Annotated in this window: 50 protein-coding genes (1 of these 50 running past the window's edge); 27 read left to right on the forward strand and 23 right to left on the reverse strand. The window is 50.8% G+C overall.

Features of this window, described 5'->3' with window-relative positions; translation table 11 throughout:
• Nucleotides 1-89: 89 nt before the first annotated feature.
• Both ACN4EK_RS20975 and ACN4EK_RS20980 read right to left on the reverse strand, forming a co-directional pair.
• Nucleotides 90-920: an Npun_R2479 family HD domain-containing metalloprotein gene (locus tag ACN4EK_RS20975; protein ID WP_431660146.1), complete on the reverse strand. Its 831-nt coding sequence runs from the start codon at nucleotides 918-920 to the stop codon at nucleotides 90-92.
• A 103-nt stretch (nucleotides 921-1,023) separates the two neighbouring features.
• On the reverse strand, nucleotides 1,024-1,329 hold the full coding sequence (locus ACN4EK_RS20980) for a TIGR02450 family Trp-rich protein (protein ID WP_431660147.1): 306 nt from the start codon (nucleotides 1,327-1,329) through the stop codon (nucleotides 1,024-1,026).
• 100 nt (nucleotides 1,330-1,429) lie between these two features.
• On the opposite strand from ACN4EK_RS20980, the gene ACN4EK_RS20985 reads away from it, so the two are divergent.
• On the forward strand, nucleotides 1,430-2,221 hold the full coding sequence (locus ACN4EK_RS20985) for a pentapeptide repeat-containing protein (protein WP_431660148.1): 792 nt from the start codon (nucleotides 1,430-1,432) through the stop codon (nucleotides 2,219-2,221).
• A gap of 13 nt (nucleotides 2,222-2,234) precedes the next feature.
• Here ACN4EK_RS20985 and ACN4EK_RS20990 read toward each other — a convergent pair whose 3' ends face one another.
• Nucleotides 2,235-4,070 carry a polysaccharide deacetylase family protein gene (locus tag ACN4EK_RS20990; RefSeq protein WP_431660150.1) on the reverse strand — a complete coding sequence of 612 codons (1,836 nt, stop codon included), beginning with the start codon at nucleotides 4,068-4,070 and terminating at the stop codon, nucleotides 2,235-2,237.
• Between the two features lie 498 nt (nucleotides 4,071-4,568).
• Here ACN4EK_RS20990 and ACN4EK_RS20995 point away from each other — a divergent pair, with 498 nt between their 5' ends.
• The 8 genes from ACN4EK_RS20995 (at nucleotide 4,569) to msrA (ending at nucleotide 13,248) form a co-directional block, all read left to right on the forward strand.
• Nucleotides 4,569-6,188 carry an ammonium transporter gene (locus ACN4EK_RS20995; RefSeq protein ID WP_431660151.1) on the forward strand — a complete coding sequence of 540 codons (1,620 nt, stop codon included), beginning with the start codon at nucleotides 4,569-4,571 and terminating at the stop codon, nucleotides 6,186-6,188.
• A gap of 295 nt (nucleotides 6,189-6,483) precedes the next feature.
• Nucleotides 6,484-7,350, forward strand: coding sequence for an SGNH/GDSL hydrolase family protein (locus tag ACN4EK_RS21000; protein ID WP_431660152.1), 867 nt, complete (start codon nucleotides 6,484-6,486; stop codon nucleotides 7,348-7,350).
• 76 nt (nucleotides 7,351-7,426) lie between these two features.
• Complete coding sequence (locus ACN4EK_RS21005; RefSeq protein ID WP_431660153.1) at nucleotides 7,427-8,965, forward strand: SagB/ThcOx family dehydrogenase; 1,539 nt, start codon at nucleotides 7,427-7,429, stop codon at nucleotides 8,963-8,965.
• A 104-nt stretch (nucleotides 8,966-9,069) separates the two neighbouring features.
• Nucleotides 9,070-9,567 (forward strand): hypothetical protein, encoded by a 498-nt coding sequence (locus tag ACN4EK_RS21010; protein WP_431660155.1) that lies wholly within the window; start codon nucleotides 9,070-9,072, stop codon nucleotides 9,565-9,567.
• 97 nt (nucleotides 9,568-9,664) lie between these two features.
• On the forward strand, nucleotides 9,665-11,011 hold the full coding sequence (locus ACN4EK_RS21015) for a PRC-barrel domain-containing protein (RefSeq protein ID WP_431660156.1): 1,347 nt from the start codon (nucleotides 9,665-9,667) through the stop codon (nucleotides 11,009-11,011).
• Nucleotides 11,012-11,053: 42 nt separating this feature from the next.
• Complete coding sequence (locus ACN4EK_RS21020) at nucleotides 11,054-11,989, forward strand: alpha/beta fold hydrolase (RefSeq protein WP_431660157.1); 936 nt, start codon at nucleotides 11,054-11,056, stop codon at nucleotides 11,987-11,989.
• Nucleotides 11,986-12,510, forward strand: a complete 525-nt coding sequence (locus ACN4EK_RS21025; protein WP_431660158.1) for a pentapeptide repeat-containing protein — start codon at nucleotides 11,986-11,988, stop codon at nucleotides 12,508-12,510. Before ACN4EK_RS21020 ends, ACN4EK_RS21025 begins: the two co-directional genes overlap by 4 nt.
• 81 nt (nucleotides 12,511-12,591) lie before the next feature.
• Nucleotides 12,592-13,248: a peptide-methionine (S)-S-oxide reductase MsrA gene (gene msrA, locus ACN4EK_RS21030; protein WP_431660159.1), complete on the forward strand. Its 657-nt coding sequence runs from the start codon at nucleotides 12,592-12,594 to the stop codon at nucleotides 13,246-13,248.
• Between the two features lie 249 nt (nucleotides 13,249-13,497).
• On the opposite strand, the gene ACN4EK_RS21035 is transcribed toward msrA, so the two are convergent.
• A complete protein-coding gene (locus ACN4EK_RS21035; RefSeq protein ID WP_431660160.1) occupies nucleotides 13,498-15,222 on the reverse strand; it encodes an NAD-binding protein in 1,725 nt (574 codons plus the stop codon).
• A gap of 215 nt (nucleotides 15,223-15,437) precedes the next feature.
• On the opposite strand from ACN4EK_RS21035, the gene ACN4EK_RS21040 reads away from it, so the two are divergent.
• The 4 genes from ACN4EK_RS21040 to ACN4EK_RS21055 all read left to right on the forward strand — a co-directional run bounded on the left by ACN4EK_RS21040 (nucleotide 15,438) and on the right by ACN4EK_RS21055 (nucleotide 18,192).
• Nucleotides 15,438-15,860: a thiol-disulfide oxidoreductase DCC family protein gene (locus ACN4EK_RS21040; RefSeq protein ID WP_431660161.1), complete on the forward strand. Its 423-nt coding sequence runs from the start codon at nucleotides 15,438-15,440 to the stop codon at nucleotides 15,858-15,860.
• A 106-nt stretch (nucleotides 15,861-15,966) separates the two neighbouring features.
• Entirely contained in the window at nucleotides 15,967-16,155 is a 189-nt protein-coding gene (locus tag ACN4EK_RS21045; protein WP_431660162.1) for a hypothetical protein, read from the forward strand.
• A gap of 113 nt (nucleotides 16,156-16,268) precedes the next feature.
• A complete protein-coding gene (zds, locus tag ACN4EK_RS21050; protein ID WP_431660163.1) occupies nucleotides 16,269-17,738 on the forward strand; it encodes a 9,9'-di-cis-zeta-carotene desaturase in 1,470 nt (489 codons plus the stop codon).
• Between the two features lie 4 nt (nucleotides 17,739-17,742).
• Nucleotides 17,743-18,192: an SRPBCC family protein gene (locus tag ACN4EK_RS21055; protein ID WP_431660164.1), complete on the forward strand. Its 450-nt coding sequence runs from the start codon at nucleotides 17,743-17,745 to the stop codon at nucleotides 18,190-18,192.
• 100 nt (nucleotides 18,193-18,292) lie between these two features.
• On the opposite strand, the gene psbC is transcribed toward ACN4EK_RS21055, so the two are convergent.
• Both psbC and psbD read right to left on the reverse strand, forming a co-directional pair.
• Complete coding sequence (gene psbC, locus ACN4EK_RS21060) at nucleotides 18,293-19,675, reverse strand: photosystem II reaction center protein CP43 (RefSeq protein WP_431660165.1); 1,383 nt, start codon at nucleotides 19,673-19,675, stop codon at nucleotides 18,293-18,295.
• On the reverse strand, nucleotides 19,659-20,717 hold the full coding sequence (gene psbD / locus ACN4EK_RS21065) for a photosystem II D2 protein (photosystem q(a) protein) (RefSeq protein ID WP_431660166.1): 1,059 nt from the start codon (nucleotides 20,715-20,717) through the stop codon (nucleotides 19,659-19,661). Before psbD ends, psbC begins: the two co-directional genes overlap by 17 nt.
• Nucleotides 20,718-21,119: 402 nt before the next feature.
• On the opposite strand from psbD, the gene ACN4EK_RS21070 reads away from it, so the two are divergent.
• The 5 genes from ACN4EK_RS21070 to ACN4EK_RS21090 all read left to right on the forward strand — a co-directional run bounded on the left by ACN4EK_RS21070 (nucleotide 21,120) and on the right by ACN4EK_RS21090 (nucleotide 25,132).
• Nucleotides 21,120-21,686, forward strand: a complete 567-nt coding sequence (locus ACN4EK_RS21070) for a photosystem I assembly protein Ycf4 (protein WP_431660167.1) — start codon at nucleotides 21,120-21,122, stop codon at nucleotides 21,684-21,686.
• A gap of 6 nt (nucleotides 21,687-21,692) precedes the next feature.
• Nucleotides 21,693-22,451, forward strand: coding sequence for a peptidylprolyl isomerase (locus ACN4EK_RS21075; RefSeq protein ID WP_431660168.1), 759 nt, complete (start codon nucleotides 21,693-21,695; stop codon nucleotides 22,449-22,451).
• A 17-nt stretch (nucleotides 22,452-22,468) separates the two neighbouring features.
• A complete protein-coding gene (locus ACN4EK_RS21080) occupies nucleotides 22,469-23,602 on the forward strand; it encodes a beta-ketoacyl-ACP synthase (RefSeq protein WP_431660169.1) in 1,134 nt (377 codons plus the stop codon).
• A 67-nt stretch (nucleotides 23,603-23,669) separates the two neighbouring features.
• On the forward strand, nucleotides 23,670-24,785 hold the full coding sequence (locus ACN4EK_RS21085; RefSeq protein WP_431660170.1) for a glycosyltransferase: 1,116 nt from the start codon (nucleotides 23,670-23,672) through the stop codon (nucleotides 24,783-24,785).
• A 104-nt stretch (nucleotides 24,786-24,889) separates the two neighbouring features.
• Complete coding sequence (locus ACN4EK_RS21090; RefSeq protein WP_431660171.1) at nucleotides 24,890-25,132, forward strand: hypothetical protein; 243 nt, start codon at nucleotides 24,890-24,892, stop codon at nucleotides 25,130-25,132.
• A gap of 48 nt (nucleotides 25,133-25,180) precedes the next feature.
• Here ACN4EK_RS21090 and ACN4EK_RS21095 read toward each other — a convergent pair whose 3' ends face one another.
• Complete coding sequence (locus ACN4EK_RS21095) at nucleotides 25,181-25,753, reverse strand: ATP synthase subunit B family protein (protein WP_431660172.1); 573 nt, start codon at nucleotides 25,751-25,753, stop codon at nucleotides 25,181-25,183.
• Between the two features lie 14 nt (nucleotides 25,754-25,767).
• A complete protein-coding gene (coaD, locus tag ACN4EK_RS21100) occupies nucleotides 25,768-26,340 on the reverse strand; it encodes a pantetheine-phosphate adenylyltransferase (protein ID WP_431660173.1) in 573 nt (190 codons plus the stop codon).
• 163 nt (nucleotides 26,341-26,503) lie between these two features.
• On the opposite strand from coaD, the gene miaE reads away from it, so the two are divergent.
• Nucleotides 26,504-27,100: a tRNA-(ms[2]io[6]A)-hydroxylase gene (miaE, locus tag ACN4EK_RS21105; RefSeq protein WP_431660174.1), complete on the forward strand. Its 597-nt coding sequence runs from the start codon at nucleotides 26,504-26,506 to the stop codon at nucleotides 27,098-27,100.
• On the opposite strand, the gene cobS is transcribed toward miaE, so the two are convergent.
• Nucleotides 27,097-27,843, reverse strand: coding sequence for an adenosylcobinamide-GDP ribazoletransferase (gene cobS / locus ACN4EK_RS21110; protein WP_431660175.1), 747 nt, complete (start codon nucleotides 27,841-27,843; stop codon nucleotides 27,097-27,099). The two genes, miaE and cobS, sit on opposite strands and share 4 nt — an antisense overlap.
• Nucleotides 27,844-28,322: 479 nt before the next feature.
• Here cobS and ACN4EK_RS21115 point away from each other — a divergent pair, with 479 nt between their 5' ends.
• The 6 genes from ACN4EK_RS21115 (at nucleotide 28,323) to ACN4EK_RS21140 (ending at nucleotide 35,105) form a co-directional block, all read left to right on the forward strand.
• Nucleotides 28,323-28,781, forward strand: a complete 459-nt coding sequence (locus ACN4EK_RS21115) for a hypothetical protein (protein ID WP_431660176.1) — start codon at nucleotides 28,323-28,325, stop codon at nucleotides 28,779-28,781.
• A gap of 84 nt (nucleotides 28,782-28,865) precedes the next feature.
• A complete protein-coding gene (gene tgt / locus ACN4EK_RS21120; protein WP_431660177.1) occupies nucleotides 28,866-29,978 on the forward strand; it encodes a tRNA guanosine(34) transglycosylase Tgt in 1,113 nt (370 codons plus the stop codon).
• A gap of 190 nt (nucleotides 29,979-30,168) precedes the next feature.
• A complete protein-coding gene (gene tig, locus ACN4EK_RS21125) occupies nucleotides 30,169-31,824 on the forward strand; it encodes a trigger factor (protein WP_431660178.1) in 1,656 nt (551 codons plus the stop codon).
• 297 nt (nucleotides 31,825-32,121) lie between these two features.
• The gene (clpP, locus tag ACN4EK_RS21130) at nucleotides 32,122-32,736 is read left to right on the forward strand and encodes an ATP-dependent Clp endopeptidase proteolytic subunit ClpP (protein ID WP_431660198.1); all 615 of its coding nucleotides are present in this window, start codon (nucleotides 32,122-32,124) and stop codon (nucleotides 32,734-32,736) included.
• 9 nt (nucleotides 32,737-32,745) lie between these two features.
• Nucleotides 32,746-34,089 (forward strand): ATP-dependent protease ATP-binding subunit ClpX, encoded by a 1,344-nt coding sequence (gene clpX, locus ACN4EK_RS21135; protein ID WP_431660179.1) that lies wholly within the window; start codon nucleotides 32,746-32,748, stop codon nucleotides 34,087-34,089.
• 107 nt (nucleotides 34,090-34,196) lie between these two features.
• Nucleotides 34,197-35,105 (forward strand): alpha/beta fold hydrolase, encoded by a 909-nt coding sequence (locus tag ACN4EK_RS21140; protein ID WP_431660180.1) that lies wholly within the window; start codon nucleotides 34,197-34,199, stop codon nucleotides 35,103-35,105.
• 75 nt (nucleotides 35,106-35,180) lie between these two features.
• On the opposite strand, the gene pheA is transcribed toward ACN4EK_RS21140, so the two are convergent.
• Nucleotides 35,181-36,023 (reverse strand): prephenate dehydratase, encoded by an 843-nt coding sequence (gene pheA / locus ACN4EK_RS21145; RefSeq protein ID WP_431660181.1) that lies wholly within the window; start codon nucleotides 36,021-36,023, stop codon nucleotides 35,181-35,183.
• 338 nt (nucleotides 36,024-36,361) lie between these two features.
• On the opposite strand from pheA, the gene ACN4EK_RS21150 reads away from it, so the two are divergent.
• On the forward strand, nucleotides 36,362-36,949 hold the full coding sequence (locus tag ACN4EK_RS21150; RefSeq protein ID WP_431660182.1) for a DUF1997 domain-containing protein: 588 nt from the start codon (nucleotides 36,362-36,364) through the stop codon (nucleotides 36,947-36,949).
• Between the two features lie 41 nt (nucleotides 36,950-36,990).
• Here ACN4EK_RS21150 and ACN4EK_RS21155 read toward each other — a convergent pair whose 3' ends face one another.
• From ACN4EK_RS21155 to ACN4EK_RS21215, 13 genes are all read right to left on the reverse strand, one after another.
• Complete coding sequence (locus ACN4EK_RS21155; RefSeq protein WP_431660183.1) at nucleotides 36,991-37,677, reverse strand: ribonuclease HII; 687 nt, start codon at nucleotides 37,675-37,677, stop codon at nucleotides 36,991-36,993.
• Nucleotides 37,678-37,693: 16 nt separating this feature from the next.
• Nucleotides 37,694-39,922, reverse strand: a complete 2,229-nt coding sequence (rne, locus tag ACN4EK_RS21160; protein ID WP_431660184.1) for a ribonuclease E — start codon at nucleotides 39,920-39,922, stop codon at nucleotides 37,694-37,696.
• A 391-nt stretch (nucleotides 39,923-40,313) separates the two neighbouring features.
• Entirely contained in the window at nucleotides 40,314-43,028 is a 2,715-nt protein-coding gene (locus ACN4EK_RS21165) for a TIGR03960 family B12-binding radical SAM protein (protein ID WP_431660185.1), read from the reverse strand.
• 188 nt (nucleotides 43,029-43,216) lie between these two features.
• A complete protein-coding gene (locus ACN4EK_RS21170; RefSeq protein ID WP_431660186.1) occupies nucleotides 43,217-44,305 on the reverse strand; it encodes a glycosyltransferase family 4 protein in 1,089 nt (362 codons plus the stop codon).
• Nucleotides 44,306-44,884: 579 nt separating this feature from the next.
• Nucleotides 44,885-45,538, reverse strand: a complete 654-nt coding sequence (locus ACN4EK_RS21175) for an LON peptidase substrate-binding domain-containing protein (protein WP_431660187.1) — start codon at nucleotides 45,536-45,538, stop codon at nucleotides 44,885-44,887.
• 421 nt (nucleotides 45,539-45,959) lie between these two features.
• Nucleotides 45,960-46,277 carry a 30S ribosomal protein S10 gene (gene rpsJ / locus ACN4EK_RS21180; RefSeq protein WP_431660188.1) on the reverse strand — a complete coding sequence of 106 codons (318 nt, stop codon included), beginning with the start codon at nucleotides 46,275-46,277 and terminating at the stop codon, nucleotides 45,960-45,962.
• Nucleotides 46,278-46,448: 171 nt separating this feature from the next.
• Entirely contained in the window at nucleotides 46,449-47,678 is a 1,230-nt protein-coding gene (gene tuf, locus ACN4EK_RS21185) for an elongation factor Tu (RefSeq protein WP_431660189.1), read from the reverse strand.
• 23 nt (nucleotides 47,679-47,701) lie between these two features.
• On the reverse strand, nucleotides 47,702-49,825 hold the full coding sequence (gene fusA / locus ACN4EK_RS21190; RefSeq protein WP_431660190.1) for an elongation factor G: 2,124 nt from the start codon (nucleotides 49,823-49,825) through the stop codon (nucleotides 47,702-47,704).
• A gap of 234 nt (nucleotides 49,826-50,059) precedes the next feature.
• Nucleotides 50,060-50,530 (reverse strand): 30S ribosomal protein S7, encoded by a 471-nt coding sequence (gene rpsG / locus ACN4EK_RS21195; RefSeq protein ID WP_431660191.1) that lies wholly within the window; start codon nucleotides 50,528-50,530, stop codon nucleotides 50,060-50,062.
• Nucleotides 50,531-50,733: 203 nt separating this feature from the next.
• Complete coding sequence (gene rpsL / locus ACN4EK_RS21200) at nucleotides 50,734-51,114, reverse strand: 30S ribosomal protein S12 (protein WP_431660192.1); 381 nt, start codon at nucleotides 51,112-51,114, stop codon at nucleotides 50,734-50,736.
• A 304-nt stretch (nucleotides 51,115-51,418) separates the two neighbouring features.
• Complete coding sequence (locus ACN4EK_RS21205) at nucleotides 51,419-51,757, reverse strand: HesB/IscA family protein (RefSeq protein ID WP_431660193.1); 339 nt, start codon at nucleotides 51,755-51,757, stop codon at nucleotides 51,419-51,421.
• A 91-nt stretch (nucleotides 51,758-51,848) separates the two neighbouring features.
• Entirely contained in the window at nucleotides 51,849-52,265 is a 417-nt protein-coding gene (locus ACN4EK_RS21210) for a phosphomannose isomerase type II C-terminal cupin domain (RefSeq protein ID WP_431660194.1), read from the reverse strand.
• A gap of 365 nt (nucleotides 52,266-52,630) precedes the next feature.
• Nucleotides 52,631-54,535, reverse strand: coding sequence for a phosphodiester glycosidase family protein (locus ACN4EK_RS21215; protein ID WP_431660195.1), 1,905 nt, complete (start codon nucleotides 54,533-54,535; stop codon nucleotides 52,631-52,633).
• Between the two features lie 508 nt (nucleotides 54,536-55,043).
• Between ACN4EK_RS21215 and ACN4EK_RS21220 the strand changes: the two genes are divergently transcribed.
• On the forward strand, nucleotides 55,044-57,671 hold the 5' portion of the coding sequence (locus ACN4EK_RS21220) for a glutamate synthase-related protein (protein ID WP_431660196.1). It continues 2,040 nt past the right edge of the window; 2,628 of the gene's 4,668 nt are visible here — the first part of the coding sequence; it begins with the start codon at nucleotides 55,044-55,046; its stop codon lies beyond the right edge, outside the window.

Consider the following 57,671-nt stretch of genomic DNA (forward strand, 5'->3'; position numbering starts at 1 on the left):
AGATGTGTATAAGAGACAGATCTCCCCTATCTCCCCTATCTCCCCTATCTCCCCTATCTCCCCTATCTCCCTATCTCCCCTATCTCTCCCTACGCCCCCTCATGCTCCACCATAAACACATTGGCATACAGGCTAGCCGTAATCTGCTGTCCTTGCTGCGTCAGGGAAAGATACCCGAGAGCGGGTTTGATATAGGGATAAACACTTTTCCAATAAAATTGGGCATAGTTCCGGCGTAAGTCACCGGGAGTTTTATAGTTCAAAACCTTGTTAACTCCGGTTTCCTCAAATTCATAAAACAGAGCCGTAATTTTCTTCAGGTAACGGGGGTCGCTCAGTTGACCAATTAAGTCCGAGGCTCGCACTAAACCGGGATAGTTCACCGTATCCTGATGATCCTCAGCCGCCGGGATCGGAAACCGGGTCAATTCAATATTACGTTTAATAATTTCAGTATCCAAAAGTTTGTGACCCCCAAAGCGTTCTTCGATAAATAACTTGCCGCGATCGACGTGATAGGGCGTAAGGATAGCATCTGTACAACCAGAGGGTAGGGTAATCATGGCACCGTCAATTCCGGTGGCACAGAGATTGTCCCGATCCTGACGACAAACCCCGCGCACATAGCCAATATCATGACAGGCTAAGGAAATCATGAAATACAGCCAGTCCTCCGGGGAAACTCCCCCCTCCCGAATGTGTTTTCCCCGCAGCACCTCCTGTCCCACTAACGTCACCAGGATTGTGTGTTCAACATCGTGATAGAGGGCATCACTGTTGGCAATATTTTCTAACGCCATGCCACCCGCCCAGGCAATGATATCCGCGTAATCCGCTTTCAAATTGCCATAGGTGCGGCGATATCCTGCCCGTAATTGTTGGACAAAATCATCAATCAGGATTTCGGTAGCATTAAACATAGGCAGGCAATAATGAGAGCAACGGGCGATGATTCAACCAATGGCAATTCTTCACCTTCTACTATGCCGTGTCCCTTGCAAAGGTGGGGGTTGATTAGAGATTTTAGCGATCGAATCTGGACATTGCCGATCGCTGAGTTTCGGGCAGGGACAATTCATCCAGTTCCAGGGCAGGAGACTCCACTTCCTGAAGCGATCGCCATCCCGCCTGCCACAGGTGTTTGTCCTTCAAAAGTTTGGCATTGATCCAAAAGCGCACCGTCGGATCACAGGCGGCAACCAGTTCGGCAAACACCCACTGACCTTGATTTTTGCGATTCACCACTTGAAAATGCCGCCACCCATCAATTTTTTGGTGTGCCGTCCATTTAGAACTCAGCAGGTGAGGAAACTTTTGCTTACGTGGCATGAGGATTGAATCAAGATAAAGTTCTTGTGCTGCGATCGCCAACTTGGGGTTGAATAGTGTCACCCGATTGCACCCTGATTAAAGTGCCCAAATTACGCCTATGAACATTAATCCTTCAATAAATAACCAGTCAATTGCCGCCATTGGTACAGCCCTTGTCACCATTTTAAGTTTTAGTTCTGCGGCTCAGGCAGAAAATCTGGCGCACACCCAACAGCTTTTAGCCACACGGCAATGTCCCCAGTGTGACCTCAGCAACGCAGGTTTGGTGTTTGCTAATTTGAGTGGCGCTAACCTGAGCGGAGCCAATCTGATCGGAGCCAATTTGAGTCAAGCCAATCTCACTGGGGCAGATTTGCGGGGAGCCAACCTGACCGGCGCTGCCTTGTATGGTGCCAATCTCAGTGGAGCCAGACTGGATGGCGCTAATTTCAACTCTGCCGATCTCCGCACCGCCTATGTCGTTGGGGCAAACCTCCAGGATGCCGTCCTGACGAACACACTACTCCGACGGACGATCGGCTTACCTAGCACCTTAGTTAGTGCTGCCGACTTTTACCGGTGGGGATTGCAGGATACTGAACAGCGCAATTTTGGCGACGCGATCGAGAACTATAGTCAGGCTCTAATCCGCAAACCTGACTCCGCCTATGCCTATCTCGGTCGGGCAGTGGCCAGATATCAAAATAGTGATCAGGCTGGGGCGATCGGCGATTTTCAGCAAGCCAAGGATTTATTCAAACAGCAAGGGAACCTGGAGGCCGCTAAGGTTGCCGAGGAAGCCCACAAGCAACTGACCGACCCACCCCGCAAAAAACGGGGGATCGGGTTTGCTGAAGGCTTTTTATCTGTGGTAGGCGGACTGCTCCAGGTTGCTCTCAGCCTGTTGTAACGGCACGATCCTGCTAACGGGATGACACGATCGCACAGGTGGTACTGGGATCTGGAGCAGTAGGTACCAGGGCAACCACATGGGGAACAGGACGGGGTTCATACCCCACTAACGATTCCCCTTTATATGCCAGCGAGGTACTGGCACCGGAATCGAGCATCACCGCATCTCGGAAGCCTGCCTTAGCCAGCGCAATCCCTAAATTGACTGAGCCGATCGGTTCCACAGAAACTCCGATTTTTGGTTGTCCGGCTTGATTAATGCCCCAAAAAGCCCGGTGGCGTTCGGCATCAAAATCAAATAACTTCCCAAAACTACTGGCAGGCTGAGGTTGCCCCCCTTTGACTAACCAGGCAGCGGCTACAAAGGCATCGGTTACGTCGGGCATCTCTGCCTGAATTCCTTCTAACGTATTGTGCTGTAAGTTATTGAAGGGCACAAACCGCACTTCTTTCTGACTCAGCAACACTAAAGGACGGTTGTTAATCAGCGGAATTTCCCCTTTGCGACCGGGAATAAACTGTCCATGAGCCTGACTTAATACAGGCCCCAACATTTCATTCGAGTCGAGAAACTCCAGCGAGAAAAAGCCCCCATCGACCGCCGCGATCGCCCCTGTCTGCGATCGTGCCAGAATTTCGGGTACCTGATAGCGACTATCCGCATGAATCGTAATCGGCTTACCCCCGGCAATGAAAATGAAAGGCGTATCATCAATCACCGTTTCAGTGCGCCGAATCGGACTGCTAAAGTCAAATCCCATACTCCAGGATGGTTGTGGATCCCCTCCCCAGGCAATCTCTACCATTTCCGCCGTCCGCGACTGCCCAATCCGCCCGATCGCCAGCAAACTATCGGATTGTCCGGCTAGGCGTTCATCGGCATCATCCATCGTTAACGCCGAAAAATATCCTGCTTCCTGTACCGCCGTTAACACCCGTTCATCGTATTTGCCTTCGGGATAAGTAAAGTAATGAATCGGAGTCCCCAATTCCGTCTCTAGAATCCGCTTGGATTCCGTCACTTCGACACGGATTTCATCATCGGTCAAGTCTGGCATGACCCGGTGGCTGACACTATGGGACGCGATCGTCACTAACGGATCCTGCGCCATTTGCCGCAATTGCTCCCAGGTCAGGCTAGAGCGCCCCATTTGTTTCCCGACCTTAGCCGTGTAGATCGAAAAGACGGCGGGATAATTGTATTTCTTTAGTAGCGGATAAACATATTGATAATGTCCGGCATAACCATCATCAAACGTCAACAGAATCGGCTTTTCGGGTAGTGGTAAGCCAGTCTGCAAATGGCTGACCAATTGATCCATCGTAATCGGCGTTAGCCCCCGTTGCTGAATCAGTTGTAAGTGCTGTTCAAACTCGGCGGGAGTGACATCAAAAAACACCTGCTTTTCCGGCAGAATGTCGTGATACATCATCACTGGCACTTTGGCTAACCGAGCCTGGGCGTGAATCTTGGGAAAGGGTGCGGGAGTCAAATACGCGACCAGTTGCGGAGCTAGTTGCCCCACCAGTCGTCCCATGCCCATTTCTGGTTGCTCAACCAGACCCACTGTTTGGCTGACATCACTGACTAACTGGCTTAACCCTGCGGTTGGGGGCGAAGCCATCGGCAAACAGTCGGGATTGAGCGGTAGCGACGCTGGCGTACCCGTTGCCGGAGTCAGGGGATTGAAGTCCTGAGCCTGAGCCGATCGCGCGATCGTCCCACCTAAAACCACCGCTAGTCCCAATGCCATCGCGAGATGACCAGATAACCATTCCTTGGAATACCACAGCCGATGATTTGCGATCGAGCCAGAATGAAACCGCCGCTTACGTACCATGAGCATGACAACTCGCATCTGCCACAAAAATGTCCTAACTAGATCTACTCCAATCCCAGAGGTTTGTCAGGTTTTCTGCAATACTCACCAGTTCGTAACAAATTATCACAGAAAACTCAGTCCTCGTAACATAAATTTATTTCTTCCCAAAAGTCCTTATTAAACATCTAAGAAATTAGACGTAATATTTTTCACCTCTCTCACCGTCTTTTCACGGACAACCCCGCCCGAGCCCGAAAGTTTTTGTAATCACGGATACAGAATCTAACTCCTCAGAATTGCTGGAATCTGATATTGATTCTCCTGACAGCATTCCTATTTCAAGATTGCTACACAGTCGGTACTTGCCTGAGATTTTCGAGGCATCCAGCCCTTTCGGTGACAGACTCAACCCTTGAACAACGGAGGTTGACTTGGCGCTAGATTGCAGCTTAGGCTACCTGACTCGGTTTATGGAGTTTTTCAAGTAAATCGATACATTACATTCGCCGAGGAATGTCGAACATGATGTCGAACCCGATGCTTAAACAGCAGTCAAAACGAAAACGGCAGCCTTCATCCCTTGTCCTAGGCAGCAAATGGCTTACTCCTAGCTGGTATGCCAAAAAGCTCACCCCTAGCTGGCAAGCCAGTATTCCTTTAGCACTGCTGATTGTCGGTGTTTGGGGATATGCTGCCTCAGCTCAAGATGCACCAACACTAGAAAGTGTCGCCGCTACCACAGAAGGTCTGAAAGTTGGTTTAGACACCATGTGGGTCATGGTAGCCGGGATGCTGGTGTTCTTTATGAACGCTGGATTCGGCATGTTAGAAACTGGCTTCTGTCGGCAGAAGAATGCCGTCAACGTGCTTGCCAAAAACCTGATTGTCTTTGCGCTATCGACGATCGCGTTTTGGGTGATCGGTTTTGGATTAATGTTCAGTAGTAACGGTAGCGATACCCTACTAGATAATCTGATTGGTCTGGGGGGTGGCTTCTTCTTAACGGGTGCCGATAATAGCCCCGCCACTGGAGATGCCTACCAGGGAATCTTTGGTGCACTCAACTGGACAGGTGTGCCCCTAGCCGCCAAGTTCTTCTTCCAATTGGTGTTTGCCGGAACTGCTGCCACGATCGTGTCTGGAGCCGTGGCTGAACGGATTAAGTTCGTGGACTTTCTGATCTTTAGCTTGTTGTTAGTCGGGATTGCATACCCCATCACAGGTCACTGGATTTGGGGTGGCGGTTGGTTGGCTGACTTAGGCTTCTTTGACTTTGCCGGCTCTACCGTTGTTCACTCCGTGGGCGGTTGGGGTGCATTAACTGGTGCTATCTTCCTCGGTCCCCGTTTAGGTAAGTACAACTCCGATGGCAGCCCGAATGCTCTGCCTGGTCACAATATGAGTATTGCCACCCTGGGTTGCTTGATCCTGTGGTTAGGCTGGTTTGGCTTCAATCCTGGCTCCACGATGGGAATTGGTGATGGTTCGCTGATTGCCCATGTGGCACTGACTACTAACACTGCCGCCGCGTTTGGTGGTGTTGCCGCTACCATTACTGCCTGGTTAGCCCTGGGCAAACCGGATCTGTCAATGGTGATCAACGGCATTCTGGCAGGTTTAGTCGCGATTACGGCTCCTTGCGCCTTCGTCTCGATTCCAGCCTCGGCAGTGATTGGTGCGATCGGCGGTGTCCTCGTCGTCTATGCCGTTGCTTTCTTCGATCGGATGAAAATTGATGACCCCGTGGGGGCAATTTCTGTTCACTTAGTGAATGGGGCTTGGGGGACGTTAGCGCTAGGATTGTTTGCCGTGGGTCCCAGCACCGCACCAGGGGCTCTTTATGGTGAAGGTGGCGGTCCAAAAGCTGGATTGCTACTGAATGGCGGCTTCGACCAACTCTGGTATCAGATTGTTGGCATTGTGGCTGTAGGTGTAGCAACCGTTGTCGCAACAGCCGTCTTCTGGGTAATTCTGAAAGCCACCCTGGGGATCCGTGTCTCGGAAGAGGAAGAAATGATGGGTCTCGACATCGGCGAACATGGCATGGAAGCCTATGCCGGATTTGTCAAAGAAGCGAACAGCATCATGCACTCCTCCAGCATCTCTAGCAGTTCCTCTGGAGTCGGTAGCTCTCACTATTAAGCGATCGCTCAATCTAGCGATCGCTCAAGCCAGATCAACTCTCGGATATTTAGGTTCGATTGATTGATTACGTTCCACAACTTCAGGGTAGAGTCGCTCTCTGCTCTGAAGTTTTTGCTTTTTAGCTCTAGCGCCATTTAATCTGGAGGCGACCAACCATCAAGCATTCGTATTCAACCCTAAATGATTTTCTGCTGACCACTTAGAATACAGAACATACTGACTTTTCTTAAACAGCCGCTCAAAACTAAAAGCTGCTACTACAATCAGATTCAAGCTGCATTGCATTGAATGAGTGTTTAAGCGTTTCACGACCTTTTCCAGTTGGGCAATTCTCTCAGCCACCACAGGCGGCTTGTTGGCGCTTGCCGTTTTGCCACCCCAGCCGGAGCATAGCCTGACCGCGTCTTCTCAAGTCAATGCTTCTACCCCGGAACATAGCTTACCTCAAGCCTCCCCAACCCCGGGCGTTCGGCACCAGTTCACCTATCAACAATGGCTGGCGCAACTGCAACGGGAAGCCGGTCGCGCTGCCGAAAAGCCTCCTCAACGCCTAATCGTTTTAGCCGGAGATTCCCTCAGTTTATGGTTTCCCCACGATTTACTACCAACGGGAGTAAGTTGGTTAAACCAGGGGATTTCTGGCGAGACTTCGGCTGGCTTACTACAACGGCTGGAGCTATTTGACGACACTCACCCGGAAACAATTTTGGTCATGATTGGCATCAATGACATCATTCGGGGGGTTCGAGATGCCACATTGCTGGCAAATCAAGTAGAAATTATTCGACACTTGAAGCGATCGCATCCTCGCAGCCGCATTGTGGTTCAGTCCATCCTGCCCCACGGGGGTGACCAGATTCCCCAACGCTACACCAAATCGCTGCCCCCCTCCCCCACAAATTCGACTGCGTTCCCCGTCTGGGTCGATCGCCTGCCTCAAGTCCCTAATCGTCATATCCGCTGGTTAAATCGGGAATTAGCCGCGATCGCCAAAGAAGAACAGGTGGAATTTTTAGATTTACACTCATTCTTTACAGATATTCGGGGGGATTTACGGGATGATCTCAGTACCGATGGGCTGCATTTAAGTCAAAAGGGGTATAAAATTTGGCGATCGCAACTACAAAAATTTAGCCAGGATCGCCCTAAGTCACCCTAACCTATACCTGTCGCCGTAACACGTTCGCCCCAGAGAGTGTCAAGATTGAAGCGGAGCTAGTTAACTCTTACCGTTTATGCCGGAGCCTACTGCGTCGATCGCCCAGCACTACCATGAGCGGACTAAGTATGACCCTCGAACCATTAACACGAAAAGTAAACCATTGGACTGGGAACAGCAACCCACGCCATTTAAGGAATACAAAATTGGCACTGCCTTTGACCTGAAAGCCTATTTGCCTGACAGCCCAGATAGTCCACCGGGTGATGCGACGGAGGCATGGTGGCAGCGACTCTCCCGGCTATTCTTCTGTAGCTATGGGCTGACTGGGCTGATTCCCATGCTCGGAGAGCCACACTATTTACGAGCGGCTCCCTCAGCCGGTGGACTGTACCCTGCCGAACTGTATCTCGTGTCGCGGGGCACCCCCATGCTCCCGGCTGGGCTATATAACTACCAAGCTCGGAGTCATTCTCTGGTTCATTTTTGGGAGAGCGACATCTGGACAAAACTTCAGGTGGCGTGTTTCTGGCATCCAGTTCTGGAAAATACCCAGATGGCACTGGTGGTTACAAGTGTCTTTCAGCGATCGGCATGGCGGTATCAGGATCGAGCCTATCGCCGGATCTTTCTTGACTCCGGGCATCTCCTGGGCAATATTGAACTGGCGAGTGCCGTCAACGATTATCGACCACATTTGATCGGCAGCTTTATGGACGATGCGATCAATCAACTCCTGTATTTAGACACCGAGCAGGAGGGCGCGATCGCGGTGATTCCCCTCGCCGATCTCCTGGAAGTCAAACAAAATCTGCCCTTAGCCAAAACAATTTTTCCGGCTCCGACCCAGACTTCCTATCCCCATATTCCAGATGGGCAACTGCTGGACTATTTGCACACAGCTACCAAGTTAGCGATCGATCCCACGGCTAAAGTCAATTGGAAACTGGGCGCGATGGATGGTCAACGCACCGATAAATATAATTTTCCGTTTTGCTTGAAAGTTTCCACCGAAATGTCACCAATTCAGTGGGGCGATCGCCTGGAAGCCTTAGAAAACACCATTCTCAAACGCCGTTCTACCCGTGCCTATAGTGGCGCTGCCATTACCCTGGAGGAACTCAAAGCCCTCCTGGACTTTACTTACCAACCCGCTCACTACAGCGACCAGGGCTTAGATACATCCCCGGACTACTTTGACCTCAGTTTGGTAGAAACCTTTATTGCCGTTTCTTCCGTGACAGGGTTAGAGGAAGGCTGTTACTACTACGCCCCCAAGACCCAGGAATTACGGCAAATCCGGTTCAAGAGCTTTCGGAAAGAACTGCATTTTCTCTGTTTGGGACAAGAACTAGGACGGGATGCGGCGGCGGTTCTGTTTCACACGGCGGATCTGAAAGCCGCGATCGATCAATACGGCGATCGGGTTTATCGCTATCTCCATCTCGATGCTGGACATTTGGGACAACGCTTGAACCTTGCCGCCATTCGTTTGGGTTTAGGAGTGAGTGGAATTGGTGGCTTTTTTGATGATCAGGTCAACGAAGTGCTAGGCATTCCGGTCGATGAAGCGGTGTTATATATTACCACTCTGGGTCGCCCCCAATCGGAATAAGGGGATGAACCGGAGTGAACCTTTTATTGGCAGGCATAGTCTAAACCAACAACTAACCAATCCGTTAGTCAGTTCCATTAGACTATCTCGAACACATTTACTCTATGAACATCAAAGCTGCCCTTCTGCTACCTGCGGCGATCGCCCTGCTGGTGTCTGCTGTGCCAATGGCTCCAGTGATTGGACAATCACCTTCAACCCAGCAGCAACCTGGTGCTAGACCCAACAAACTCAACCTGAGCGATGCAGAAAAAGCCCAGATGCAGCAAGCCATGCAACGGATGCGCGATCGGGTGATGAATGAAGTATTGACCGATGCCCAAAGACAGCAGCTCCAAGCTGCCCAGCAAACTCAACCCGGACAACCTAACAATGGACGCAGTTGGAAGGGAATGCGCGGAGGCTACAAAGCTCTTAACCTGACAGATGCCCAAAAGCAACAGATTCAAGCGATTCGGAATCAAGAGTTCAGCCAACTGCCTGCCGAACTGCGCCAAAAATTAGAAACCAGTCGCGCTAATATGCAGCAACGCCGGGGACTAAGACAGCAGCGTCGCCAAAATCAACCCAATACCACCCAATCTCGCCAACCTAACTTGTAACTTCCTTATAGGGGCGATCGCGCTTCGCCCCTTACCCATCTTCCCCATCCTTGCCCTGAGATACACTGTAAGCATCAACACCAATGCTTATGGAGTTATGACGACGCAGCCCGAGGTTGTCCGGCATAGTGAACTACTAAACCAGTTAGTCCTCGATCGCAACACGATGGAAGAACTGGGACGCATTGAAGTGTTATGGATGTATCCCCAGGTACATCGGGTCTTGGGCTTTGTCTGCAAATCTGGCTTTTTAGGCAATCGCAAGACCGCTTTCAAGCTGTCACAGGTAGACACCTTAGGCAGCAACGGCATTCTAACCCACTCCCCACCAGAAGATACCGATGCCGAACGAGTGCGGCAGTTAGAATCCCTGATTGGTTGTGAAGTTTGGAGTCGGTCGGGCGATCGCGTTGGCAAAGTCATCGACTGTGTGTTTAATCTGCGGACAGGTCTGATCACGGATTACCTGATGGTGGCAGATCAGTGGGGGGGGCTCGTCGGCACCATTTATCGTTTATCACCGGAAAAGATTCTCAGTTTCGGACGTAGACGTGTATTAGTCGTCGAAACTACGATCCAATCCTTTGACACCTATCGCGAGGGCATTCCCGAAAAACTGCATAAAGTCAGCCATGAGTTGAAGGAAGACTATACGCAGGTAACTCAAGAGTTGCGATCGTTGACCCATAAAGCCCAAAGCTTCACCGAGCAAGCCAAAGGTCGGTTTCAAAGCCTCACGGCTCGGGCAAAGGAACGCGCCCAATCCCTGGCGGAACAAGCTAAGGAAACCGCTCATCTTTTTAATGAGCAACTCCGAGAAACTGGAGAAGGTTTGATTGAACAGGTGAAGGAGCGAACGCACGATTTGAGTGAGCAGGTCAAAGAAGGGACACAAACCCTTACCGTCCAGGCGCGGGAGGTAATTGACTCGGTTAGAGATGATCTGGATCTGGATGATGATCTGGATCTGGATGATGATCTGTTCGATGTCGAAGATGAACAGGACGCTGTGCCCGCTCCCCATCCCCAAACGACTGCTCCATCCCCACCACCACCCGCGATCGCAACCCCCTCCGCACCTCCTCCCACAGCCCCCCTCACCGATGACTACTGCATCAACGAGGATCTGGAACTGGTCAAATGTCCTCCGCCTGTGAAAACAGAGACTCCAGCCATGGAGCTTGATTGGGATGACGATGATCCCTGGATCGACGATGATCCGGTCACGCCACCTGACACTGAATCGACGATCGCCACTCCCTCCCTTCCCCATCCTGGCTCGGCAGATCCATCTCCGCCAGCCTCTGACTTCGATGACGATGATGACCTCTGGCTGTATGGTGACGATCCTGTAGTGACCGCTCCTTCGATGCCGACGATGCCTTCAGTCCCCCAGACGACCCCGGCTGAAACCGATGACGACGATGACGAACCCTGGATTTAAGAGATGGTAGATTAGTTACACCGTTCATTCAGTGTTGGTAGTGTGTCTGCCAGTCAGTTTTCTGTGTTAGAAACCAAATCCAGTCTAGACATTGGTGGCTCAGTCCAAGAATACCGTTGGGTCTGGAAAGGTAAATCGATCACCGTAACCTACGAAGTTCTCGGTGAAGGGCAACCTGTTTTGCTGCTACCCGCCTTGAGCAGCGTCTCCACCCGAGGCGAAATGCGCGGATTAGCTACTCGACTGGCGGAGCAATTTCAAGTTGTCGCCGTTGATTGGGTCGGCTTCGGACAATCCACTCGTGCCGCTTTTAAGTACCAACCTGCTATATATCATGCCTTCCTGCGAGATTTTGTCCGATCGGCGTTTAGTCGTCCCGTCGTGGCGATCGCGGCAGGACATGCTGCCGGTTATGTGATGGAACTTGCCCGTCAGCAACCCTCCCTGTGGGCTTACGTGATTCTGGTTGCCCCCACCTGGCGGGGACCGCTCCCAACCGCAATGGGAGAATACCGTAGCTTCTACAAGGTCTTAGGCAAACTTGTTAGACTACCGATTCTGGGACAATTTTTGTATTTCCTCAACACGCTGCCCCCCATTCTCCGGTTCATGTATCAACGGCATGTTTATGCCAATCCCCGCAATGTCACCGCGAACTTAATTTCCCAGAAATGGCGCACCACCCGGCAACGAGGCGCTAGATTTGCCGCCGCAGCCTTTGTTACTGGAGCACTCGATCCCGTCCATCGACGCATGGACTTTTTAAGTTACTTTCAACCCTTGCCGGTGCCTTCCCTTGTCGTAATTGGCGAACAAACTCCTGCCAAATCACGGGCAGAAATGGAAGTCTTAGTTCACTTCTCGGGAGTGCAGGTTTATCGGATGCCCGGTTCATTGGGCTTACACGAAGAATATGCGGATCTGTTGCTGGAAGGGATTCTACCGTTCTTGAACAAATATCTGTCCAACTCACTATGAAACCTGCCGCTGTCCTTGTTGCTGCCACGATCGCCCTCCTGCCCTTAACGACTGTCCTAGCCGCCAATCCCGATCAGGTCAAGCGGTTAATTAACAACCTTGAATGTCCCAAATGCGATCTTACGTCTGCTTCGCTGTACAGCTACAACCTGGAAGGCGCAATTCTGACAGAAGCGAATCTCACAGAGGCAGCACTACAAGGCTCTAATCTCGATCGGGCCAATTTAGCCAACAGTGTCTTACAGAAGGCAAACCTGGCATTAGTCAGCTTTCAGGGAGCAAACCTCCAAGCCGCTAACCTGAGTGGGGCGTATCTATATGGAGCAAATCTACAGGGGGCAGATTTAACCGGGGCAAACCTGGAAGGAGCCATACTGGAGGGGGCAAACCTGCGGCGAGCTAACTTAACTGGGGCTAATTTGACTAAAGCCAATTTGCTCAAAGCCAGAATGGCAGGCGCGATTTTGGAATCCGTTACCTTAACCGGAGCCAGAATGCCAGATGGTAATGTTTACAAATAACCGCCCTGCACTCAGCCTGCTCCAATCTCTACAATACGTGAAGTAGGTAGACAACTATTCAGCAATTCACGGTCAACACTCATGGTCTTATTTGGATTTGGCAAGAAGCTATCGCTACCGACCCCGGAAACCGCGTTACCTGGACGATCGGAGGCAATGTCCGTTACCGATCGCCACTTTGTGAATGGCAATCCTTTAAAGCCACCCTATCCGGCGGGTCTAGAAATGGCGATGTTTGGCTTAGGTTGCTTCTGGGGTGCCGAGCGGAAATTCTGGCAGCAGGCTGGTGTATTTACAACGGCTGTGGGCTATGCGGCGGGAGTAACTCCGAACCCCACCTACCAGGAAGTTTGTTCAGGCATGACGGGACATAATGAGGTCGTGCGGGTGGTATTCGATCCCAACGTCATCAGCTACGAACAACTGCTGAAAGTGTTCTGGGAAAGCCATGATCCCACTCAGGGCATGCGCCAGGGTAATGATGTGGGCACCCAATATCGATCGGGCATCTACGTCTACTCAGAGGCACAGCGCCAACAGGCAGAAGCCTCTCGGGATGCCTACCAACAAGCCCTCGGTCAATCGGGTTACGGCTCGATTACTACTGAGATTCTGGATGCACCGGAGTTTTACTACGCTGAAACCTATCATCAGCAATACCTCGCCAAGAATCCCAATGGCTACTGTGGTTTGGGGGGCACGAAGGTCTGCTACCCCGCTACCGCCACGGCTTCTTAGAAGCGTAGATTTTTTCAGCGGCAATTTTTGCCCTCACCCTAGCCCTCTCACTGAGGAAAGAGAATCTGCTTTTTGGCTCCCTTCTCCTGTGGGAGAAGGGTTGGGGATGAGGGCATAAGAAGCTGATACCTTTTTAGAGGTTATTTAATTCCCATTCTTTAAAGTAATTGGATCTAATCACCCATCATCAAGGGGTCGGTTTAGCCGATCGATTGAGCAGAACCACTAACCTGATCCCAAAACCTGCCCTTAGCCAAAATTATCAGTCACTAAACTTTGAGCCGATTTGGCATAACGAGCCGTGGCTATAGGTTGCCAGAGTTGTTCCAGTTCACTGGCGGGAATCGTCAGATACAACACATCTCCAGCACTCAAAGACACCTGCAATAAATCCCAGCCGTGGATCGTTTGACTCCGGGTTTCCAGATATAACGGCACAAAATCAGCCCCGATCGCCATCTCCTGTACCCGCTTGCCACAGAACGGATGGGAGGGCGTAATCAATGTAGCTAACGCGACCCAGAGGCTCCCGGCTGTCATACCATTGCCCAACACTCGCCCCCCTAAAGCAGCGGCGGCAAAGGCTGGAGACACCAATTCAGCCGGACTCAGTACCGCTTTAAAGTCAAATACCAGTTGTGCCATCCAGGCAAACTCCGGATCCTGGTAGCGCACAATCACAGGTAACTTGGGATTCAAACTTTTGGCATTCAGGGCAATTTCTAGATTAGCCGTATCATCGCTGGTGACCGCTAATAACCCCTGGGATTGTTCAAAATGAGCCGCTTTCAGAATCGCTGGTAAACTGGCATCTCCCTGAATCACAGGCACTTTGAGCGATCGCACCGTACTGAGGAAGCGACAATTCGGATCCTTCTCAATCACAACCACGTCATACCCGTAACTGGTTAAATGATTGACAATCTGAACACCCACCCCACCTAAACCACAAACCACGAAGTGATGTTGTTGTGGCACTCGAATCGCTTCCCAGAAGTGATCGAACCGGGTTCCTAAAATAAAGTCATTGAGCAGCGCATAGGACAAGCCAATAATGGCTGCCCCAACCAGCATGGTAAAGATGGTGAACAACTTTAAGCTGTCCGAGGTTTGACCCACATTAATCAAACTATCTCCCGCCCCAGTAATCATGCTGACTGAGAAATACAGGGCATCGATCGGAGAAGCCTTCAGAATCGAGGACACATAGACCAGGGTGGAAATCAAGATTACTAATAACACCAGCATGGTGCTACCAATCAGGGCTTGACTGTTTGCCTGGAGGTAGCGCAGTCCCATGCCTAATTTTGACAAGCGTTGACTCAACGATCGCTGATGGGCTTGGCGAACATTCGGCTTCGTGCCAATAATTAACCGATCGCCAACCTGCAAGACCTGATTACTTAAGACGGCTGACACCAGATTTACCTGCCCATTTGTAGGGAGGTAGTAGATCAACATGCGATCGCGGTCATCCCACAAATCACTCAGAGGTCGATGCAGCCAGGGATGATTGTCGTCAATACATTCTTCATGGATCGGCCAGGTTTGGTTGAATAGTCGCAACTGCCCGATCGCGGCATTCCCTAGGGCAGCAAAGGCAAAAATGGGTGCCGCTAATGCCGCCACACTCATGGTGATATGTTCGGGCAGCGTCCGATCCAGGCGATCGCCCAAGTTGGTATTAAACAAGCAATTGACAATCCGAATCCGGGGATTTAACACCCTTGCCTGCATTAATACCGCCAAATTCAACCCATCTTCGTTATCGGTCAGAATCAAGGTTTGGGCATCCCGAATTCCCGCCGCTAGTAATGTGGTTTCCGATCGCAAATCGCCCACAATGATATCTTCGATTTCGCCCGGAATGGCTTGAGCATGGATGCCAGTGACGATCGCGCCTTGCTGTTTCAGCAAACAAAAGATTTTGTAGCCTGTGCAGTTCAAGCCACAAACAATGATTCGGGGTTTCATGTCTGAAGACACGGGATAGAGGGGTTCGATCGGGGGTCAAATCCTCATTGTCGCTAAGAGCGATCGTTAGGACTGTAGCTGAAAGCACCAGTTTGCCGTTAATCCTCAATCCCTTCCGTGTAGAGAAACGGCTGGAGCATGATTACTCACAATGGAGGTAGCTAACCTTTAATAAGATCCATCACCATAAAGATCAGCAACATTATTTAGGCAAGATGTACTACGTAATTTACGACGGTAACTGTAATCTCTGTACCACCCTGGTACAAACGTTGGAACAATGGGATCAGGGGCAGCAATTTCAATACATTTCCATGCAAGATCCCGCTAAGTTAAGCCAACTCGGAGTTACTCCCCAGGATTGTGAACTGGGGATGATTTTGATTAATGCTGAAGCTCCTGAGCAACGCTGGCAAGGCAGTGATGCCGCTGAAGAAATTGGTCGTTTACTCCCGATCGGGAATCCCTTCGTCACCCTATACCGCACCTTACCGGGATTAAAGTGGATGGGCGATCGAGTGTATGAACAAATCCGCGACAATCGCTACACCCTATTCGGCAAACGTGACCACGCCTACCAACCCCGCTATCCCGCTTGTATCTCCGATGCCTGCCAAGCCATGTATAGCCAGCAGTAGCGCTAACATCAGGCTTAAGCTGTACTATTTCAGATCACTATGAGTATCGAGACAGTCGTGATCGCCAAGCTGAAAACACTCTCTCCTGAAAAACCAGTAAGTAGTTTTGGACTTTATTGATTATTTGCAAACTGCGGAATGGGAAGAGGTTTATCAAGGGCACTTTGAACAATTGCGTCAAGAAATTGAGATCGGAATAGAAGCCTCTGAACAGGGTGAGGTTGTTGATGCTACAACTGTTTTTACCCAGTTGCAAGAGAAGTTAAAGCAACGTCGTCTGCAAGCTAATCAATGAGCCAGATCTGTCAATTTACTGTTCCAGCGAGCCGAGATCTTGAATACATCATTCACAATACTGCCCATCTGTTCTTTTACAATACTTAAAGTCGTTGAAACGAGATGGGCAGAATGCGAGTTGCGATCGTTGGGGCAGGATTAGCCGGATTAGCGGCTGCCGTAGAGCTAGCGGATGCTGGACATGAGGTTGAGATTTATGAAGCGCGTCCGTTTGTCGGCGGCAAGGTCGGTAGTTGGGTCGATGAAGGCGGCAACCATATTGAAATGGGGTTGCACGTCTTCTTCAATAACTACTACAACCTGTTTGCCTTGATGACCAAAGTGGGCGCCTTCGAGCATTTATTGCCCAAGGAGCATGTTCATACCTTTGTCAATCGCGGCGGGCAGGTCGAAACGTTAGACTTCCGCTTTCTGGTCGGTGCCCCATTTCACGGACTGAAAGCCTTCTTCACCACTGGGCAGCTCACCGTTCAAGACAAGCTACAAAATGCGATCGCCCTGGGCACTAGCCCGATCGTCCCCGGTTTGGTGAACTTCGATGCTGCCATGAAATCGATTCGTGCCCTTGATGGCATCAGTTTCGCGGACTGGTTCCGGCAACATGGTGGCTCCCAAAATAGTCTCAAGCGGATGTGGGATCCGATCGCTCTCGCTCTCGGTTTTATTGATACCGAGAATATTTCGGCTCGCTGTATGCTGACCATCTTCCTGATGTTTGCCACCAAAACGGAAGCCTCCCGCTTAAATCTGTTGGCAGGCTCTCCCGCAGAATATCTGCATCAACCCATCCTCAACTACTTAGAAGCACGAGGCACGAAGATTCATACTCGTCGGCAAACTCGCCGGATTCTGTTTGAGGAACAGCAGGGACAGACTCAAGTTTCGGGTCTAGTCGTGGCAAATGGCGACACCGAAGAGACGATCGTTGCCGATGCCTATCTCGCAGCCTGTGATATTCCGGGAATTCAGCGGTTGTTACCTCAGGAATGGCGCAAATGGCAGGAATTTGACAATATTTACAAGCTAGAAGCCGTCCCCGTTGCCACTGTCCAACTGCGCTTCGACGGTTGGGTGACAGAACTGAACAATTCAACCGAACGGCAACAACTGGATCACGCGGCAGGGATTGATAACCTACTCTATAGTGCCGATGCCGATTTCTCCTGCTTTGCCGATTTAGCCCTCGCCAGCCCTAAAGATTATTACCGAGAAGGACAGGGTTCACTGTTACAGGTGGTACTGACTCCTGGCGATCCGTTTATCAAGATGAGCAATGAGGACATCGCCAAACATGCCTTAAAGCAGGTTCACGACCTCTTTCCCTCATCCCGGGAACTCAACATGACCTGGTATAACGTGGTCAAACTTGCTCAATCCTTATACCGCGAACTACCTGGGGCTGACCCCTACCGTCCCCGCCAAAAAACTCCAATTCAGAATTTCTTCCTGGCGGGCAGTTACACTCAACAGGACTACATCGATAGTATGGAAGGCGCGACCATCTCCGGGAAGCAAGCTGCCCAAGCTATCCTGGAACCAACGGGCTATAAAGTTCAAGGCACCGGATTGTTTAAGTATTAACCCTATGTCTAACTGGTTGGAACATACCGTTCAAATTGATGTTGCCGTTCCGATCGACCTGGTTTGGAACCTTTGGTCGGATCTGGAACAAATGCCCCGGTGGATGAAGTGGATTGAGTCAGTCAAGGTTCTAGAAAATGATCCAGATCTGTCTCGCTGGAAGCTAGCATCGAGCGGGTTAGAGTTTAGCTGGCTATCTCGAATCACGAAAATGGTGCCACAGCAAATCATCCAGTGGGAATCCGTCGATGGTCTACCAAACCGGGGAGCGATTCGCTTCTACGATCGCGGTACAGAAGGCAGCATTGTCAAAATGAGTATTGCCTATTCCGCTCCTGGGTTTCTATTCCAGTTAATGGATAATCTATTTCTAGGCCGAATTGTCGAATCAACGATTCAGGCGGATTTAGTCCGGTTTCGTGACTATGCCTTAAAAGCCCACGCGCAAGCCTAACGGGCGATCGACACCAGTCGGAGATCAGTTTATCAGTAATAAAAAAGGCTCCTGAATCAAACCAGGAGCCTTTTTTAGTTAAACCGGAGTTAACCAAACATTAGTCGAGGTTCGGCATCGACAACACTGGTTCGTCTTCGCGATCGATTCCCTTCTCGAAACCAGCCGCTGCTGCCCGAGCCCGACCCGCATGCCACAGGTGACCGACCAGGAAGAAGAACGCCAACACGAAGTGAGAGGTTGCCAACCAGGAGCGAGGCGACACAAAGTTAAAGGAGTTAATTTCTGTCGCCACACCACCCACAGAGTTCAGAGAACCCAGAGGAGCGTGAGTCATGTACTCAGCCGCCCGACGCGCTTGCCAGGGTTGAATGTCGTACTTGATCTTGTTCAGATCCAAACCATTCGGACCGCGCAGAGGCTCCAGCCAGGGAGCACGCACATCCCAGAAACGCATGGTTTCACCACCGAAGATGATTTCCCCAGACGGAGAGCGCATCAGGTATTTACCCAGACCCGTAGGACCTTGAGCCGAGCCGACGTTTGCCCCCAGGCGTTGGTCACGCACCAGGAAGGTCAAAGCTTGTGCCTGAGAAGCTTCTGGTCCGGTAGGCCCGTAGAACTCACTCGGGTAAACGGTGTTGTTGAACCAAACGAAACAAGCGGCAATGAAGCCCATCAGAGACAATGCGCCCAGGCTATAGGAGAGGTAAGCTTCACCCGACCAGATGGAAGCCCGACGGGACCAACCAAACGGCTTGGTCAGAATATGGAAAATTCCACCGAAGATGCAAATCAAGCCAATCCAGATATGACCGCCGACCACATCTTCCAGATTGTCTACACTGACAATCCAGCCATCGCCACCGAAGGGGGACTTCAGCAGATAACCAAAGATCACCGCCGGGTTTAGCGTGGGGTTAGTAATGACACGAACATCACCCCCACCGGGTGCCCAGGTATCGTACAAGCCACCAAAGGCCATCGCTTTAGCGACCAGCAAGAACGCACCTAAACCTAACAGAATCAGGTGATAACCAATGATATTGGTCATTTGGTTCTTGTCTTTCCAGTCATAGCCAAAGAAGCTGGAGTAATCTTCCAACACTTCTGGGCCACGCACTGCGTGATAAATTCCACCAATTCCGAGCACAGCGGAGGAAATCAGGTGCAATACTCCCACCACAAAGTAGGGGAAGGTATCCACAATTTCACCACCCGGGCCAACACCCCAGCCTTGAGCAGCGAGGTGAGGCAGGAGGATTAAACCTTGCTCGTACATGGGCTTTTCGGGAATAAAGTGCGCGACTTCAAACAAAGTCATCGCTCCCGCCCAAAACACGATTAGACCAGCGTGGGCAACGTGAGCGCCCAACAGCTTACCAGACACATTGATCAACCGGGCATTACCAGCCCACCAGGCAAATCCAGACGTTTCCTGGTCGCGTCCGCTAGCGACCATTGAATTAGAGAGCGTTACCACGGGGGAGAACCTCCTCAGGGAAGACAAAGTGTTCATGCGGCTGATCTTGAGGAGCCATCCAAGCCCGGATGCCCTCATTCAGCAGAATGTTCTTGGTGTAGAACGTTTCAAACTCAGGATCTTCAGCCGCTCGAATTTCCTGCGATACGAAATCATACGCCCGCAGGTTCAGCGCAATCCCGATAATGCCCACACTCGCCATCCATAGCCCCGTTACCGGCACAAACAGCATGAAGAAGTGCAGCCACCGCTTGTTCGAAAACGCAATCCCGAAGATCTGCGACCAGAACCGGTTCGCCGTCACCATCGAGTAGGTTTCTTCCGCCTGAGTTGGGCTGAAGGCTCGGAAGGTGTTGGCGGTATCGCCGTCTTCAAACAGGGTGTTCTCCACCGTCGCGCCGTGAATCGCACACAGCAGCGCACCCCCCAGGATGCCTGCTACGCCCATCATGTGGAACGGATTCAGCGTGAAGTTGTGGAACCCTTGCACAAACAGAATGAAGCGGAAGATCGCTGCCACTCCAAAGCTGGGGGCAAAGAACCAGCTCGACTGACCCAACGGGTACATCAGAAACACACTGACGAACACCGCGATCGGGCCGGTGAAAGCAATGGCGTTGTAAGGACGGATGCCGACCAGACGGGCGATCTCAATCTGACGCAGGCAGAAGCCAATCAGACCAAACGCGCCATGCAGGGCAACAAACGGCCACAACCCACCCAACTGACACCAGCGAGTGAAATCCCCTTGCGCTTCCGGACCCCACAAAAACAGCAGGGAATGTCCCAGACTGTCCGCCGGAGTAGAAACGGCAACGGTCAAAAAGTTACAGCCTTCCAAGTAGGAAGAGGCTAGGCCGTGAGTGTACCAGGAGGTAACAAAGGTGGTGCCGGTCAGCCAACCGCCGAGTGCCAGGAAAGCACAGGGGAACAAAAGCAGACCTGACCAGCCGATAAAGACGAAGCGATCGCGCTTAAGCCAGTCATCGAGAACGTCGAACCATCCTCGGGTCGGCTGTACGCGTCCGACTGCTATGGTCATGGATTCAAATCCTCTAGCGTTACTAAAATTGCAGGTTCTCTAGAGTGAACGAGTTTATATGTCTATACATCATAGGAGAAATCAGAATTTTTACAAACCGATACGTACCGTCTCAGACTATTCGATTTCTCCAAACCACACCTGATAATTTGAGACTTTTGTCAACACTATTCAACAAAGCGTTGCATATTTCGTCAACGTCTAAGTCGAGACTTGCAGGTGTGGGGTAGCGTTCTCTATCCGTTAAGATGTGAACTGACAGGATAAAGGATTGACGGTTGCCCCCAACGGGTCAATGATCCCACTGGCTCTGTCGGGGTGTGCTGTCATAGACTGACAGCGATGCGATCGTGCCATCATCCTGGTCTATAAAGACTTTACCCCTTAACTACTAGTGGCTCCATGACAGCACAGACAATGTCCCCAAAACAAGAAATTCTGCGCCAAGAGATCGTTGGCTCTCGTCGGTTTAGCAATTACTGGTGGGCAACGATCGTGTCTGCTGGAGCAACCGGCTTCTTTCTAGCGGCAGTTTCTAGTTACACCAAGATCAATTTGCTGCCCTTTTCCGATCCAACTTATCTCGTTTTCATCCCTCAAGGGATTGCGATGGGATTCTATGGTTCCTTAGGTCTGTTGTTCAGCCTATACCTTTGGTTAACGATTCTATGGGATATCGGCAGTGGCTATAACGAGTTCAACAAGACCACTGGGCAAATTACCATTTTTCGGTGGGGCTTCCCAGGGAAGAATCGCCGGATTGAAGTTAAGTGCAACACCGAAGATGTCCAGGCAGTTAAAGTGGACTTGCGCGAAGGATTGAACCCCAAGCGGGCATTGTACTTGCGCGTCAAAGGAATGCGCGACATTCCCCTCACCCGAGTTGGTCAGCCTCTCGCCCTATCAGAGTTAGAAAATCAGGGTGCGACGCTGGCTCGATTCCTGGGTGTCCCTTTAGAAGGACTGTAGAGAATCATGATGCAAAGTTTGTTTCAGCGCTGGTTAGCGATTGTTTTAGTTACCGTTGCTCTAGTTGGTAGTGGCTGTACCCCTCAAGACACAACCTCTTCATCGGCTAGTAATGCCAATCCGGTAGCACCACCCACCAATGTCAGTAATGACCAAATGGCAGAACTCCCTCAACTTCAGGGAAAAGCCACAGTTGAACTGATTGTAAAAGGCTCCCCGATCACGATCGAAGTAGACGGAGCAGATGCCCCCATTACCGCCGGAAACTTCATTGATTTAGTTCAACGGGGAGTCTACGAAGGACTGGTATTTCACCGAGTTGTGCGGGAACCCCAGCCGTTTGTCGTCCAGGGAGGCGATCCCCAAAGCAAGAACCCGAATTTTCCGCCCGAACAATTGGGCACAGGCAGTTTCATTGATCCCAACACGTCCCAACCCCGTTACATTCCGCTAGAAATTAAGCCACAAGCTGGAGAGCGTCCACTTTACGGCAAAACCTTTGAAATGGCAGGCACTACGGGTAGACCAAAACTGCGCCATACCCGAGGAGCCGTAGCAATGGCACGATCGGCGATTCCCGACTCGGCTTCTTCCCAGTTCTATATTGCTTTAGCCGATCTGAACTTCCTGGATGGTAACTATGCGGTCTTTGGTTATGTGACGCAGGGCATGGAAGTCGTGGATACCATTCAACAGGGCGATCGCATCGAGTCTGCCAAAGTGACCAAAGGGGCAGAGAATCTCAAACCGGGCAAAAAGGTATAGCGACAGCAAGAGTACGGATGGATGTGGTAGTGACCGGCATCGGTCTAGTTTCGGCTTTGGGCTCTTTAGAAACTACCTGGAAGCACCTATTAGCTGGGCATTCCGGGATTCAGCAACACCGACCCTTTGCCGAATTACCACCCCGTCCCTTAGCGTTAATTGACACTGAACCGGCTCGCTTAGAAACCTTAACCGCAGCGGTAGTACGAGCCGCCTTACAGGATGCCGGATTACAGCCACCCTTAACCGATTGCAGTGTGGTCATCGGCTCCAGTCGCGGCAATCAGGCACAGTGGGAACGCTGGGCAAAACAGGTGAAGCAGCGAGGTCACGGCTTCGGCAACTGGTTTGATACCTTACCCCATGCTGCCGCTACCGCTACCGCTCGATTTATCCAAACCCGCGCCACGGTATTATCCCCAATGGCCGCCTGTGCCACTGGACTCTGGTCGATCGCCCAGGCCTACGAACTGCTCCAACTGCGGCGCTGTCAGCGAGTCCTGGCTGGTGCTATTGAAGCCCCGATTACGCCGTTAACCATTACGGGGTTTGACAAAATGGGGGCATTAGCATCCACCGGAGCCTATCCCTTCGATCGCGAGCGCGAAGGATTAGTTTTAGGGGAAGGAGGAGCCGTGTTAGTGCTGGAAACGGCTGAATTAGCGCGACGACGCTCTGCCAAGGTCTACGGGCAGGTTTTAGGCTTCGGGCTGACAGCAGATGGTTATCATGTCAGCGCCCCTCATCCATATGGTGAAGCCGCGATCGCCGCCGTACAAAGTTGCCTGGAACGCAGTCGCTTAGTCCCCCAAGATATTGACTTCATTCATGCCCATGGGACGGCAACACAACTTAATGACCGTAACGAAGCCTATTTAATTGAACAATTATTTCCCCCCCACGTTCCTGTTAGTTCAACGAAAGGAGCTACTGGACACACGATCGGCGCATCCGGAGCCATGGGTGCCGCCTTTTGTCTGCTGACACTGACACAGCAAATTCTGCCGCCCTGTGTCGGTTTACAACACCCTGAGTTTGATTTGCATTTGGTCAGAACAGCTCAACTTGCTACCGTCCAGCACACCCTTTGCTTTAGTTTTGGTTTTGGCGGGCAAAATGCGGTTTTAGCCTTGGGAGCCGTTGACGCTTAACCCCAGCTACCGATACGGTAAACCCAAACCGTCCTAGCTCCGACTCATGCCTACAGGAGCCTTCAGTATGAAAGTTGCCCTTATCCATGATTATTTACGGGAATACGGGGATGCCGAACGCGTCTTACAAGGCTTGCATCACCTTTATCCCCAAGCTCCTGTTTACACAGCCTTTATCGATTACCAAGAGTTGGGTGAGCAGGTCGATCGCTTGAGCGGGTGGGACATTCGTCCAACGATCGCGCAACAGCTACCTGGCATGACTCAACACTTTCATGCCTATCGCCTCGGGCTACCGTATTTCTGGGAGTCGCTCAATTTATCGGAGTATGATTTGGTCATCTCCTGCTCTAGTAATTACCTGAGCCATGCGGTTCTGACGCATTCCCATACCTTACATCTGAGCTACTGTCTTACGCCCCCCCGCTACCTGTGGGAACCCATTCCCATTACCCCCTATCCCAACCATTGGTACACCCGTTGGCTGGATACTCGCTTGAGGCAGTACGACTTTTATGCCGCTCAACGCGTCGATCGGTTTATTACCAATTCAGAAATGGCTGCCCGTCGGATCCGCAAATTTTATCGGCGGCAGGTCGAAGTGATTGCCCCACCTGTCCCGATTCAAGGATATGGGGAAGCTGGAAATCAGTATTACCTCTACATCGGCGACCTCAGCACCAAACAACAGGTGGATCTCGCTGTGAGTGCCTGTAGTCGGCTTAATCGTCCGTTATGGGTGGTGGGCGCGGGTGCAGAAGCGGAACGCCTCCGGCAGATTGCCAGTCCCTGTGTGCGGTTCCTAGGCAAGGTTCCCTCCGCCCATCTCTCTGAGCTTTACGATGGCGCGATCGCGGTGATTCATCCATCAGCCTATGAAGATTTTGGCTACATCCCCATCGAAGCCATGGGACGTGGCATTCCCGTGATCGCTTCCGAACAGAGCGGGATGAAAGAAATTATTTTGAACTTTCGGACAGGGTTATTATTTCCTCAACCGACGGTTGAAAGTTTGTGTGCGGCGATCGAGCAGTTTGAGAAACTTCGCTTCTCGGCTCAGGCCTGTATTGAACGGGCGGAAGAATTTGCTGAATCTGTCTTTGCTGCCAAATTGGCATGGTTTATCGCCAAAGCGCTGGATGACCACCAGCATGGAACCCAAGCTGGAACTTCAGAGTCCTAGTTGGGAGCAGCAACATCTATCTTGGGAGAGATGTTCTGCTATTCTGGATCAAGTTTTTGGGCATCCTGAAACTGGCAAACCGATCTCCAAGGCTTTAAACAACCATGAACAAAGTCAGCAGTCGTTCCTTTTTCACCATGCTAGTCGTGTGTAGCGTCGCTGGAACTGTACTCGGTGGAGTCAGTAGTTGGGTAGATAGCGATCGTTGTCTGCAATCGCCCAATCCGACGACTCAATGTTTAACTCAAAATCCGATTTATCAGACTGTTCAGGGAGCCAGTGTGGGTATGGTAGCTGGTATCGGAGCGGCGGTTGCTGCCACATGGCAAGCCACTCGTAGAGGTTAGTTAACTCAGCCCCGATCGTTTGCCCGCCTGGAATGGGTCAAAAACTCCCTACTTCCGGGAGCGCAACATCGACGCATTACTAGAGCGAGCCATAGACTGTTCAGCCACCAATTGCTGACGACCATTGCGGATAACCCGGAGCATTTCAGCCAATTGCATCTCCATGTCATGCAGGACCCGTTCCGCATATTCATCGGCTCCTGCCTGAATATCCTCACATTCCGCCAATGCCATCTGATGCATCTCTTCTAGCTCTTGCTGAGCCTGCCGCCGCATGCGCTCAATTTCATTGATGGTTTGATCGCGCACTGCATCACATTCCTGCTGGATGCGCTGGCGAATTTGCTGCGCCTCCATTTCTGCCTGCCGCACAATCCCCGTTTCATTCAGAATTTGGGCAGCCCGTCGCTCTGCCGTGTCAATAATCTCTTGGGCATACTGCTCTGCTTGCAGAAAAATTTCTTCCTTATGCCGCAAAATATTTTCTGCTTCATGGAAGGCATCGGGTAAACTGAGCCGCACCAAATCGAGTTGCTCGATCAGTTGCTCTTCATCCACTAATGTGCGACGGCTCAAGGGAATCCGAGGACTTTCTAGAATGATTTCCTCTAAACGATCCAATTCCCGCTGAATATCTACGCTTCCTGCTCGTGCAGAGCCTCTGGCAGAGACTCCGTTTTGGGAAGCTCCAGCGTTGGAGTTGATTCCATGTTCGGGACCGATACCGGATGGGTCTTGGCGTAACATCTGTAGATATCTGGGGCGACAGGGCTTGGGACTAAATGATCAATAGAACCACCAAACTTAGCAATTTCTTTCACCAGACTACTGCTTAGGAAGCTGTACTCGTTAGAAGTTGCTAGAAAAACCGTTTCAACTCGATCGGAGAGGGTTTTGTTTGTGTGTGCCATCTGAAGTTCCATCTCAAAATCAGACAGCACTCGTAATCCCCGTAACAGCACCGTTGCCTGTCGCATTTCAGCATAGGTGACGGTCAATCCATCAAAACTATCCACTTCCAAATTGGCAAGATGGCGAGTGGAGCGGCGAATTTGCTCCATCCGTTCTGCCACCGTAAACAGTGGCGTTTTATTGGGATTACGCAGGACTGCCACAACAACCTGACCGAACATACGGCAACCCCGCTCGATCACATCTAAATGACCAAGCGTAATGGGGTCAAAGCTGCCAGGATAGATCGCAAGCACAGGCAGACACCAAAAACTATTATGAGGGGATTATAGAAGCAAATATCAGTTTGGAAACCCTTGAATCAGCAACGACGATCGAGGACGGGCAACGGGGGCAGTAGCTAAGAGATAATATTCTAACCTGGCAGACCCGGGTTAGTTCTTACCTGCGATCGCAATCATGGTTTCCGCCTCAACCCCAATTAAGTTTCTGCAACACCCCACCTCCCAGGCTTGGATCGACCAAGCGTTAGGAAATTTAGATATTATTTTGCTGGATCATTCCCATTGCGAGCGGAAGGCAGCCGGAGTAGCCCTCAATCTCATGTTTCGGTATCCATCCAGTACCAAGCTGGTACGCACCCTGACGACGATCGCCCAGGAAGAGTTGCAGCATTTTGAGCAAGTCAACCAAATTCTAGAGCAACGGCAAATTCCACTAGCCCCTCTATCGGCACCACCCTATGGTGCTGGATTAAAGGCACAAATGCGGGTGCAGGAACCCGATCGCATGTTAGATTCGTTGCTCGTCTCGGGCTTAATTGAAGCTCGCAGCCACGAACGTCTGGGACTTTTGGGTACTCATTGCCCGGATGCCAAATTGGCGAAGTTCTACCGCAGTTTAATGGCATCGGAAGCCCGCCACTATGGAGCCTATTGGGTACTCGCGACCACCTATTTCGATCGCGATGTCGTCCAAACACGGTTAGAGACGCTAGCGATCGCCGAAAGCGAACTTTTATCTACCCTCTACCCGGAACCCAGAATTCATAGCTAAATCAGCATGGTCAGCCCACATAGGCACAGAGCTTCTGTCCACTCAACCACGGCTCCATAGGTATCTCCGGTATGTCCACCGAACTGGCGGTGAAACCAGGCTCCAGTCAATAAAGCCACACTGCCACCCCATAGCGGCATTCCTAACGCCAAAGTCCAGTGATTTAGCTGGAGATACATCAGGAGTCCACTGAAACCAAGGAGGAGCAACGTACTGGGCAGAATCTCCCAATCCGATCGGATTGCCAGCTTATGAAACGCCCCCTTCCCCGTCGGTTTGAGGTAGGGGTAGCGCACGATCGCCACTAATTGTCCCCAGCGTCCCCATCCGGCTGCCGCACTTAAGGCAATCCAGCGATCGGACTCCAAACTGGCTAGAGCAGTCACTTTAAGTAACAGAATCATGACCGCCGCCATTACACCAAAGGCTCCAGTACGACTATCTGCCATCACGTCTAGCCGCCGTTGGGGATCAAGCACCGCTAATCCGTCCGCCGTATCGATCGCTCCATCCAGGTGCAAGCCTCCGGTTAACGCTAGCCACACTCCCACGATCACCACACTGCGAACTAGACCCGGCATGGTTAATTGTTGTAAGCCCAGATCTAATAAGCCTAATAAACCACCAATGAATAGACCGACCGCCGTTGCCCAGCGAGCAATTCCCTGAAAATTCAATGACCAATCATGGGGGATGGGCAGGCAAGTATAGAAGGCGATCGCGCCTAATATCGTCCTAACCACCCTGCATAGACCAAATTGTGAAGCCGGATTGTCTGTCATGAAACTTCATTTTTCCGTACTCTGGCGGAGGTAGCGATCTACATCTAGTAGCCAGAATGAATCTACCCCGGCATATTTGTGTGATCTTCCAGGGGATCACCCATCGATCCCAATTAGTCCAAAATTTCCCGATCGAACTGGAATAATTTGATCGACTGTCAGCCAGAGATCTTGGTATAGAATTGTCTCATGGGCTACTGACCTGTAGAGGCATCTTCTCAGTTCTGTGACTCCTCTAACCTTTATCGTCTGACGTATCAGGCATGATTGAAGATAAACCATTTACAGGAATCATTCTCTCTTCCAAAAGTTCCTGAGCAGCCCTCACTCTATATGCATTCTTAATCTATTCCCAAGTTCTCCGCCGAGTGTTACTGACATTCGTCAGCGATGCTTTTGCATTCAAATTCAGGCTCGTTTAGACCAGAGGCTTTCTCTCCATGAGTCATAATCAAACTCCCGGTAGCAAGCAATTGCCAGCACCTTGCATTGTCGATACTGGAACAATCGTGGACAAGCAAGATATGCAGCGGCTTCTCGCGGACTTAAACCGTGTTCGCTACATCCATACTCAGGATGGAGTGATGACGAGTCAGGGGGAAGGCTATGTTTTGGAAGTCTTCGCCGATCCGAAGCGATCGACCCTGGTAGCAAATCATACGTTGTACCTGAACGTTCAAAGTTTTGACTATCTTGAATTAGGTCAATCCGATACCCAGGAACCCTGGTTCGATTTGATTCAAGACGGTCGCCAGTTACGGCTCATCCCCCAATCTAATCCGCTCCAAGAACAACACAATCGCAGTTTAAACGTAGCGGCGTTAGAAGCGGTGGTGGCTGAAGTGCTTTCCGCCAGTTGGGATGTCCAAATTGACGACGAAGAACACTTTTCGTTTTAGAGATTGCTCCTCCTGGGTCAGCTAACCCACTGTCTGCCCAGAAATGCGACAATGGATTTTTTGTGGCAATTGTCGTAGCTAACATTGAGTACCAAATTTCGGTTTGAATGTCAAGCCCTTTGCTGTGATACAAACGCTAGGGCTGGAGTCTTTTTCACCCCCCACGGACAGGTCGAAACACCCCGGTTTATGCCCGTGGGGACGCTAGCCAATGTCAAAACCGTCACCCCAGGGCAACTCCAGGCAACCGGGGCGCAGATGGTGCTAGCCAACACTTACCATTTGCACTTGCAGCCCGGAGAAGACATTGTGGCTCAAGCCGGTGGGCTGCATCGATTTATGGCTTGGCAGCAACCCATTTTGACCGATTCCGGCGGCTTTCAGGTCTTTAGCCTGAGTGACCTGCGATCGATCTCCGATGAAGGTGTGACCTTCCGCTCACCCCGGGACGGTCAACTGATTCATCTGACCCCCGAAAAATCGATCGCGATCCAAAATGCCCTGGGTGCCGATGTGATCATGGCATTTGATGAATGTCCCCCCTATCCGGCGAGCCGCGAAGCCGTAATTGAAGCCACAGAGCGCACCTATCGCTGGCTGAAACGCTGTATTCAAGCCCATGAGCGATCGGATCAAGCCCTATTTGGCATCGTGCAAGGGGGGGTTTATCCCGATTTACGGCGCACTGCCGCCGAACAACTCGCCGATCTGAACTTGCCGGGATATGCGATCGGGGGAGTCAGCGTCGGCGAACCACCGGAACTAATTGAACAGATTGTTACAGCCACGGCTCCAGCCCTACCCCCGGAAAAACCGCGTTACCTAATGGGAGTCGGTACTCACCGGGAAATTGTGCAGGCGATCGCCGCCGGAGTCGATTTATTTGATTGTGTAATTCCCACCCGGCTCGCTCGACATGGCAACGCGATCGTTGGCGGAGAACGCTGGAATCTCAAAAATGCGCGGTTTCGTCAGGATTTTACGCCATTAGATGACAACTGTTCCTGTTATACCTGTCAAAACTTTACTCGCGCCTATATTAGCCATTTACTACGATCGCAGGAGCTATTAGCCTACACGCTACTCTCGATCCATAACATCACTGAGTTAGTCCAATTTACCCAACGAATTCGATCGGCGATCTTCCAGGGTCGCTTCAAAGCTGAATTTGGGCATTGGCTATCCGCCCCGTCCTGAGGCAAGCTACCCACTAATCTAAAGATTCCCCTAAAAGAACCATCCAAGCGGAATCATGATCAGTTACTATAGCTAATTGCGGTGATGCGGACGTGCCCAACCAATGGACATGTCCGCTTTGCCTCTAAAACTCTTTCTAGAGTAGGTTTTCCCTCCTCACTGCCCACGCAACTGGATCACGATAACACCGATGAAAGTTACCCAGGAAAAACTTCCCGCCAGCCAACTTGGCTTGGAAATCGAAATCACGCCCGAAATGTCCAAAAAAGCTTATGAGCAGGTGATCCAAAAGCTCACCCGTTCTGCCAATATTCCTGGGTTTCGCAAGGGCAAAGTACCCCGACAAGTGTTGATTCAGCGGTTTGGCTCCAACTATATCAAGGCCACTGTCGTCGAGGAGTTAATCGACAGCAGCCTGAAGGCAGCCATCCAACAGGAAAAAATTGATGCTCTGGGCAACTTCCAACTCCGTTCCACCTTTGAAGAGCTAGTCCAACAATTTGATCCAGGTCAGGCATTAACCTTTTCGGCATCCGTCGATGTGCCACCAGAAGTCACATTGAAGCAATATGCCAATCTGTCGGTACAAGCGGAAGAAGTGAAACCGGATCCAGAGCGTGTCGATAAATTGCTGGAACAGTATCGGGAACAAATGGCAACGTTGGTTCCAGTTGAAGGACGATCGGCGCAAATGCAAGATGTTGCCGTGATCGACTTTAAGGGCGCATTACCAGGAGAGGATCCGGATGCCGAACCTGAGGAGTTTCCCGGTGGGCAGGCTCAAGATTTCCAGGTGGAACTGGCAGAAAGTCGCTTTATTCCTGGCTTTGTGGAAGGGATTGTCGGCATGAATCCCGGTGATATCAAAGAACTTCAGTTGCAGTTCCCAGAAGAGTATCCGCAGGAAGATCTGGCTGGGAAAAACGTGATTTTCACAATTACGTTGAAAGAACTGAAGGAAAAAGAACTGCCAGAACTGGATGATGATTTTGCCCAGGATGCCAGCAAGGATGAGTACCAAACCCTAGCAGAGCTACGGGAAGCTCTAGAAACTCGCTTCAATAAAGAGGCTGAGGACAAAACTAAAGCCAACCAGGAGCAAGCCATCCTAAATGAACTGCTCAAGCATATTGAGGTGGAACTGCCAGAAACTCTGGTAGATCGCGAGTTAACCTATATCCTTAACCAGACGGCGATGCAATTGCAGAATCAGGGCATCGACATCAAGCAACTGTTCAACCAGAACACCATTCCCATGTTCAAAGAGAGATCGCGTCCCGATGCGATCGATCGGATTAAACGGACTCTAGCCCTGGGTGAAGTTGCCAAGCAGGAGTCAATCCAAGTGACCCCTGAAGAAGTTTCTGCCAAAATCACAGAGCTTTTAGAAGAGGTATCCGAACAAGAGCGGCGAAATCTGGATGAGGAGCGCCTACACACCGTGATTGAAGATGATCTCCTGCGGGAAAAGGTGGTCAACTGGTTAATTGAACATACCAATATTGAGCTGGTGCCGGAAGGGAGCCTAGCGCAGCCAACCGAAGAGGCTGAAGACCTTGAAGCGGCAGAGTTAGAAGAAGTTTCTGAGGCAGAATCGTCGATCGACACGGCAACAGAAACGACAATTACCGTTGAGGCGACTGAAGTAGTTGAGCCTGAAGCGGCAGAGGAAACTGGTACGGCTGAGTCTCCAACAACTAAATCTAAGTCCAAAGCGAAGAAGACCTCTGCCAGCCCTGAGCCTGCGGCTGAAGCCCCAGAATCCTCCGAGGCGACCGCCTCTGGAAAAGCCACGAAGTCTCGTAAAACTAGCAAAACAAAATCCTCATCGGCTTCAGACGAATAAGCCTTGGAGCCATTTCTGGCAAAGTCTCTGCTCAGTAGGCTTGCCAGAGCAGCGTCATCCAAGGCTAAAATGACGACACAGATTCCTGCTCAGCAGCCCCCAGACCAAGATGAGTTGAGGCATAATTTGGATAGAAGAGTACGATCGCCGCATATTCCCGGTATACCGCAACCACTCAGTACACCCGAACCACGGCGACATTCCATGACCGACTCCACTATGTTTTTATCCAGTTCATCTGACTATTCGATTCACAGCCAGAATTCCCTGGACATTGGTTCACCTAGCCCCGCTAGTATGATTCCAATGGTCGTGGAACAGGCAGGTCGAGGAGAGCGTGCCTTTGACATCTACTCACGGCTGCTGAGAGAGCGGATTGTGTTTCTAGGAACACCGATCGATGATGCCGTAGCTGATTCGATCGTGGCGCAGCTTTTATTCCTGGAAGCCGAAGATCCTGAAAAAGATATTCAGCTTTACATCAACTCTCCGGGTGGCTCTGTCACAGCCGGTATGGCAATTTATGACACGATGCAGCAAGTTCGCTGTGATATCGTTACAATTTGCTTTGGGTTGGCTGCCAGTATGGGGGCCTTCTTGCTGACCGCCGGAACTCATGGTAAACGGATGTCTTTGCCTAATTCTCGAATTATGATCCACCAACCTCTCGGAGGTGCCCAAGGGCAAGCCGTGGATATCGAGATTCAGGCTAAAGAAATTCTTTATCACAAGCGGACACTGAATGAGCTACTGTCTTATCATTCTGGGCAACCGTTTGAACGGATTGAGGCAGATACGGAACGTGATTTCTTCATGTCCGCTGTCGAAGCCAAGGACTATGGGTTGATTGATCAGGTCATTTCCAAACATAATCTTCCCAAGACGGGAGAAGCTGTTACAGCAATTAAGTAAGAGGCAGATATGTCTAAGTACGACTCCCACCTCAAATGTTCCTTCTGTGGCAAGTCTCAGGAGCAAGTTCGTAAGTTGATTGCTGGACCGGGAGTCTACATTTGTGACGAATGTGTTGACTTATGTAACGAGATTCTAGACGAGGAATTGTTTGATTCCAGTGCGACAGCTCCTCAGCCTGTGCCTCGGCGGGAGCAATCCTCGGAAAAACGCAAGTCACGATCGGCGAACATTTCTCTCAGTCAAATTCCCAAGCCCAGAGAAATCAAAAAATATCTGGATGAACATGTGATTGGGCAGGATGATGCCAAGAAAATCCTCTCTGTGGCGGTTTACAACCATTACAAGCGGTTGAGTTTTATCCAGGCAAAAGGCAGCGGTAAAGTCTCGCCAGATGATGTTGTTGAGCTTCAAAAGTCCAATATTTTACTGATTGGACCGACAGGTTGCGGTAAAACTCTACTGGCTCAAACCCTGGCAGAAATTCTGGATGTCCCATTTGCCGTTGCGGATGCCACTACCCTGACGGAAGCAGGCTACGTCGGCGAAGATGTGGAAAACATCTTGCTACGACTGCTCCAGGTCGCTGATCTGGATGTGGAAGAGGCTCAACGCGGCATCATCTACATTGACGAGATCGACAAGATTGCTCGCAAGAGTGAAAATCCATCGATTACCCGCGATGTTTCCGGTGAGGGCGTACAACAGGCCTTACTGAAAATGCTGGAAGGGACGATCGCCAATGTGCCACCTCAGGGCGGTCGGAAACATCCCTATCAAGACTGCATCCAGATCGACACCAGCAATATCTTGTTTATTTGTGGTGGGGCATTTGTCGGCTTAGACAAAGCGATCGAGCAACGGATTGGCAAAAAGTCGATCGGGTTTATTCAACCGGGAGATACCCAATCCAAGGAAAAACGCGCTGCCGATGTCCTGAAGCATCTGGAACCAGATGATCTGGTGAAGTTTGGCATGATTCCTGAATTCATTGGGCGGGTTCCCGTTATGGCAGTCGTCAACCCCTTGGATGAAGATGCCCTGACGGCAATCTTGACTGAACCGAAGAGTGCTCTGGTGAAGCAGTATCAAAAACTGCTGAAGATGGACAATGTGATTCTCGAGTTTCGTCACGATGCGGTACGGGCGATCGCCCAGGAAGCCTATCGCCGCAAGACAGGAGCGCGGGCACTCCGCAGTATTGTGGAAGAGCTAATGCTGGATGTGATGTACGAGTTGCCCTCCCGCAAGGATGTGACTCGCTGCACCATTACCCGCGAAATGGTTGAGAAGCGATCGACGGCTGAACTATTGATGCATCCATCCTCCATTCCTAAACCGGAATCGGCTTAATTCGCTGACCATCCATTTATTAACGAATTTGAACACTGTAGGGACGTGAGCGATCGCGTCTCTACAATGTTTTTGGGGTCTAAGCATTGGAATCAAGTGGGAGCATTATGGCGTGTATTCAGGTGCGTGGGTTCAACCATTATTACGAATGGATTACCGCAGATAAAACCTCAGAACCAACCGGTAAGCCAGTCATGGTCTTTCAGCATGGTTGGGGTGGTTCAGCCCGCTACTGGGAGAGTACGGCTCGGGCAATTGCCGATAGCTTTGACTGCTTACTCTATGACATGCGGGGCTTTGGGCGATCGCAACGATCCAATCCAGCAGCGACCCAATCTCCAGCCCTCGTTACCTCTGTCATGGCGGATCCCCTCAGTTACGAGTTAGATAGCTATGCCGAGGATCTGGCAGGATTATTGGATGCGTTAGGGATCCAACGGATTTATCTGAATGCCCATTCGATGGGAGCCTCCGTTGCCGTCTTTTTTCTCAATTTGTATCCCGAACGGGTAGAACGAGCTATCCTCACCTGCAACGGCATTTTTGTATACGACGAAAAAGCCTTTAATGCCTTCTATAAATTCGGCGGTTATGTCGTTAAGTTTCGTCCTCGATGGCTATATGGGTTGCCTTACATGGACAGACTGTTTATGAAGCGGTTTCTCCACCGTCCCTTATCTCGCGACATTAGCCGCGCCTTTCTGGATGACTTTTTGATGGCGGACTATGAATCAGCCTTAGGAACCATTTTTACCTCCGTCAGCAAAAAAGCAACAGAGATCATGCCGCAGGAATTTGCTCGCATTACTGTTCCTACCCTACTTGTCTCTGGCGATCGCGATATTATCATCCCGGCTGAAATGGGTCGGCAAGCGGCGGAGCTTAACGATCGTATTGAGTACGTCGTCATTCCCGACACGGCTCACTTCCCCATGTTGGAAGATGCCCCGACCTATCTCCAGCATATCCGCGAGTTTTTAGGCATTAGCCAAGCAACCGTTGCTAGCCATCTCTAATCGTCAACTCTCTTGTTAACCGGGCGACCTTTCACCAGTCAGCAGTTCTCAATCATAGGTCAATTGACTGGCTGGTCAGGAGGCCGGCAAGATGTTGTAGCTACCAAACACCTTGAGGGTTTCTGTGTAGTGCTGTTTGAGATCTTCCAGCGCCTCTTGAACCGCCGGACTATGGGCATCAGCCTCTAAATCGATGAAAAATAGATAATCTCCTAACGATCGCTTCGTTGGACGGGATTCAATCCGAGTCAGATTGATTGAACGATCGGCAAATACCTGTAAGGGTTTGACTAATGCTCCCGGTGTGTCATGCACACTAAAGGCTAAAGACGTATAAGCACCACCGGGTGATGGTTGTAGACTCAGCACCCAAAACCGAGTGCAATTATCTGGATGGTCATTGATTGGACTGGTTAAAACTGGCACGTTGTAAAGTTGAGCCGCCCGTTCCGAAGCTACTGCTGCCGCCGTCGGTTCCTGTGCCAACCGTTGTACGGCTTCCGCCGTTGAATTCACAGCAATCAGTTGCGCTCCTGGCAGGGACGTTTCTAGCCACACCTGACATTGTGCCAACGCTTGCGGGTGCGAATACACCGTTTGAATATCCGTTAATGATTCCGTATAAGCAATCAGGGCATGAAAAATGGGTAATACCAGTTGCCCCTGAATCTGCAACTGATCCAATTGCCACAGGGTATCCAGAGTCGTCGTCACACTCCCCTCGATCGAGTTCTCTACCGGAACCACTGCCACATCCACCTGTCCTTGAGCCACCACTTGCAGAGTGCGAGTAATACTGGGACAGGGACATAACACCGTATCCTGTCCAGAGGCTTGCTTTAACCAGTTGGCATACTGAACTGCCGCCGTTTCGGCATTAGTACCAGAGGGTCCTAAATGTGCGATCGATACAGTCATAATCTCCCCAATCTGCAAGTCACCCTACGATACGATTAAACCGTGTTCAGCCCTAGCACTTCTCAGATTGTTCACATCGTGTCATGATTCCCAAACCAGTTGCCTTCAGCAGCTCAGTCAATTGATCAACCGTTGGTCTTCGGCAATCGACTCCCCCGCAGGAATTGAACCCTGTCGAGCATCGACCTACCCAAGCATAAAATCCCGAAAAGTCGTAACCTTAGCGGTGTATAGTATTTTTACTTAAACACAATCCTCTTCATATTTGTAACAATTGTTTAAAGTTAGTCATAGTTGCTAATTGTCCGGTTGCCGTTTATTCCTACTTAGCTCCTCAGATGGATACTCGTTTTACTGCCTCTCAATCCGTTGAACTTCCGGTAGCTGAACAACCAATTCCAATTCAGCACTACCTTCGCCAACCGCATCGCTTGGTGAATGCCCTGGCGGCTTCTAGCCGGATTGAGCCATTAGGTGAAGAAGTGTTTCGCCTGAAAATGCGACCGCTATCTTTCATGATGGTCAGTCTTCAGCCGATCGTGGACTTACAAGTCTGGGCAGAACCCGACGGCACAGTCCACCTCCGTTCCGTCCGTTGTGAAATTCGCGGCATTGAATACATCAACCAACGATTTGCCTTGAATTTAGTCGGCAAATTGCAGCCACGGCAGTTAAAGCAAACCACTTATCTTGTTGGCAAAGCCGATCTGGAAGTTACGGTAGAAATGCCCCCTCCCCTGATGTTTACGCCCAAACCCATTCTAGAAACGACGGGGAATGGTCTACTAAAAAGCGTACTCCTGACGATTAAACAACGTTTGATGCACCAACTCTTAGTTGATTACCAGGAGTGGGCTGGTTCTCACCCAGCGACCGAATCACCGGTTCCAGTCCGTCGGTTATCGCCAAACAGTCCGATCGCCTGATCAACCTGACCCAGCACTTGACCAGATCCCTCTTTGATCCATCACACTAGCTTTGAGCCAACATTAAGCTCCTCAGCCGGATAGGAGGATAGGTCAGGCGATCGGCAAGGACTAAACGAGCGACGATGGTAGCAGGATGCCCCATATTGGCTCAGAGCCAGCCGATGCGACGGTGTGCCATACCCTTTATTTCGCCCTAAATCATATTGGGGATATTTCACTGCCAGTCGGGTAATCAAACTATCCCGCCAGACCTTAGCCAGAATACTGGCCGCCGCGATCGCTAAAGACCGTTGATCCCCTTTGACGATCGTCTGTTGGGGTATCTCTAGTCCAGGAATCCGTTGATTACCATCCACCAGACAGAGATCAGGCTGCACCTTCAGTCGCAAAATCGCGCGTTTCATTGCCAGCAACGACGCTTGCAGGATATTTAAGCGATCGATCTCCCGTACTGACGCATAGCCAATCCGGCAATCTAGCGCCAGTTGTGGAATCTGGATCGCGAGTTGAGTCCGTTGATCTGCCGAAAGTTGTTTACTATCAGTCACTCCAGCGACCAGTAAGGGCTGAACGGCAGCCTCCGGCAGAATCACGGCGGCAGCGACCACAGGGCCAAACAGAGCACCACGCCCAACCTCATCCACTCCAGCGATCGTCTGGTAGGACTCTTTCCATTCCGTCAATCCTGGAATAGCAAGCTGCTGGCTAGGGGTAGAGCGTGGCATCACGACCTCTCACGCATCAATCATGCGCCGTTGCCGACGATCGACGACGACGGCGGCGATTAACAGCATTGCTATCCGTTAGGTCTGGTTCACCGGTTGCCTCAGCCGCAGACTCATCAGCAGATGGCTCTGTATCATCAGCAGAACTGGAGGCAGCACTCGTCGGTAGAGGCGCACTCCCTCGCGGCGGCTCCTCGGGAGATCGAACAGACACGATCGCCGGTGGAGTTGAAGCCTGACCAGGCAGAACCACAGAAACGACTGCCGATTTCGGATTTTTCACTTCCTGGTTGGATAGCACTAGGGGCGAAACCCCCATCCAGGCAAACACTTCCTGCTCCTCTGGAGTCATTTCTACGGCTACCACCTCTGGAGGAGTTGCTGGCAGCTTATTGCCATCCCGCTTCGATCGTCCCCGTTTTTCTTCGATCGGAGGGAATGAACTCGGTTCTGAAACTCCAGAAGCACTTTCTTGCAGAGGCTCTACCTCTCGTCCAGGAGGGACAAACTCCTTACCTGCTGCAGGCGGAAGGGTTTTCCCAGAACGACCGCGACCCCGACCACCCCGAGTTGGTGGCTCCGATCGCCGACTCCGTACCACAGGTAGATCATCCGTAGCAAACTCATCACCATCAGGTTCAAGCTCTGGACTTGTTGCCAACTCCGGCGGCGGCAGTGGACTTCCTGATGCTCGACTATCATCCCAACTGCCCCGGCGTTGTTCCCGACCCGGCGGCAAATCTTCCCCAACCCGACGACGACGACGACGACGATTCGCTCCCATCTCTTGATAGCTCGGATGATGGGTTAGCTCCTGTAAATCCGGTGACTCTTCATCATAACTGCGGTCTTCCCACACTAAACCACCAGACACCGGAATATCGGGCAATCCAGGCTCACGGTTTTCTCGCCCCCGTCCGCGTCCTTCCGCATTGCGTTCTACCGGGCGATACTCTGGGAATGCTGGCAGTGCGGTGCGTTCAACTAGATCCCCAACACTTTCCTCCGGTTCACCCGGCAGATGCCCTAAATGCCCTAAACCACCACACTGCGGACAGGTTCGCCCAAACAACTCATAGATATTTTTGCCCTGCCGCTTGCGGGTTAGCTCTACCAACCCCAGTTCAGACAATTGGGCAATCTGAGGACGGGCTTTGTCAGCTCGCAGTGCTTTATTGAAATGCTCCAAAACTTGGAGTTTGTCTCGATGGGACTCCATATCAATAAAGTCCACAACAATCACCCCAGCGATGTTCCGGAGGCGTAATTGGCGGGCAATTTCCGTCGCCGCTTCACAATTCGTCCACAATACGGTTTCACGGGCGGTTGCCGATCGCGTAAACGAGCCTGAGTTAACATCAATCACCGTTAACGCTTCTGTGCGCTCGATAATAATGTAGCCACCAGAGGGCAAGTCTACTCGCGGCTTCAAAGCTTCACGAATTGCCGCATTAATTCGGAAATATTCCAGGATGGCAATCCGATCTCGGTGGTGATCAATAAACACCCCCTGCGGCATTCTGCCCCCACCCCAGTTCATTAACTGTTGCTTGACTCGTTTCAAGCCAGTATGGGAATCCACGACAATGCGGTTAACATCGGCACTGTAGACATCCCGCAACACGCGTTGAATAAAATCATCATCCCGATTCAACAGCGCTGGTGCCCGCGTTGATGTCGCCTCCTGGAGAATCGCTTCCCACTGCCGCTGAAGATTTTCCAGATCCTCAATAATCGCTTCCTCTGGCATCCCCTCGGCTTCGGTTCGCACGACCAGACCCATGCCTGCCGGTTTAATCAAAATTGCCAATGCCCGTAAGCGATTCCGCTCATTTTCATTCCGAATCCGGCGCGATAAATTCACCCCTTTGTTATAGGGCATCATCACCAAATAGCGACCCGGCAACGAGATATTTCCGGTCAGGCGTGGGCCTTTGTTGCCCGTCGGCTCCTTCATCACCTGCACCAACACTTTTTGTTGGGGCACCAGTAATTCTGTAATTGAACCCGCCGTGCGCCGCAGTCTTAACGGCCCTAAGTCACTCACATGAATAAACCCATTGCGTTCAGAATCCCCAATATTCACAAACGCGGCATCAATTCCAGGTAAAACATTTTCGACTACACCAAGATAAATATCGCTAACTTGATGGCTACCCGTTGCCACAATCAATTCTTGGATTTGTTCTTCGGAAAAAACGGCAGCGATGCGATGCTGCTCTGCGATAATAATTTGCTTTGGCATTCAGTTTCCTCAAGAATGAGCAATCACGAGGACTAAGGACATCTCTGGCTCCCCGCCTGTGCTTTGGTGGACATTATTACGTTCAGATAGAAGCCCTAGAACTACACATAAGACAGATTCGGACACTCCCGTCTTGAGGTGAGGGAGAGCCTAGCCGCCTCAAGGTAGTTGAGTGCGGTGATAGACGGTAAAACTAACTACAGTCAGTGCTTAAATTCAAGATGCCCATTCATCGGACACCAAGACTGGCGAATTAAAGAAAAAGCCTGAGGTAAGCTGTGTCTAAATACTAAACACTGAGCTATCCAGCGGTATCCCTGGGAGTCTCCAGTCCACAACAGCCTCTATTGAAAAGCATTATAACGTGCAGAGATTTCTCTGCCACTAAAATTCACGAATCCATCATGGATACAGGGAAAGCATCGGTCAAAATTAACCGTTGGCGATGAGTATTCAGGAGTTGTAAGGGTCGCTCAGAAACCTGTTCTAACATGTGTACTACCTGTTCAGGACGGAGTAACGTACCATCATTCCGGCAACTACCGATGTAACGAAATGTAACTTCAGGAGAGATTGATGCGAGTTGCAGGTCAAATAACCGATCGCGCAAATTAATCGACTGCACCTTGCCGGATTTGGTGGTATGTTCTATCCAAATTGCCTCGCTTGCCAATAGGGTATCTACCCAATGGTGCCAGTCCGAGTCAGTCGGTTCTGACATAGGTGCGGCTGGATCAGTTGCCTGATCATCCGTGGAAAAAACTAGACCGATCGTAATCACATATTCGGCTTGCGTCAGGGATTGGGTGGCGGCGGGAGCCTGGATATCCACCGCTTCCGCCTGATAGATCGGTAGGTTTGGCGGTAGTTGAGCCGCTAACCGCTCTCGAAACTCTGTAACTGCGATCGCCTCGGTCAGTTCAAAGTCAACAATCTCACCCGAACTGGTCACCCCTAACGGTAGGGCATTGGCTGGAATAATCCGTGGATTGGGATGGAAGCCGCCCGTAAACGCGATCGGTAGGGCAGCCCGCCGAACCGCGCGATCGAACAACCGCATCAGATCCAGATGGCTGACTAATGCCATGTCACCCTGTTTGCCCAGCCAGACTCGGATTCGTTGTACTCGTTGCTGGTTCGGTTGAAACTGTCCGGCAAAACTGGGAATGGGTTGGGGAGGAACAACAACGTTATGACCAAAATCTAACCCACACACGCCACAGTGAGAACAGCCATCAAACGAGCAATCCGGCACCGTTGCCGTCGCCAATGCCCGTTGTAAGTCATCCTGCAACCACTGTTTATCGATTCCTGTATCCAGATGATCCCAGGGTAGCGGTATCTCCAGACTAAGATAGGGGCGAGCAGCTTCTGAATCACTTGACTCTAGGCGATTGTCACCCACGTCCTGAGTGGCAAAGACATTCCATTCTCCCTGTTCCACCTGGCGATATTTCCAGGTCAAGTCAGCCTCCGCGATCGCCTGAGTCCAAGCAGAAAAAGCCCGATCCAGGCTTTCCATCCAGGAGTCCATCCCTGCCCCCAGTTCCCACGCCCGTCGGATCACCGGAGCTAAACGGCGATCGCCCCGTCCGACAAAATCTTCCATTGCCGAAATGCGCACATCGGTGAAGTTAACCTTTAAACCGCGAAGACGGCGAAACTCGGCTTTTAACAAGGCTTGTTTCCGTTCTAGCTCCGCCGTAGACACCGAATGCCACTGAAACGGAGTATGGGGTTTGGGCGTAAAGTTAGAAATGGTCAGATTAAAGGCAAGGGGCTTGCGACCTTTGATCCAGCATTCTCGCTGTAACCAGCGCACCGTTTCAGCAATGCCCAGCACATCCACATCCGTCTCTCCGGGCAAGCCAATCATGAAGTAGAGTTTGACCTTACTCCATCCCTGTTCATAGGCTGTTTTGACTCCCCGCAGCAGTTCCTCGTTGGTCAAGCCTTTGTTAATGATGTCGCGTAAGCGCTGTGTCCCAGCCTCCGGAGCAAAGGTAATCCCCGTAGGTCGGTTTCCACCCAGGATGTTAGCAATATTTTCATCAAAGCGATCGACCCGTTGGCTTGGTAAGGAAAGGGTAACGTTTTCATCCTTCAGCCGATTCTTAATCTCCATCCCAACGGCTGGTAGCGCTAGATAATCGGAACAACTGAGGGATAGCAGCGAAAACTCGTTATACCCAGTGGCTCGCATCCCTTCCGTGATCGCTTCAATCACCGCTTCAGGTTCCACATCCCGAGCGGGACGGGTCAGCATTCCCGGTTGGCAAAACCGACAACCCCGGGTACACCCCCGCCGAATTTCCACCGTCAGGCGATCGTGAATGGTTTCAATATAAGGGACAGGTCCGATCGAGTAGGCTGGCATGGGAGTAGCGACCCGCCGCAACACTCGCTCTGGTACCTCGGGATGATTGGGATGCACAGAACCATCCGGAGCCATGTCATAAAAGTGAGGCACATAAACTCCGGGTACCTGCGCCAAATCCAACAGCAGTTGCTCACGGGTCAACCCTGCTACCTTACCTTCTTCGACAATCAGCCCAATTTCCGGCAGTAATTCCTCGCCATCCCCGAGCGCAATAAAGTCAAAAAACTCAGCGTAAGGCTCCGGATTAGAAGTAGCGGTTTGTCCACCCGCAAAAATCAGGGGATAACTACCCTGAGCAACATCCCAGCGATTGGTCGCCAGCCGTTCTCGCCCAGTCAGCGGAATTTCCGCCAGCGCTAACATTTCCAGAATATTAGTTGCGCCTAATTCATAACTGAGGCTGAACCCCAAAATATCAAAGTCCGTTAGACCCCGACGGGATTCCACGGCAAATAGAGGGGTTTGGGTAGCCCGTAATTTTGCCGCCAAGTCAGGAGCCGGTAAATATGCCCGATCGCATAACTGTCGGGGTTGCACATTTAAAATGCTGTAGAGGATGAAGTGCCCTAAATTCGACGCTCCTACCTCATAAACCTCAGGATAGGTCAACGCCCAACGAACCGATGCCGACTCCCAGGGCTTATGCACCGCCCCCATTTCATTGCCCAAATAACGGGCGGGTCGAAGAATTTCTGGAGTTAATAATGTTTCAACGGCAACTGCCACAACAAATTCAGTCCTCTAGCTGCGATCGGCGGTTGCAGGGATTGCACCACTGACAGACCCCAGGCCCTTGCCACAGTGGATTTAACAGTCGATCAATCCCTGCTGGAGATACTGATACTCAAGTCTCCTTGCACTGCCCAGTATACCGAAAGTTCCTGAGAACCGCTTGCCCTGAAGTCATGGCAAAATTAGGTGGACACTTTCACCCGATCGACCGCATGATATAAAGCCGCTTCAAACTGTCTGGCCGCATCTTCCCATGTGTAGTTCATCACTTTGTGATAAGCCGTGTCAGACATCATTTTCCAGGTGGCATTAGAACAATGACAAATTTGGGCGATCGCCCGTGCCATATCTTCTGGATCGTCTGGTTTGACTAAAATCCCCGCCCCATCGCTGAGCATTTCCGGGGCAATCCCGATCGGGGTGCCAATCACTGGAGTACGACAAGCCATCGCTTCTAAGATGGGTAGACCTACAGCTTCATAGCGACTCGGAAATAACCAAGCATCACAGGATGAGTAGTACTCTCGCAGTTGATGTTGTTGAGGATGAGGATTGTATTGGACGTTCGTTAGAAAGGGTACATCTAAAGGATGACCAAATCCAAAGGCAACCAAGCGCAGGTCAGGTACTTGTTGAGCCGCCAACTCTAACGCTTTCAGTGCAATATCACAGCCTTTCCAGGTAGTCGTGTTGTACAACATACCAAACGTTGTCACCACTTGCTTATCACGCTCTGGGGCAAAGAACTGTTGAGTATCTACACTGGGAGGAACAACACAGACCTTGCGATCGCCAAACCGCAGCATCAGTAAATCGCGAATCCAATTCGCCACCGTAATCTTATGCAATGGCAGCCGATAGGTTGCTTCTACTGCCTCCTGAGATAAGTAATCAAATGTTTCATAATGTTGGATATAATAAACCTTGGCTCCCTTCGATGGAGCTAGCTTCGCGACCCAATTGGCGGTTTGCCACCAGGTTGCAATAACAATGTCAGCATCGGGCAGGTCATCCGTCGTCACAGGTCGGTGTTGCTCCAGGATGTGACAGGTCAGCCCTAACCGCTCAAAGTGATCCAGTTGCATCTGTGCTGGCACTAACGGCTCTCGTCTTAGGACAGATTTGATTCGTTCCTTGAGCGTTGGTTGAGGCGGAGGTACAGCAACTAAGCAAACATCATGACCAAGCTTTTGTAACAGACTGGCATAGATGGCAACGACACGCATTCCACCTGTCAAGTTTGGAACAGGATTCACAAACGTTATTTTCATAAATCTTATTACCTGAAATTGGTAGCGACCTACCGCATCTGGGAATTTCTACCGTGAGTCAAGGAACGTAAGAGACAACAACCTACGTGAAATTCCCTAAATTGCTAATACCAACCATAGCCTCAAATCGTTTTTATAGAGAAAAGCCGATTGAGAAAACCTAAAACTTTAAAAAATGCCTATATCACTAAAAAAATTTGATTAAGTTCGCCCCTGGAGTGATCCACTATACAGAATATATGCTTTAACTGCTCGCTAGTAGAATATAGTCTGGCATCTCATTCAATTAATTTCTCAGGAGATTATGGTGCGCTAGACAACGCAACACTATCAATCATCTAGCGAATAGCGACCCATGACATCCTCAAGCTGGGTTAACCGACTTATCAAACCTATTTCAACAGCCTCTATCTAATCAACTTCGTGGTTGTCCAATGAAATCAATCGGTCACTGCACACCAGCAAGTTGATTAGGGTGAGCTTTGCAAGTCTGCAACCTGTCCCAGCCCCGTCAACCTCTTTGTAACGGGCACCTTAGTCTCAATGCGACTCACGTTAACGATCGCAGCCAATATCCAGTTACATCGATGGATCGGTAAAAGTTTCCTTCAACACCGTCCGAGCCGCTAAATAGTTGCGGGTGGAAGTCAAAATTTCCGCTTCTCGCTCTAACCGGGCGGCGGTATTCTGCATTTCTAAGAGCGATTGCTTCTCATCTGCTACCCCATACAGGTTACTGGCAATCCAGTAGGACAGTTCCAGCGGCAGATCCGGCATTGTTTCTGGCAATTCAATATCTTGTTCCGTTAGTTTTGCCGATAACCGCACCACATCTTGGAGCAACTGCGCCACATTCCCCGCCAAAGGACGTAAATCTTGCTCACTCGGGTGATCTTCGATCCACTCAACTAAGCCAACCCGATAGGGCTTCTCTCGCACATATTCCAGAACTCGAAACCGCTGTTGCCCCAATGTTTGAATCTTCATGCGATCATCTGGCAACCGTTGAAATCGAACAATTTCAGCACAGCATCCTACAGCGGCTGGCTTACCTTGCACCTGATCCCACATGAGGACACCAAATCGTCGATCCGTTTCCAGGATCGTGTTCATCATAATCCGATAGCGAAATTCAAAAATATGCAGGGGCAGTGGTCGTCCTGGGAATAAAACCACTTCTGGCAGGGGAAATAACGGAAGTTCTCGGACTGCGATCGAGGAAGAGGATGCCATTCGTTAATTAGTAAAGACAGCCGTTCTTGTTCTACTCTAGCCCATCTCGCGTATGGATTAGCAGCGAAAAAGCACTTCTCAGAGCGATTCCCTCAGAAGTGCTAGTTATTTTGGGAGCAGATCGCGATGCCCACGGATCACCCAGCTGAACCAGGAAAGCCGGAGACAACCTTTCAGATCGCCCATACACGATAAGTCCATTGCAGATCAAATTCTAGAAACGGGTTTTAAAGCGATTTTTAGAAAACAAAATACCTGTAAGGGCAGGTTTAGCAGATCGCTTGCCGGATGCAGCAGCCTTTTCAACGAAACCTACCCCTACAACCGAGGTATCTTTTCTCCCAGAAATCGCCTAATTTGTCACCACTTAAATCCCGTCCTAGCACTAGAACTATGAGCAACCATTCGGTGCGTTAGCACACTAGAGTTTAACTTCAATATCAACACCTGCTGGCAAGTCCAGTTTCATCAATGCGTCAATTGTTTTAGACGAAGGTTGATAAATATCAATGATGCGATGATGCGTCCGAGTTTCAAAGTGTTCACGCGAATCTTTATCTACGTGAGGTGAACGCAAAACGCAATAGATCCGGCGCTTAGTCGGTAATGGAATTGGACCGATCGCGGTTGCATTTGTGCGATTCGCAGTATCAACAATTTTTTCGCAGGAAGCGTCTAACAACCGCCGATCAAATGCTTTCAGCCGAATCCGAATCTTCTGTTGTTGAATCGTTGCCATAAATACCACTCAAATTGTCAAGGTTCTGAACAAACAGACAAGCCATTAAAGTTAGCCAGATGGGCTACCGCAGAATATTTGGCTTGACCCTGAATTGAGCCAAGCCAAATATTCTTAAGCCCTACCGCTATTAACAAGCAAGATTGAGCCGCTAATAGACAGAAACGGGAACTACTTCAGGATCTTAGCAACGACACCGGCACCAACGGTACGACCACCTTCACGAATTGCAAAGCGCATTCCTTGCTCAATCGCGATCGGGTTGATCAGTTCCACAGTCATCTTAATCCGGTCACCGGGCATCACCATTTCGGCAGCAGAACCATCATCTGCCGTGAAGTCGCTGATGGTACCTGTCACATCGGTGGTACGCACATAGAATTGAGGCTTGTAGCCGGGGAAGAACGGAGTGTGGCGACCACCTTCCTCTTTCTTGAGAATGTACACCTCAGATTCAAACTTGGTATGAGGGGTAATGGAACCGGGCTTCGCCAATACCATGCCCCGCTCAATATCCGCCTTTTGAATCCCCCGCATCAGGATGCCAGCGTTATCACCCGCCATCCCTTCTTCCAAGCTCTTCTTGAACATCTCGATCCCGGTAACCACCGTTTCACGAGTCGGGCGAATGCCAACGATCTCAATCTTGTCGTTGAGCTTGACAGAACCCCGCTCAATCCGACCCGTTGCTACCGTTCCCCGACCCGTAATCGAGAACACGTCTTCAACTGCCATCAGGAACGGCTTGTCAACTTCCCGTTCAGGCGTGGGGATGTAAGCATCCACTTCATCCATGAGTTGGTAGATCGCATCAACCCACTCATTTTCGCCCCGCTTCAACTTGGGATTAGCCACCATAGCTTCCAGAGCTTGCAGAGCAGAACCAGCCACGATCGGGATATCATCGCCAGGGAACTCGTAGGAACTGAGAAGTTCACGCACTTCCAGTTCCACCAGTTCTAGCAGTTCGTCATCATCGACCATGTCTTTCTTGTTTAAGAAGACAACAAGCCTGGGTACACCAACCTGTCTAGCCAGCAGAATGTGTTCCCGCGTTTGAGGCATCGGACCATCGGCGGCCGACACCACCAGAATGGCACCGTCCATTTGAGCCGCACCCGTGATCATGTTCTTCACATAGTCAGCGTGTCCGGGGCAATCAACGTGAGCATAGTGACGCTCAGCCGTTTCATATTCTACGTGAGCCGTATTGATGGTGATACCACGAGCCTTTTCTTCCGGTGCAGCATCAATTTCATCATACTTTTTAGCCGCCGCCTGACCCAGGGCAGCCAGGGTCATGGTAATGGCAGCCGTGAGTGTCGTTTTACCATGGTCAACGTGACCGATGGTACCAATGTTGACGTGAGGTTTAGTCCGTTCAAACTTTGCACGTGCCATGAGTTATGCGTTCCTTTTCCTGATTATGCGTTCCCTTTACTTTTAGCGATGATTGCTTCGGCCTCGCTACGGGGCACCTCGTCGTAGTTGCTAAACTCCATCGAGAAGATTCCCCGACCCTGGGTCTTGGTTCGGATATCTGTAGCATATCCAAACATCTTTGCCAATGGAACCTTTGCAGTTACTTTGGCAATTCCACCCTCATTATCCTGTCCTTCAATTTGACCCCGACGAGAGTTCAGGTCACCAATGACGTTCCCAATGAAATCATCCGGAACTTCCACCTCAACTTTCATCATCGGCTCTAGCAAGACAGGAGATGCTTTCATCACAGCATTCTTAATCGCCATTGATCCAGCAATCTTGAATGCCATTTCTGAAGAGTCTACTTCGTGGTACGAGCCATCCACCAATGTGGCTTTGACATCAATCACTGGATAGCCAGCTAAAATGCCAGACTCACAGGCTTCTCTCATCCCTTGTTCAGCCGGAGAGATATATTCCTTAGGAACAGCACCACCAACAATTTTAGAGACAAACTCGAACCCACTACCAGGCTCACCGGGTTCTAGTTCAATCACCACGTGACCGTACTGCCCCTTACCACCACTCTGACGAACAAACTTACCTTCGGTACGAACTGGCTTACGCACGGTTTCCCGGTAAGCGACCTGAGGAGCACCGACATTCGCTTCAACTTTAAACTCCCGCAACATGCGATCGACCAGGATTTCCAGGTGAAGTTCACCCATCCCAGCAATCACCGTTTGGTTCGTCTCCGCATCGACACTGACTCGGAACGTTGGATCTTCCTCAGATAACGCTTGCAGTGCCTTGGAGAGTTTCTCCATATCCTGCTTCGTCTTCGGTTCCACGGCTACCGAGATCACAGGTTCTGGAATAAATAGCGATTCCAGAATCACCGGAGAGTCTTCAGCACAGAGGGTATCTCCTGTGAGGGTATTCGATAGACCTGGGATAGCACCCAAATCCCCTGCCCGCAACTCTTCGACATCAATCCGATCGTCTGCTTTCAACACAATTAACCGGGAAACCCGCTCTTTTTTGTTCTTAGTTGAATTCAGAACATAAGTGCCTTTCTTCAACACCCCGGAGTACACTCGCACGAAGGTGAGGCGACCCACAAACTTATCTGACATCACCTTAAATGCCAGAGCCGAGAGCGGGGCTTCATCATCGGCTTGGCGCTCGGTAGAGCTACCATCCGATAAAGTGCCTTGAATGGCTGGAACATCTAATGGAGAGGGTAGGTAATCAATCACCGCATCCAGCACCAACTGGACACCCTTGTTTTTGAAGGCAGAGCCACACAGCATCGGCACGATCGAGCCATCAATCGTCCCTTTACGCAGTGCTGCTTTAATTTCAGCCTCAGTCAGATCTTCGCCTTCCAGGTATTTCTCCATCAAGGCATCATCGGTTTCAGCTACGGATTCCACCAGCTTGAGGCGAAACTCTTCGGCTTGCTCCTGTACATCCTCAGGAATGTCTGCTTCCTGAATATCTGTACCGATATCATTCTTGTAGATGTAAGCCTTCATCCGAACGAGATCGACAATCCCACGCAGTTGATCTTCGCTACCAATCGGCAGTTGGATCGGCACAGCATTCGCCCGCAAGCGATCGCGGATTTGCCCATAGACCTTGTAGAAATTCGCCCCGGTTCGATCCATCTTATTGACAAAGACGATCCGAGGAACGCTATAGCGATCGGCTTGCCGCCATACCGTTTCAGACTGAGGTTGAACTCCACCCACCGAGCAAAAGACAGCAATTACGCCATCTAGCACTCGCATGGAGCGTTCTACCTCGATCGTGAAGTCTACGTGCCCTGGAGTATCAATGATATTAATCTTGTACTCCGGCTCTCCAGCTAGTGGCTTGGTTGGATTCGATGGATCCCGACGAGTCCATGAGGTACTAATCGCGGCAGCGGTAATGGTAATGCCTCGCTCCCGCTCCTGCTCCATCCAATCCGTAGTAGCAGTTCCCTCGTGGACTTCACCAATTTTGTGAACCACGCCAGAATAAAACAGAATCCGCTCTGTTGTTGTTGTTTTGCCAGCATCAATGTGAGCGGCAATCCCGATATTTCTAACTAATTCGAGCGGGACAGTACGTGGCACAACTACCTCCTTAGTCTCTGCCGCAATAGTTATTGCGTTACTGCTCTGTTAAGATTTTATACTTTTTTGATTGCCATAGAGGGACGAGCACTCACTCCCTAGCCATCCGCCAGCCAGACTGGCATTTCAAAACCCAGCACCCGTCTGAGTCAACAGCGCGGGACTATTAAACCAAAAAAATGTTCTGCTCAGAAATCGTCCTACAGACTGAATCTCTGCAAACTGACTACGAGCTTAGTAGCGATAGTGGGCAAACGCCTTGTTTGCTTCTGCCATCCGGTGGGTCTCTTCCCGCTTACGAATCGCACTTCCTGTCTCGTTCGCTGCATCCATCAGTTCGTTGGCTAACTTACCTGCCATCGTCCGACCTGCCCGCTGCCGCGAAAACTGAATCAGCCACCGTAGGGCTAAGGCAGTACCACGATCTGAACGCACTTCAACCGGAACTTGATAGGTAGCGCCCCCTACCCGACGTGCCTTCACCTCAACGAGCGGTGTTGCATTCTTCACAGCCCGTTCAAATACTTCGATCGGATCTGTGCCAGTCCGTTGCTTGATGGTTTCAAAGGCATCATAAATGATGCGATTCGCGAGTGATTTTTTACCACTCCGCATAATCCGCCGTACCATCATGCTGACAAGGCGAGAATTATAAACCGGATCAGGAGGAACAGGGCGCTTTTGGATAACAGTACGACGGGACATAGTCAGCCTTTTGGATGTTACAGAACAGGAAGATAGTGTTTAGAACAAATGACAACGAAAAACTTAACTAGAAACAAGCCTAGACAGCAGTGTGAGCCACGACAACACCCTGAAACTTGGCATTATGACAGATTTCAGAACTGGCGTGACTATAGAAGCGGCAGCCCAGAGTGAAAATGTACTAGCTTGATCCGTTAAACAGCTTAAGCTTTTGCTTTAGGACGCTTCGCTCCATACTTAGAGCGACCTTGCTTACGATCCTTCACGCCAGCCGTATCAAGAGTGCCTCGGATAATATGGTAGCGAACACCGGGCAGATCTTTCACACGTCCACCCCGAATCATCACAACAGAGTGTTCCTGCAAATTATGACCGATACCGGGAATGTAAGCCGTTACCTCAAAACCGGAGGTTAACCGAACCCGGGCAACCTTTCTTAAAGCAGAATTAGGCTTTTTGGGAGTTGTAGTGTAAACCCTTGTGCAAACACCACGACGCTGAGGGCAACTCTTTAAAGCGGGAGATTTGGTTTTCTTTAGAGTTTTTTGGCGTTCACTACGAATGAGTTGCTGGATAGTGGGCATGTTGGGGAGTGTGCGAGTAATTCCGACTAATTTTTCCAAATGCCAATTGTATCAACTCAGAAGCTGAAATGTCAATCAAGTGATTCAGTACTGTCACCACAACCGTCACAACGCAACAGCGGATAGCCTCCTTGGGAAGTGAATCTATCCGCTGCGCAGGGAATGGGAATTCAATCAGTTCGAGTTTTGGTAGGGACGGGTTTTGGCAGCTAATAGCTTTGGAGGAGAGGGATTGATTCGGCTAAACCGGCCCGTATAGATTGCCGATTGATTCAATTCACAACGTTAAGGTGACGACCAAACGTTAAACCGACGACTGACGGAGTGAGAAGGAATTGCCACAACCACAGGTTTGTCCGGCATTGGGATTGTGGAAGCGAAACCCTCCCCCCATCAAATCCTCTGAGTAATCAATTAGCAATCCGTCCAAATAGTTCAGGCTAGCATCATCGACCACGATTTGAATTCCACCACTCTCATACACCCGATCGTCAGTTCGGACTTGGTGATCTAACCCCATAGCATAGGAAAAGCCAGAACAACCACTAGACTGCACCCCTAAACGCAGGCACAACTGACTGTCGTGACGCTTGGACTTGAGGCGTTTTACTTCGTTGGCGGCTGCGGGACTAAGCTGAATCATGATCGAATCATTATTGAGTTATCACGCCAGTTCAATCCTACAACTGAGCGGACTCCTTACTGACGATCAAGATGCCATTTCGAGCGAGCAGTTAGGCATTAGTCCGGGCGTAATCATCTTGAAACCGGATGATATCGTCTTCCCCTAAATATTCACCGTTTTGCACTTCAATCAGCACTAAAGGAATCACACCAGGATTTTCCAGCCGATGGGGAGTGCATTGTGGCACATAAGTAGACTGATTACTGTTGAGAATATGCTCTCCTTCTCCACACAGCACTTTAGCGGTACCCGACACCACAATCCAGTGTTCGCTGCGGTGGTGATGCATTTGCAGGCTGAGCCGATGTCCGGGCTTGACTTCAATCCGCTTAATTTTATATCCCCGTCCTTCTTCGAGTACCGTGAACGATCCCCAGGGGCGTAATTCCGTTGCTGCCACACCTTTATGCGGGGAAGGTTGTAATGGAGAGCTAGAAACTGGCTGGATTTCCTGAGCTTGAACCACGATATTTTCTCCTGGATAAAAAACTGAGAAGGGATGGCAGATGCAACGGTTAAATCAGCAAGGGGCTATGGGAGCGATCGTCAGCAAGAGGGATCTCGACGCTAACCATAACAAATCTCGCTCAGCCGATGTCAGCATGAACGAACCAAGATTAACCGAATTCACATTGAATCTTCCTCTGTAATCTTGCGGCTTCACCAAACCTTTATTCCTCGATAAAGGATAGTCTCCACAGACCATCCAGGCTATTTCTATGGCAGCAACCCTCTGTAAACAACGATAAATGACCTGCCCCAAGCCTCTAGATGGAGTAGACAGTTTAGTAGCTGGTATCCACGATCGCTGGGATAATCTCCGTGATTTCACTAAGGTTGGATAAAAATACCAATACCGTTATGGACCCTGGCGGCTGTCCGAGCTGGACGATCGAGGATTTGCCCACCTAGATACAGCGTCGTCGAACTGCCACCATCGAGATTGACTGCATCGATCGCGCCTAACTGCTGCATCAGTTGAGCCATTTCCGTCAACGTGGCACCGGCTCCACCCAACCGATGATGCGCCGTTACAATCAGGAGATTGCCATTCGCCATTCGACCGATCGCACTCCGAACTGCTTTTTCGATCGTGAAGGCATTACTAAATTGCTCGGCTTGGGCATTCAAGACAACCTGGCGGTTTTGCAGTAACAGGGGACCCGCCGCCACGATATGAGGATAACGGGCAAAATCGGGTGGATTCGTGGTACTTTCCAGGGTCAATAGGCTACCTGGGATAAAAGCGCTCGCTGCACTCTGATTCGATCGCAGCACTAATAAGTAACCATCCGCCGGAACCGGAATTGGAGGACTGCCAGCTTTGGCGATCGTCTGCTGACCCACGACTCGGTTGCCCTGAACGGTGATCAGGATTTCATTGTCCGTCATGGGTAGGTACGTCGCCCCCCAGTCAGGGGTATAGCGGGCAATCCCCGCCTGCACATAACCACTGTTGAGATGGGTTAACGGCAAGCGTTGTCCTGTGGTGGTGATCACCGTCTCCTGTAAGGTCAGCCGATCGAACTTGGTTTCTCCGGCGGCGTTCCAGGCGATCGCGCCTCGGTTCAGAATTGGGCCTGAGAACCAGCGATCGTCCCGGCGCACGGCTCCCAGGGGGAGTTGATTATTGCGATTGAAAAAGCCTCCATTAATGGCGGCGGCTACCTGGTTCTGTCGGGCTGTTTGCAGCAGTGGAGCCGTTCCCGTCATCGTGGTTGGATTCGGTAGGATCGGACGCACACTTAATCCGGGCTGACGGGGATTCACTTCTAGCCACACCACGGGAAACCGATCGGCTCCTAAGGTGACCAGTTGCTGCCGCCACCGTAATCCGGGCGACCATAGGAGCGATCGTTCCACCAAAGCATCGGGACGAACATCAATAATGATGCGATTGGGAGCCGCTAGTGTCCAGACCCGGGGGCGTAATCCAGCAGGCACTCCTAAACGGATGCGAGTTTGATTCGTTGCCGATTCCAACTTCACGGACTGCACTAGATTTCCAGCACTCGCTCGAAATGCTTGCAAAACTGTGGGAGCAATTTGAGCGTCCACCGTCAGAATTACTTCTTGAGCTTGGGGATCCACCTGCCAGGGAGCCGCACGATCGAGATCCAAAACTAAGCGATCGCCCCAGGGTTGTTTGCCTTGACGCAATGCCAGAACTTTGGCGGCGGGACTGGTAATTTGCAAGGTGTTACCACTTACCTGCATTCGCCACCCCACTTGCTGCGCCAAATCCGTAATATCGAGGTAGCGAAACCCATTGGCAAATCGCGTTGGCAAGGTTTGTGAGTTGGTCGTTAGCGGCGAAAACCATTGCACCGGCTGTTTGGTGGCATCTTCGGTATTCAGCAGGTCGATGCCGATCGCTTGCATCAAGCCCATATCACTAATTCCCGTCCGCAGGGGGCTACCCGTCGTCGCCTGCCACTGCATCCAGTTGACGGGCAACGTCCGACCATTCAGCACGATCTGAGCCCCCTGGGGAGTGGCACGAGGCGATGGGAGAACTTGAGCCGTAACCGACGGTTGAGTTTGGGTGATCGTCACGTTGCTCAATCCCTGTTCTATGCCCGTGATCATAACCAGTGCCAGCAACAATACAGGGCTATATAGTTGCCAGGTTAGTAACTTTGGCGATCGCTTACCGACGATCGTCAGCCAAGCACCTATCCCTCCCATCGGCACCACCCCTCGTCTAAATTCTTTGACACAATAGAAGTAGCTCATTATGAACTGCATTTCCGCCTGGAAATCATGCTTGTTTGGTAGCATTCGGTTCTTACCCGGGTTGGATTGTAATCAAACCATCATGTTTGACTGGCTATCGCTAATTTCAGCCAGCCCTAAGAGGATGGTAGGTCAGTCATTTTCAAGATTTATCCCGTTGGGATCAGGGATTGTCAGAGTAGGACTTTTTTTATTAAGATTCATATCTCTACTGCTTTAGAACTCTTGGTTGTCGAGTCAGCCATTCCCAAAGTTTCGCTGGATTGACTGAAGTAACGTTCAATCAGCTAGCGCAGGTATCCATCACTTTTAGGGGTAGCTCGGCAAGAAATTGGGATTTACCAGTCTGGCAATAGCGCATAACCGGCTCCTGGTTTCCTTATGACACTGGTATCTCGTTGTCCTGAGGAGCGCATTGAATCACCTGTTTTAAACAGCAGAGGTAAGAGAGCCAGTCTTTAGACGCTTGTAGGCACTGTCTTCAGCAATCGATCACACCAGTCATCTCATGGGTAAAACAACAGTGAATCAGGACACACCGTTCAATTCAAGTTCAGATACAGGGTACGCGGGTCAACGATGGTTGGTCGAGGAACGAGATGCCTGTGGGGTCGGGTTTATTGCGGATTTACAGGGGCGGGCGACCCATGAGCTGATTGAAAAAGCACTACCAGCCTTGACTTGTATGGAGCATCGCGGGGGGTGTAGTGCTGACCAGGATTCTGGAGATGGGGCTGGTTTGATGACGGCAATTCCCTGGGAATTGTTCACACCCTGGTTCACGACTCAGGGGATCAGCGCTCCTGAAGTCGATCGCATTGGGGTTGGTATGGTGTTTCTGCCGCAAGAAGCTGAAGTGGCGGCGATCGCACGTCAGTTAGTCGAACGAATTGCCACCGAAGAGGGCATGACCGTTTTAGGCTGGCGGGTGGTGCCAGTGCATCCCGAAAAATTAGGGGTACAGGCGAAGGAAAATCAACCCCAGATTGAACAGGTATTCATTCAAGCTGCATCCTGGCAAGGGGAAGAGTTAGAACGCCACCTCTATTTAGTCCGGAAGCGGATCGAGCAAGCTGCCAGAACCCAGGCTCAGCAATCGAACTATCCAACGCTGGCAGATCTGTATTTCTGTTCCCTCTCCCATCGCACGATTATTTACAAAGGCATGGTGCGATCGGCGGTGCTGGGGGACTTTTATGCCGATCTGCATGATCCGGCTTACAAGAGTGTGTTTGCCGTTTACCACCGCCGCTTTAGTACCAACACCATGCCCAAGTGGCCGCTTGCCCAACCGATGCGGCTACTCGGTCACAATGGCGAGATTAATACCTTGCTGGGCAACATTAACTGGATGATGGCGCGGCAAGCCGATTTATCCCATCCCAATTGGGGCGATCGCTTAAAGGAGCTGAAGCCGATCGTCAATGCTGACAACAGTGACTCGGCGAACCTGGACAACGTTTTGGAACTCTTAGTCCATTCCGGTCGGACTCCCCACGAAGCCCTGATGATGCTAGTGCCAGAGGCATACCAGAACCAACCCGCTCTCAAGAATTATCCCGAGATCACCGATTTTTACGAGTACCACAGTGGCATTCAGGAAGCTTGGGATGGGCCCGCCCTGATCGTGTTTAGCGATGGCAATGTGGTGGGGGCAACCCTCGATCGCAATGGTCTGCGTCCGGCGCGGTTTAGTGTGACACGGGATGGCTATGTCATCGTTGGTTCAGAAACTGGGATCGTGGATGTTGCCGAAGCCGACATTATTGAGAAAGGGCGGTTAGGGCCCGGTCAAATGGTGCTGGTCAACCTCCAGACCCACGAAGTTTTAAAGAACTGGGAGATTAAACAACGAGTCGCCCAGGAAAAACCCTATGGGCAATGGGTGCAGGAAAATCGTGCCAGCTTAGAGCGGTTACCGTTTATCGCCCCTGAGAGTCCAATTTCTTCAGAAAACCTATTACGGTATCAAACCGCTTTTGGCTACACGGCGGAAGATGTGGAAATGATCATTCAGGAGATGGGGGCACAGGGCAAAGAGCCGACCTTCTGTATGGGCGATGATATCCCGTTAGCGATCCTTTCTACCAAGCCGCGTCTGCTCTATGACTACTTCAAGCAGCGGTTTGCCCAGGTGACGAACCCCGCGATCGATCCCCTGCGGGAGAAATTAGTGATGTCGCTGACGATGCAATTGGGCGATCGCGGCAACTTGCTAGAAGAGACGGCGGCGGGAGCGCATTTGCTGAAGCTAGATTCGCCTGTGTTAGGAGAAGCGGAACTTGCCTGGATGCGGCAATCGGAATTCGCTACAGCCACCCTTTCCACCTTATTTGAGATTACTCAGGGTCCCGATGGACTTAAACAGGCGGTCAACAACCTGTGTCAGCAGGCAGCCAGTGCAGTGCGAGCCGGACAGAAAATTCTGATTCTCAGCGATCGCATTGGACATGGGTCGCCACTGGATCTAAGTGCAGAGGTCAGTTATATTCCGCCTCTACTGGCGGTCGGAGCAGTTCACCATCACCTGATCCGCGAAGGCTTACGGATGAAAGCGTCTCTGGTGGTAGACACCGCCCAATGCTGGAGTACACATCATTTTGCCTGCCTGATTGGCTATGGTGCCAGTGCGGTTTGTCCTTACCTGGCATTAGAAACGGTGCGGCAATGGTGGTCGGATGCCAAAACTCAGAGCTTCATGGAGCGGGGCAAACTCAAGGCGATCACGTTGGAAACCGCTCAGGCTAACTTCCGCAAGGCAATCGAAGATGGGTTACTCAAAATCCTCTCGAAGATGGGGATCTCACTGCTGGCGAGCTATCATGGTGCCCAAATCTTTGAAGCGATCGGGATTGGTTCGGATCTGCTGCAACTGGGCTTTTTTGGTACAGCCTCTCGATTAGGTGGCTTAACGATCGCAGACTTAGCCCATGAGATCCTGTCGTTCCATAGCCGCGCTTTCCCCGAATTGACCTTGAAGAAGCTGGAGAACTACGGCTTTGTCAATTACCGTCCGGGTGGCGAGTACCACATGAATAGCCCAGAAATGGCGAAGTACCTGCATAAAGCGGTGGCAGACAAAAACCAGGATCACTACGCGCTATATCAGAAGTACCTGCACAATCGTCCTTTGACG

Origin of the sequence: Pantanalinema rosaneae CENA516 (assembly GCF_050753385.1) — a bacterium.
Lineage (GTDB): Bacteria > Cyanobacteriota > Cyanobacteriia > Leptolyngbyales > Leptolyngbyaceae > Pantanalinema > Pantanalinema rosaneae.

Bases quoted from the DNA above. Each gene is read 5' to 3' on its own strand.
- ACN4EK_RS21150 (WP_431660182.1), top strand. From the start codon at position 36,362: ATGGATACTCGTTTTACTGCCTCTCAATCCGTTGAACTTCCGGTAGCT.
- ACN4EK_RS21010 (WP_431660155.1), top strand. From the start codon at position 9,070: ATGAACATCAAAGCTGCCCTTCTGCTACCTGCGGCGATCGCCCTGCTG.
- miaE (WP_431660174.1), top strand. From the start codon at position 26,504: ATGGTTTCCGCCTCAACCCCAATTAAGTTTCTGCAACACCCCACCTCC.
- ACN4EK_RS21080 (WP_431660169.1), top strand. From the start codon at position 22,469: ATGGATGTGGTAGTGACCGGCATCGGTCTAGTTTCGGCTTTGGGCTCT.
- ACN4EK_RS21140 (WP_431660180.1), top strand. From the start codon at position 34,197: ATGGCGTGTATTCAGGTGCGTGGGTTCAACCATTATTACGAATGGATT.
- ACN4EK_RS21090 (WP_431660171.1), top strand. From the start codon at position 24,890: ATGAACAAAGTCAGCAGTCGTTCCTTTTTCACCATGCTAGTCGTGTGT.
- psbD (WP_431660166.1), bottom strand. From the start codon at position 20,717: ATGACCATAGCAGTCGGACGCGTACAGCCGACCCGAGGATGGTTCGAC.
- rne (WP_431660184.1), bottom strand. From the start codon at position 39,922: ATGCCAAAGCAAATTATTATCGCAGAGCAGCATCGCATCGCTGCCGTT.
- ACN4EK_RS20995 (WP_431660151.1), top strand. From the start codon at position 4,569: ATGATGTCGAACCCGATGCTTAAACAGCAGTCAAAACGAAAACGGCAG.
- ACN4EK_RS20990 (WP_431660150.1), bottom strand. From the start codon at position 4,070: ATGCTCATGGTACGTAAGCGGCGGTTTCATTCTGGCTCGATCGCAAAT.
- ACN4EK_RS21005 (WP_431660153.1), top strand. From the start codon at position 7,427: ATGCCGGAGCCTACTGCGTCGATCGCCCAGCACTACCATGAGCGGACT.
- ACN4EK_RS21035 (WP_431660160.1), bottom strand. From the start codon at position 15,222: ATGAAACCCCGAATCATTGTTTGTGGCTTGAACTGCACAGGCTACAAA.
- ACN4EK_RS21070 (WP_431660167.1), top strand. From the start codon at position 21,120: ATGACAGCACAGACAATGTCCCCAAAACAAGAAATTCTGCGCCAAGAG.
- ACN4EK_RS20980 (WP_431660147.1), bottom strand. From the start codon at position 1,329: ATGCCACGTAAGCAAAAGTTTCCTCACCTGCTGAGTTCTAAATGGACG.
- ACN4EK_RS21085 (WP_431660170.1), top strand. From the start codon at position 23,670: ATGAAAGTTGCCCTTATCCATGATTATTTACGGGAATACGGGGATGCC.
- ACN4EK_RS21175 (WP_431660187.1), bottom strand. From the start codon at position 45,538: ATGGCATCCTCTTCCTCGATCGCAGTCCGAGAACTTCCGTTATTTCCC.
- rpsJ (WP_431660188.1), bottom strand. From the start codon at position 46,277: ATGGCAACGATTCAACAACAGAAGATTCGGATTCGGCTGAAAGCATTT.
- msrA (WP_431660159.1), top strand. From the start codon at position 12,592: ATGGTCTTATTTGGATTTGGCAAGAAGCTATCGCTACCGACCCCGGAA.
- rpsG (WP_431660191.1), bottom strand. From the start codon at position 50,530: ATGTCCCGTCGTACTGTTATCCAAAAGCGCCCTGTTCCTCCTGATCCG.
- ACN4EK_RS21205 (WP_431660193.1), bottom strand. From the start codon at position 51,757: ATGATTCAGCTTAGTCCCGCAGCCGCCAACGAAGTAAAACGCCTCAAG.
- ACN4EK_RS20975 (WP_431660146.1), bottom strand. From the start codon at position 920: ATGTTTAATGCTACCGAAATCCTGATTGATGATTTTGTCCAACAATTA.
- tuf (WP_431660189.1), bottom strand. From the start codon at position 47,678: ATGGCACGTGCAAAGTTTGAACGGACTAAACCTCACGTCAACATTGGT.
- ACN4EK_RS21215 (WP_431660195.1), bottom strand. From the start codon at position 54,535: ATGAGCTACTTCTATTGTGTCAAAGAATTTAGACGAGGGGTGGTGCCG.
- ACN4EK_RS21015 (WP_431660156.1), top strand. From the start codon at position 9,665: ATGACGACGCAGCCCGAGGTTGTCCGGCATAGTGAACTACTAAACCAG.
- clpX (WP_431660179.1), top strand. From the start codon at position 32,746: ATGTCTAAGTACGACTCCCACCTCAAATGTTCCTTCTGTGGCAAGTCT.
- ACN4EK_RS21075 (WP_431660168.1), top strand. From the start codon at position 21,693: ATGATGCAAAGTTTGTTTCAGCGCTGGTTAGCGATTGTTTTAGTTACC.
- ACN4EK_RS20985 (WP_431660148.1), top strand. From the start codon at position 1,430: ATGAACATTAATCCTTCAATAAATAACCAGTCAATTGCCGCCATTGGT.
- rpsL (WP_431660192.1), bottom strand. From the start codon at position 51,114: ATGCCCACTATCCAGCAACTCATTCGTAGTGAACGCCAAAAAACTCTA.
- ACN4EK_RS21115 (WP_431660176.1), top strand. From the start codon at position 28,323: ATGAGTCATAATCAAACTCCCGGTAGCAAGCAATTGCCAGCACCTTGC.
- tig (WP_431660178.1), top strand. From the start codon at position 30,169: ATGAAAGTTACCCAGGAAAAACTTCCCGCCAGCCAACTTGGCTTGGAA.
- ACN4EK_RS21025 (WP_431660158.1), top strand. From the start codon at position 11,986: ATGAAACCTGCCGCTGTCCTTGTTGCTGCCACGATCGCCCTCCTGCCC.
- ACN4EK_RS21040 (WP_431660161.1), top strand. From the start codon at position 15,438: ATGTACTACGTAATTTACGACGGTAACTGTAATCTCTGTACCACCCTG.
- pheA (WP_431660181.1), bottom strand. From the start codon at position 36,023: ATGACTGTATCGATCGCACATTTAGGACCCTCTGGTACTAATGCCGAA.
- ACN4EK_RS21170 (WP_431660186.1), bottom strand. From the start codon at position 44,305: ATGAAAATAACGTTTGTGAATCCTGTTCCAAACTTGACAGGTGGAATG.
- zds (WP_431660163.1), top strand. From the start codon at position 16,269: ATGCGAGTTGCGATCGTTGGGGCAGGATTAGCCGGATTAGCGGCTGCC.
- ACN4EK_RS21055 (WP_431660164.1), top strand. From the start codon at position 17,743: ATGTCTAACTGGTTGGAACATACCGTTCAAATTGATGTTGCCGTTCCG.
- clpP (WP_431660198.1), top strand. From the start codon at position 32,122: ATGATTCCAATGGTCGTGGAACAGGCAGGTCGAGGAGAGCGTGCCTTT.
- ACN4EK_RS21155 (WP_431660183.1), bottom strand. From the start codon at position 37,677: ATGCCACGCTCTACCCCTAGCCAGCAGCTTGCTATTCCAGGATTGACG.